At 63.1% G+C, this 54,412-nt stretch carries 60 protein-coding genes; 18 read left to right on the forward strand and 42 right to left on the reverse strand.

The window, feature by feature from the left end:
* Positions 1-169: 169 nt before the first annotated feature.
* Positions 170-343, reverse strand: coding sequence for a lysozyme (locus tag F0184_RS10475; RefSeq protein WP_208998424.1), 174 nt, complete (start codon positions 341-343; stop codon positions 170-172).
* Positions 344-527: 184 nt separating this feature from the next.
* Between F0184_RS10475 and F0184_RS10480 the strand changes: the two genes are divergently transcribed.
* A complete protein-coding gene (locus F0184_RS10480; RefSeq protein ID WP_150496146.1) occupies positions 528-1,055 on the forward strand; it encodes a hypothetical protein in 528 nt (175 codons plus the stop codon).
* 6 nt (positions 1,056-1,061) lie between these two features.
* Here F0184_RS10480 and F0184_RS10485 read toward each other — a convergent pair whose 3' ends face one another.
* Genes F0184_RS10485 through F0184_RS10505 form a run of 5 tightly spaced genes read right to left on the reverse strand, consistent with a single transcriptional unit; the run spans position 1,062 to position 7,641 of the window.
* Positions 1,062-1,784 carry a DUF2793 domain-containing protein gene (locus F0184_RS10485; RefSeq protein WP_150496147.1) on the reverse strand — a complete coding sequence of 241 codons (723 nt, stop codon included), beginning with the start codon at positions 1,782-1,784 and terminating at the stop codon, positions 1,062-1,064.
* Positions 1,777-5,658 (reverse strand): baseplate multidomain protein megatron, encoded by a 3,882-nt coding sequence (locus F0184_RS10490; protein ID WP_150496148.1) that lies wholly within the window; start codon positions 5,656-5,658, stop codon positions 1,777-1,779. The genes F0184_RS10485 and F0184_RS10490 overlap by 8 nt, the downstream gene beginning before the upstream one ends.
* A gap of 2 nt (positions 5,659-5,660) precedes the next feature.
* The gene (locus F0184_RS10495) at positions 5,661-6,110 is read right to left on the reverse strand and encodes an NlpC/P60 family protein (RefSeq protein WP_150496149.1); all 450 of its coding nucleotides are present in this window, start codon (positions 6,108-6,110) and stop codon (positions 5,661-5,663) included.
* Positions 6,088-6,981: a DUF2163 domain-containing protein gene (locus F0184_RS10500; protein WP_150496150.1), complete on the reverse strand. Its 894-nt coding sequence runs from the start codon at positions 6,979-6,981 to the stop codon at positions 6,088-6,090. Before F0184_RS10500 ends, F0184_RS10495 begins: the two co-directional genes overlap by 23 nt.
* Positions 6,982-7,002: 21 nt before the next feature.
* Complete coding sequence (locus F0184_RS10505; RefSeq protein ID WP_150496151.1) at positions 7,003-7,641, reverse strand: DUF2460 domain-containing protein; 639 nt, start codon at positions 7,639-7,641, stop codon at positions 7,003-7,005.
* A 98-nt stretch (positions 7,642-7,739) separates the two neighbouring features.
* Between F0184_RS10505 and F0184_RS10510 the strand changes: the two genes are divergently transcribed.
* Positions 7,740-7,994: an HP1242/YdcH family protein gene (locus tag F0184_RS10510; RefSeq protein WP_150496152.1), complete on the forward strand. Its 255-nt coding sequence runs from the start codon at positions 7,740-7,742 to the stop codon at positions 7,992-7,994.
* A gap of 22 nt (positions 7,995-8,016) precedes the next feature.
* Here F0184_RS10510 and F0184_RS10515 read toward each other — a convergent pair whose 3' ends face one another.
* From F0184_RS10515 to F0184_RS20890, 13 genes are all read right to left on the reverse strand, one after another.
* Positions 8,017-8,601, reverse strand: a complete 585-nt coding sequence (locus F0184_RS10515; protein ID WP_208998425.1) for a phage tail tape measure protein — start codon at positions 8,599-8,601, stop codon at positions 8,017-8,019.
* Positions 8,582-8,776, reverse strand: a complete 195-nt coding sequence (locus F0184_RS10520) for a phage tail assembly chaperone (protein WP_150496153.1) — start codon at positions 8,774-8,776, stop codon at positions 8,582-8,584. The genes F0184_RS10515 and F0184_RS10520 overlap by 20 nt, the downstream gene beginning before the upstream one ends.
* On the reverse strand, positions 8,764-9,204 hold the full coding sequence (locus tag F0184_RS10525; RefSeq protein ID WP_150496154.1) for a gene transfer agent family protein: 441 nt from the start codon (positions 9,202-9,204) through the stop codon (positions 8,764-8,766). The genes F0184_RS10520 and F0184_RS10525 overlap by 13 nt, the downstream gene beginning before the upstream one ends.
* Before the next feature lie 21 nt (positions 9,205-9,225).
* Positions 9,226-9,639 (reverse strand): phage major tail protein, TP901-1 family, encoded by a 414-nt coding sequence (locus F0184_RS10530; protein WP_150496155.1) that lies wholly within the window; start codon positions 9,637-9,639, stop codon positions 9,226-9,228.
* A 31-nt stretch (positions 9,640-9,670) separates the two neighbouring features.
* Positions 9,671-10,087, reverse strand: coding sequence for a DUF3168 domain-containing protein (locus tag F0184_RS10535; protein WP_150496156.1), 417 nt, complete (start codon positions 10,085-10,087; stop codon positions 9,671-9,673).
* Entirely contained in the window at positions 10,084-10,416 is a 333-nt protein-coding gene (locus tag F0184_RS10540; RefSeq protein WP_150496157.1) for a phage head closure protein, read from the reverse strand. The genes F0184_RS10535 and F0184_RS10540 overlap by 4 nt, the downstream gene beginning before the upstream one ends.
* Entirely contained in the window at positions 10,416-10,985 is a 570-nt protein-coding gene (locus F0184_RS10545; RefSeq protein WP_150496158.1) for a head-tail connector protein, read from the reverse strand. The genes F0184_RS10540 and F0184_RS10545 overlap by 1 nt, the downstream gene beginning before the upstream one ends.
* Positions 10,986-11,130: 145 nt before the next feature.
* Positions 11,131-12,483 carry a phage major capsid protein gene (locus F0184_RS10550; RefSeq protein ID WP_150496159.1) on the reverse strand — a complete coding sequence of 451 codons (1,353 nt, stop codon included), beginning with the start codon at positions 12,481-12,483 and terminating at the stop codon, positions 11,131-11,133.
* A gap of 55 nt (positions 12,484-12,538) precedes the next feature.
* Positions 12,539-12,958: an HK97 family phage prohead protease gene (locus F0184_RS10555; RefSeq protein WP_150496160.1), complete on the reverse strand. Its 420-nt coding sequence runs from the start codon at positions 12,956-12,958 to the stop codon at positions 12,539-12,541.
* 260 nt (positions 12,959-13,218) lie between these two features.
* On the reverse strand, positions 13,219-13,431 hold the full coding sequence (locus tag F0184_RS10560; RefSeq protein WP_150496161.1) for a hypothetical protein: 213 nt from the start codon (positions 13,429-13,431) through the stop codon (positions 13,219-13,221).
* Positions 13,421-14,635 (reverse strand): phage portal protein, encoded by a 1,215-nt coding sequence (locus tag F0184_RS10565; protein ID WP_150496162.1) that lies wholly within the window; start codon positions 14,633-14,635, stop codon positions 13,421-13,423. Before F0184_RS10565 ends, F0184_RS10560 begins: the two co-directional genes overlap by 11 nt.
* Positions 14,636-14,785: 150 nt before the next feature.
* A complete protein-coding gene (locus F0184_RS10570) occupies positions 14,786-16,060 on the reverse strand; it encodes a DNA-packaging protein (protein WP_244299119.1) in 1,275 nt (424 codons plus the stop codon).
* Positions 15,984-16,427, reverse strand: a complete 444-nt coding sequence (locus F0184_RS20890; protein WP_150496163.1) for a hypothetical protein — start codon at positions 16,425-16,427, stop codon at positions 15,984-15,986. Before F0184_RS20890 ends, F0184_RS10570 begins: the two co-directional genes overlap by 77 nt.
* 1,099 nt (positions 16,428-17,526) lie before the next feature.
* Here F0184_RS20890 and F0184_RS10580 point away from each other — a divergent pair.
* Positions 17,527-18,072 carry a DUF4760 domain-containing protein gene (locus F0184_RS10580; protein ID WP_150496164.1) on the forward strand — a complete coding sequence of 182 codons (546 nt, stop codon included), beginning with the start codon at positions 17,527-17,529 and terminating at the stop codon, positions 18,070-18,072.
* Between the two features lie 82 nt (positions 18,073-18,154).
* Here F0184_RS10580 and F0184_RS10585 read toward each other — a convergent pair whose 3' ends face one another.
* The gene (locus tag F0184_RS10585) at positions 18,155-18,577 is read right to left on the reverse strand and encodes a secondary thiamine-phosphate synthase enzyme YjbQ (RefSeq protein ID WP_150496165.1); all 423 of its coding nucleotides are present in this window, start codon (positions 18,575-18,577) and stop codon (positions 18,155-18,157) included.
* Between the two features lie 279 nt (positions 18,578-18,856).
* On the opposite strand from F0184_RS10585, the gene F0184_RS10590 reads away from it, so the two are divergent.
* The 3 genes from F0184_RS10590 (at position 18,857) to F0184_RS10600 (ending at position 22,728) form a co-directional block, all read left to right on the forward strand.
* Complete coding sequence (locus tag F0184_RS10590; protein WP_150496166.1) at positions 18,857-20,512, forward strand: FMN-binding glutamate synthase family protein; 1,656 nt, start codon at positions 18,857-18,859, stop codon at positions 20,510-20,512.
* An 82-nt stretch (positions 20,513-20,594) separates the two neighbouring features.
* Positions 20,595-21,134, forward strand: a complete 540-nt coding sequence (locus F0184_RS10595) for a DUF3833 family protein (RefSeq protein WP_150496167.1) — start codon at positions 20,595-20,597, stop codon at positions 21,132-21,134.
* A 94-nt stretch (positions 21,135-21,228) separates the two neighbouring features.
* Positions 21,229-22,728, forward strand: coding sequence for an MltF family protein (locus F0184_RS10600; protein ID WP_150496168.1), 1,500 nt, complete (start codon positions 21,229-21,231; stop codon positions 22,726-22,728).
* Positions 22,729-22,823: 95 nt separating this feature from the next.
* Here the strand turns inward: F0184_RS10600 and F0184_RS10605 are convergent, their stop codons facing one another.
* The gene (locus tag F0184_RS10605; RefSeq protein ID WP_150496169.1) at positions 22,824-23,408 is read right to left on the reverse strand and encodes an NAD(P)H-dependent oxidoreductase; all 585 of its coding nucleotides are present in this window, start codon (positions 23,406-23,408) and stop codon (positions 22,824-22,826) included.
* 138 nt (positions 23,409-23,546) lie between these two features.
* Here F0184_RS10605 and F0184_RS10610 point away from each other — a divergent pair, with 138 nt between their 5' ends.
* Positions 23,547-24,167: a TetR/AcrR family transcriptional regulator gene (locus F0184_RS10610; protein ID WP_150496170.1), complete on the forward strand. Its 621-nt coding sequence runs from the start codon at positions 23,547-23,549 to the stop codon at positions 24,165-24,167.
* A 146-nt stretch (positions 24,168-24,313) separates the two neighbouring features.
* Here the strand turns inward: F0184_RS10610 and F0184_RS10615 are convergent, their stop codons facing one another.
* Together F0184_RS10615 and F0184_RS10620 are read right to left on the reverse strand one after the other, a co-directional pair.
* The gene (locus F0184_RS10615; protein WP_172972069.1) at positions 24,314-25,087 is read right to left on the reverse strand and encodes a hypothetical protein; all 774 of its coding nucleotides are present in this window, start codon (positions 25,085-25,087) and stop codon (positions 24,314-24,316) included.
* A 165-nt stretch (positions 25,088-25,252) separates the two neighbouring features.
* Positions 25,253-25,738 carry a YcgN family cysteine cluster protein gene (locus F0184_RS10620; protein ID WP_280176942.1) on the reverse strand — a complete coding sequence of 162 codons (486 nt, stop codon included), beginning with the start codon at positions 25,736-25,738 and terminating at the stop codon, positions 25,253-25,255.
* A gap of 272 nt (positions 25,739-26,010) precedes the next feature.
* Here F0184_RS10620 and F0184_RS10625 point away from each other — a divergent pair, with 272 nt between their 5' ends.
* The 4 genes from F0184_RS10625 (at position 26,011) to F0184_RS10640 (ending at position 30,335) form a co-directional block, all read left to right on the forward strand.
* A complete protein-coding gene (locus F0184_RS10625) occupies positions 26,011-28,209 on the forward strand; it encodes a transglycosylase domain-containing protein (protein ID WP_150496172.1) in 2,199 nt (732 codons plus the stop codon).
* On the forward strand, positions 28,206-28,880 hold the full coding sequence (locus tag F0184_RS10630) for a DUF1214 domain-containing protein (protein ID WP_150496173.1): 675 nt from the start codon (positions 28,206-28,208) through the stop codon (positions 28,878-28,880). The genes F0184_RS10625 and F0184_RS10630 overlap by 4 nt, the downstream gene beginning before the upstream one ends.
* Positions 28,877-29,458 (forward strand): DUF1254 domain-containing protein, encoded by a 582-nt coding sequence (locus F0184_RS10635; RefSeq protein ID WP_150496174.1) that lies wholly within the window; start codon positions 28,877-28,879, stop codon positions 29,456-29,458. Before F0184_RS10630 ends, F0184_RS10635 begins: the two co-directional genes overlap by 4 nt.
* Before the next feature lie 109 nt (positions 29,459-29,567).
* On the forward strand, positions 29,568-30,335 hold the full coding sequence (locus F0184_RS10640) for a substrate-binding periplasmic protein (RefSeq protein WP_172972070.1): 768 nt from the start codon (positions 29,568-29,570) through the stop codon (positions 30,333-30,335).
* A 10-nt stretch (positions 30,336-30,345) separates the two neighbouring features.
* Here F0184_RS10640 and F0184_RS10645 read toward each other — a convergent pair whose 3' ends face one another.
* Positions 30,346-31,197, reverse strand: a complete 852-nt coding sequence (locus F0184_RS10645) for a hypothetical protein (protein WP_208998427.1) — start codon at positions 31,195-31,197, stop codon at positions 30,346-30,348.
* Positions 31,198-31,654: 457 nt separating this feature from the next.
* On the opposite strand from F0184_RS10645, the gene F0184_RS10655 reads away from it, so the two are divergent.
* On the forward strand, positions 31,655-32,845 hold the full coding sequence (locus F0184_RS10655; RefSeq protein WP_150496177.1) for a DUF2336 domain-containing protein: 1,191 nt from the start codon (positions 31,655-31,657) through the stop codon (positions 32,843-32,845).
* A 46-nt stretch (positions 32,846-32,891) separates the two neighbouring features.
* Here the strand turns inward: F0184_RS10655 and F0184_RS10660 are convergent, their stop codons facing one another.
* The 3 genes from F0184_RS10660 to F0184_RS10670 form a co-directional block, all read right to left on the reverse strand.
* On the reverse strand, positions 32,892-33,248 hold the full coding sequence (locus tag F0184_RS10660; RefSeq protein WP_371871125.1) for a DUF1491 family protein: 357 nt from the start codon (positions 33,246-33,248) through the stop codon (positions 32,892-32,894).
* A gap of 34 nt (positions 33,249-33,282) precedes the next feature.
* Positions 33,283-34,149 carry a peptidoglycan-binding domain-containing protein gene (locus tag F0184_RS10665; protein ID WP_208998428.1) on the reverse strand — a complete coding sequence of 289 codons (867 nt, stop codon included), beginning with the start codon at positions 34,147-34,149 and terminating at the stop codon, positions 33,283-33,285.
* Positions 34,150-34,212: 63 nt separating this feature from the next.
* Positions 34,213-35,976: a PAS domain-containing protein gene (locus F0184_RS10670; RefSeq protein ID WP_150496178.1), complete on the reverse strand. Its 1,764-nt coding sequence runs from the start codon at positions 35,974-35,976 to the stop codon at positions 34,213-34,215.
* Positions 35,977-36,327: 351 nt separating this feature from the next.
* Between F0184_RS10670 and F0184_RS10675 the strand changes: the two genes are divergently transcribed.
* Both F0184_RS10675 and F0184_RS10680 read left to right on the forward strand, forming a co-directional pair.
* Positions 36,328-36,801 carry a DUF5330 domain-containing protein gene (locus F0184_RS10675; protein ID WP_150496179.1) on the forward strand — a complete coding sequence of 158 codons (474 nt, stop codon included), beginning with the start codon at positions 36,328-36,330 and terminating at the stop codon, positions 36,799-36,801.
* A gap of 277 nt (positions 36,802-37,078) precedes the next feature.
* Positions 37,079-37,507, forward strand: coding sequence for a SufE family protein (locus tag F0184_RS10680; protein WP_150496180.1), 429 nt, complete (start codon positions 37,079-37,081; stop codon positions 37,505-37,507).
* Positions 37,508-37,534: 27 nt separating this feature from the next.
* Here the strand turns inward: F0184_RS10680 and F0184_RS10685 are convergent, their stop codons facing one another.
* The 10 genes from F0184_RS10685 to F0184_RS10730 form a co-directional block, all read right to left on the reverse strand.
* Complete coding sequence (locus F0184_RS10685) at positions 37,535-38,332, reverse strand: DUF6456 domain-containing protein (protein ID WP_172972071.1); 798 nt, start codon at positions 38,330-38,332, stop codon at positions 37,535-37,537.
* On the reverse strand, positions 38,329-38,742 hold the full coding sequence (locus tag F0184_RS10690) for a helix-turn-helix domain-containing protein (RefSeq protein ID WP_244299121.1): 414 nt from the start codon (positions 38,740-38,742) through the stop codon (positions 38,329-38,331). Before F0184_RS10690 ends, F0184_RS10685 begins: the two co-directional genes overlap by 4 nt.
* Before the next feature lie 329 nt (positions 38,743-39,071).
* Positions 39,072-39,488, reverse strand: a complete 417-nt coding sequence (locus tag F0184_RS10695; RefSeq protein ID WP_150496182.1) for a Ros/MucR family transcriptional regulator — start codon at positions 39,486-39,488, stop codon at positions 39,072-39,074.
* 711 nt (positions 39,489-40,199) lie between these two features.
* On the reverse strand, positions 40,200-40,553 hold the full coding sequence (gene mnhG, locus F0184_RS10700; RefSeq protein ID WP_150496183.1) for a monovalent cation/H(+) antiporter subunit G: 354 nt from the start codon (positions 40,551-40,553) through the stop codon (positions 40,200-40,202).
* Complete coding sequence (locus F0184_RS10705) at positions 40,553-40,909, reverse strand: cation:proton antiporter (RefSeq protein ID WP_150496184.1); 357 nt, start codon at positions 40,907-40,909, stop codon at positions 40,553-40,555. The genes mnhG and F0184_RS10705 overlap by 1 nt, the downstream gene beginning before the upstream one ends.
* Complete coding sequence (locus tag F0184_RS10710) at positions 40,906-41,382, reverse strand: Na+/H+ antiporter subunit E (protein WP_150496185.1); 477 nt, start codon at positions 41,380-41,382, stop codon at positions 40,906-40,908. The genes F0184_RS10705 and F0184_RS10710 overlap by 4 nt, the downstream gene beginning before the upstream one ends.
* Complete coding sequence (locus F0184_RS10715; RefSeq protein ID WP_150496186.1) at positions 41,379-42,971, reverse strand: Na+/H+ antiporter subunit D; 1,593 nt, start codon at positions 42,969-42,971, stop codon at positions 41,379-41,381. The genes F0184_RS10710 and F0184_RS10715 overlap by 4 nt, the downstream gene beginning before the upstream one ends.
* 6 nt (positions 42,972-42,977) lie before the next feature.
* Entirely contained in the window at positions 42,978-43,355 is a 378-nt protein-coding gene (locus F0184_RS10720; protein ID WP_150496187.1) for a Na+/H+ antiporter subunit C, read from the reverse strand.
* Positions 43,355-43,774 carry a Na+/H+ antiporter subunit B gene (locus tag F0184_RS10725; RefSeq protein WP_150496188.1) on the reverse strand — a complete coding sequence of 140 codons (420 nt, stop codon included), beginning with the start codon at positions 43,772-43,774 and terminating at the stop codon, positions 43,355-43,357. The genes F0184_RS10720 and F0184_RS10725 overlap by 1 nt, the downstream gene beginning before the upstream one ends.
* Positions 43,774-46,155 carry a putative monovalent cation/H+ antiporter subunit A gene (locus F0184_RS10730; RefSeq protein ID WP_150496189.1) on the reverse strand — a complete coding sequence of 794 codons (2,382 nt, stop codon included), beginning with the start codon at positions 46,153-46,155 and terminating at the stop codon, positions 43,774-43,776. The genes F0184_RS10725 and F0184_RS10730 overlap by 1 nt, the downstream gene beginning before the upstream one ends.
* 424 nt (positions 46,156-46,579) lie before the next feature.
* On the opposite strand from F0184_RS10730, the gene F0184_RS10735 reads away from it, so the two are divergent.
* Entirely contained in the window at positions 46,580-47,575 is a 996-nt protein-coding gene (locus tag F0184_RS10735; protein ID WP_172972072.1) for a sensor domain-containing diguanylate cyclase, read from the forward strand.
* 85 nt (positions 47,576-47,660) lie between these two features.
* Positions 47,661-48,083: a peptide-methionine (R)-S-oxide reductase MsrB gene (msrB, locus tag F0184_RS10740; protein WP_150496191.1), complete on the forward strand. Its 423-nt coding sequence runs from the start codon at positions 47,661-47,663 to the stop codon at positions 48,081-48,083.
* Positions 48,084-48,266: 183 nt separating this feature from the next.
* On the opposite strand, the gene F0184_RS10745 is transcribed toward msrB, so the two are convergent.
* Positions 48,267-48,665, reverse strand: a complete 399-nt coding sequence (locus F0184_RS10745; RefSeq protein WP_150496192.1) for a winged helix-turn-helix transcriptional regulator — start codon at positions 48,663-48,665, stop codon at positions 48,267-48,269.
* A gap of 149 nt (positions 48,666-48,814) precedes the next feature.
* Here F0184_RS10745 and F0184_RS10750 point away from each other — a divergent pair, with 149 nt between their 5' ends.
* Both F0184_RS10750 and F0184_RS10755 read left to right on the forward strand, forming a co-directional pair.
* Positions 48,815-49,675: an SDR family oxidoreductase gene (locus tag F0184_RS10750; protein ID WP_150496193.1), complete on the forward strand. Its 861-nt coding sequence runs from the start codon at positions 48,815-48,817 to the stop codon at positions 49,673-49,675.
* A 142-nt stretch (positions 49,676-49,817) separates the two neighbouring features.
* Entirely contained in the window at positions 49,818-51,062 is a 1,245-nt protein-coding gene (locus F0184_RS10755) for an MFS transporter (protein WP_150496194.1), read from the forward strand.
* A 52-nt stretch (positions 51,063-51,114) separates the two neighbouring features.
* On the opposite strand, the gene F0184_RS10760 is transcribed toward F0184_RS10755, so the two are convergent.
* From F0184_RS10760 to F0184_RS10775, 4 genes are all read right to left on the reverse strand, one after another.
* Positions 51,115-52,104 (reverse strand): FecCD family ABC transporter permease, encoded by a 990-nt coding sequence (locus tag F0184_RS10760; protein WP_172972094.1) that lies wholly within the window; start codon positions 52,102-52,104, stop codon positions 51,115-51,117.
* 95 nt (positions 52,105-52,199) lie between these two features.
* Complete coding sequence (locus F0184_RS10765; protein ID WP_150496196.1) at positions 52,200-53,132, reverse strand: ABC transporter substrate-binding protein; 933 nt, start codon at positions 53,130-53,132, stop codon at positions 52,200-52,202.
* A 20-nt stretch (positions 53,133-53,152) separates the two neighbouring features.
* Positions 53,153-53,926, reverse strand: a complete 774-nt coding sequence (locus F0184_RS10770; RefSeq protein ID WP_150496197.1) for an ABC transporter ATP-binding protein — start codon at positions 53,924-53,926, stop codon at positions 53,153-53,155.
* The gene (locus F0184_RS10775; protein ID WP_150496198.1) at positions 53,923-54,327 is read right to left on the reverse strand and encodes a DUF1636 family protein; all 405 of its coding nucleotides are present in this window, start codon (positions 54,325-54,327) and stop codon (positions 53,923-53,925) included. Before F0184_RS10775 ends, F0184_RS10770 begins: the two co-directional genes overlap by 4 nt.
* Positions 54,328-54,412: the final 85 nt, after the last annotated feature.

Here is a 54,412-nt window from a genome sequence, read left to right on the forward strand (position 1 = left end):
GCACATCGCGGCCGGTAAATGGTCAGCGCAAAAATACATCAACATGGCGCCGCTCTACCAAGAGCAGAACCAAGCACACGGAGCCGTCGCCTGAAAACGAAAGTGCGAAAGATATTTGACACTACCAATGAACCAGATCCACACGGACGTTTCAACCAGAAGAGTAGTTTCACGCTGACACGTCGAAAAGACCTGGTTGGCCGCGCCACCACTCGCTGAAAATCCGGCTTCCCATGGTGAACCCGTACCCGATGGTGATCACACCGGCCGGATCCCGATAGGCCCGGCTCACAAATCCCTCATGGGCGGCGATGAAGGCCACCCCCTGGTCGCTCGTTTTCATGGAAGAAACTCCTGTTCCGGACAGGCAGCGCAAGGCGCGAAAGCCGGCTGCTGGCACGATCTCGCCGGACCGCACCGGATCTGGCCCGATTTTTGGGATTAGGCGGGTGTTCTTGATCTGTCGCGGACCTGACAGCAAACTTGTGTATGCACTTGCCTGAGGGTGGGAAGCTGATGGGGGGCCGATGATTTTCTCAAGTAAGAACCCGTTGCGGCGGGCATTGCGCCATCTTGCAGGTCCGCTGCTCCTCATCCTGTTGTGTGTTGGTCTCCTGCTTTCTGGCGGTCCCGCCGTTTCCCAGACGCTGGAGCCAAGGGAAACGCAGGTCCGCTGGCGTGTTCCGGAATCGCGCTGGGAAAAGAGCTGGCTCACCGCGCTTTACAGCCGCGACTTCATGGCCATGACAAATCAGGCCATCGATTGGTCCGCCCCGCCGTTTCAGATGGCGATTCTCGATCTGGACGGCAAACCGGGCAATCCGGCGATCTTCGTCTCCTGGTCCCACCCTCTGTTCTGCGGCACGGCCGCGTGCCAAGTCGATGTCTGGTACTGGGACGCGCCCGACAATCTGGCCGAAGGCACGTATCGGAAAGTGTTCGAAGCCATAGTGCAGGGCGATTTCATCGCCGGTCCGGGGGTGCATATGGGCATGCGCGACATCTGGATCGGGGACACCCTGTTCCGTTGGAACGGGTCTTCCTATGCACGCTGACCCGGCCTAATCGGGAGCAACCGGCAGAAACACATGGGCGGCAACCTTCACCGCTCCTCCGGTGAACGGCCCGCCCTGAGCCGTCAGAACGACGTCGGTGGGGCTATAGAAAGCGGTTGGACCGATCACCCCGAGATTGGTCGATCCGGGGGCGGTTCCAAGCGATCCGCCGAATTTCGACGGCTCGCCCGCAATGCCACAATCATAAGCGCTGGCCCCGGTCACGGCCGCGCTTGTGCGCGTCGACACGCAGAACACGATGGCGCGCGCGGGAATCAGCCCTATCGCCGCAACCGACGCGCCGGACAGATCCATCAGTTCGACTTCATGGATCTGATGCCGGCTTTGCGCGCCAAGCGCTGTTTGCGCCAGCACCGTATCATCGGAAAGCACCGCGCCTGTCTGCCTCCACTGCCCGGCGGCATAGCTCAAACCGACCTGCTCGGACGCGACAAAGGCTGTCATGCCGTCGACGGGCTGCACAAACGTCCAGTCACCGCTCAGCAAAAGGGCAACCTGCCCGTCCTTGCCGCTCCACTCACCGGAAGCGCCTGCGGGCACCAGAAAGGCTTGTCCGTCCATGCCCTGCGGCGGGGCCGTAATGGTGCGGGAGGTGAAGCTGAGATGCATCAGCGCATCGGCCCTCTGCAGGGCTTCATTATGAGTGATGTGCTTTTGCGCCTGGGCGGCCGCCAGGAGCGGCAGTTTCAATCGGGTCGTTTCAGACATGGATCTGCACCTTTCTCGGCAGGCCGCGCCCGGCCGTGGCCGACATTTGAAAAACCGTCACGTTGAGAACGTCCGGGACCTGGCCGAAATCGGTCATCATGCTGGCTGTCGGATACAGAACCTGCGGGACCTGCGCGTGAATCGTTCGCAACACCATGACCGCGTCGGGGGCCAATATATCGACCTCATAAGCTTCCGCCTCTTCGCCCAAGGCCACCTCCACCCCCGCCCAGCTGTCCCCGCCGACCCGGGTTTGCCGGACCCAGCGGATCAGGATTCCGTCCGTCTGTTTCCGGCCGCGCACGTGAACGGGCGCGAAGGGCAGCGCGCCGCGTCCGCTTGCGGCATGTGTGAAGGCCAGGCTTGCCGGATCATCGAGCGCCAGCCCCTGCGGCACCAGCTTGTAGGCATACTCCAGTCCCCTCTGATCCGCCGTCACCGGAATTTGCGGCGGAGGGGTTGGGTCAAGATGAACCGCCTCCGCGCCGGCATCGCTTCCGGCCTCGGCTTCCGGTTCGGTTCCGCGCTGTCCGCGCAACAACCCGGTGAGGCGATACTGTCGCGGTCCGGTGAGTTCCGCGGTCTGGAATTGCAGGATCTCGAACCCGCCTGTCCGGCTGCGCACCGCCAGTGCATTGCGCCCATCGAACACCTGGTGCGACGGCCGGCTTTCCAGATGCCCGGAGAATAGCTCGACCCGGACGGCGTTGCCCCGGTCGAACAGGCCGATGGGTCCGCTTTCCAGAGTGTCCAGCAACCGCCCCATGACAATCGGGCTGTCGATGGCCAAAAGCGGCTCATAGCCGGTCGCCCCGCTAGACCGGAGCAAATCGAACGACCCCGGCCAGGGCGCGGCAAAGACGGCGAGCCGCGCCGATGTCGGGGAATCGCGTTCCGAAAGGACGGGCAGATCGAACACCACCGCGTGGGGCGGACCGATCAGACCGGACGAAAACCGGGTTCCAGGATCCGCACCGGGCGGGTCTTGCGGAAAGGGGCTGTCCTCCGCCACGCGCACCGCTTCAATCCGGCGCCGGCCTGTGTCCTCGATGGCCTCGATCCGCAGTTTCAATGACGGCGAGAACGTTTCAAACGGCGTGCCCGTGACGGCCACCGTGTCGCCGGGTTCCAGTCCGAGATCGCCGGGACCGAGCGAGAATTCCAGCCGCTCGCTTTCCCGCCAGATCCGCCGGAGCCGTTTTTCCGCGTTCTGACGCAGCGTGGCCGGGGCAATCGCCGCCTTCAAATCCATGCTTTCAACTGTGAAGCTGCCGCCTTCCAGCCGGCGGGAGGCCGCGACCTGACGGCGGAAATCGGTTTGCGGGTCTTCCGCGCTCAGGCGCACCTCCCGCGCCAATTCGCTTGTTTGCGCCCGCACCCGCGAAAACAGGCTCCCCTCGCCGGTGGGCTCGGCCAGCCGTTCGGGACCGATTGTTGCCACGGGGAGCGCCCCGCTGTCTTTCAAAACGAACTCTGTTCCCCTGTCGCAGGCCAATCCGCCATAGGCCTGCAACAGCGGCTCGATCACCTGCCGGGCCGATACCGGCCCCGGCACGGCCAGACCGTCCAGGGATCCGGACAAGCCGGTCACCCGCACATCTGCCGGGGATATGCCGAAGTCGGCCAGAAGCGCGGTGATGACGGCATCCAGCTGCCCCTGCCCCAGCCGTCCGGTGAGCCAATGTCCGAGGTCCCAGTTCTGGCCGTCGGCCCACACGTGGGCAAAGGCCGGAAACGCCGGATAAGGCCGGGCGTCCCAGGTCCACAGGTAGATCCCGCTGCCATCGACCATGCGCCCGCCATAGACCGGAGACACCGGATTGTCGCCCATCGGCAGCCAGGGATGCCGGTCGTCCCAATAGCTCAAGGCCGCCTCCAGGGCGCGGCGCTGCATCAGATCGTCGCGATTGCCTCGCGAAAAATACGGCACCGCGCTTTCCGACGACTTGGGATCGACAAACACATTCGGCTGGTTCGCCCCCCGGTCGATGGCCGGGATGCCCAGTTCGGTAAAGCGGACCGGTTTCGATTTCGGCACCCAGCCGGTCGATCCGGAAAGCTCGGCGTTTCCGACCCGCTCGACATGCGGTTCGCTCCACCAGCTCTTCAGGTCCTTGACCCGGTACACCCAGGGCTTGGCGGCCGCCCCGTCCGTGATCGGCGTGCGCACGGCCGCCGCCCGGTCCGCTGCGCTGGCATAAAAGAAATCGAAGTACTCGCCACCGGCAATCTGGGACCTCAGACCCTCAAGGTCGTATGGGTCTTCGTTGCCGTCCGGATCGCCGCCGTCGCGCTGGTCGGCCATCGGCAGATAATTGTCGATGCCGATGAAATCGATCTCGGGGGCGGCCCAGAGCGGATCGAGCGGGAACCGCAACTCGCCGCTTGCAGGGACATGGCTGCCGTACTCGGACCAATCGGCCGCGTAGGAAATTTTCGTGCCGGGCCCCAGCAGCGCCCGCGCTTCCGCGCTGAGCGCGACAAGCTCTTGCACACACGGATAGGCCCCGCCGCCCGTATGCGCGCGCGTCAGTCCGCGCATTTCCGTGCCGATGAGAAAGGCTTCCACCCCGCCGGCAGCCTTTGCAAGGGCGGCATGGTGCAGAATGTGCCTGCGGAAGGACCACTCTTGAGGACCGGTATAAACGATGGTTTCGCCGGTCACCTGAAAGTCTGATGCCGTTGCGGTGCCGAAAAAGGCAAGCGCATCGGCACCCACATCGCCGGCCGGCACGATCCGCCCCCGCCAGGGAAAAGCGGCCTGTTCCGCCCCGCCATGGGGGTCGGGCAGGCCATTGCCCGGCGGCACATCCATCAAGATGAACGGGATCAGCATGGGCGCGATCCCGCGCGCCTTCAGGTCCTTCAGCGCGGCGATGACGCTTCCATCCGAAGGTGTCCCGCCGTAGGCGGGGCGGTCGCCGATCTGCGACACCAGCAATGCCTGATCGCGGGCGAGACCGGCGACGGACCATGTGCCGCCGCGCGTTTCCTTTTCCGCGACCTCCACTTTCGGGCGCAGCGTGCATTGGCCGGCCCGCAGATCATCACCGAACCAGGCCACGACCAGCGCGGCGCGTTCCAGGTTCGGGCAAAGATCCTGCAATTCGTCCATCGCAACGTGCCAATCGGAGCGCGCGCCCGGCACATGGACATTGACGCTTTCGGTGACCCCGGGACGTGGCGCGAGGGAGACCGGGGACGGCGCATAGGCAAATTCCCCCGCACCGGGGATGACCGTGACAGCCCGCACCTGGCGTTCCAGTGCCCCGACCGGCCGGATGACCTCAAAGGACAATTGTGGCAAGCGGTTGCCGAAGGGCTCCAGCGGCAGCCGCTCGAAGACAACATAGGCCGTGCCGCGATAGGCGGGCGCATGGGTCTGAAAAGCAGAAATCAGCGGATCGGGGACCTGATCGGCCGTGCCCTTGTAGATCCGCATCGGCCAGTCGGCGGCCGCCACCGGCTTGCCGTCCGCCCAGATCCGCCCGATCCGCGCGATCGGGCCTTCGCACAGGGCAATGGCGAAGTTCGCGAAATAGGCATAGGAGCGGACTGTGACGCCCCCGCCGCCGCCCTTGCCGCCCCGCCTTTCCTCGTTCACCACCTCCTCGAAGCGGGTGGCCCAAATGACTTGTCCGGCCAGCCGTACCCGCCCATAGACCTTCGGCAGGCTTGCCCCTTCAGAGGAGGATTGAACGTCCAGATCCGACAGGCGCCCAGTCTCGATGGTGCGCGAGGACCCGAACAGGCTCTGGTCGAGGGCGTTGCCCGCCAGCGCCCCCGCCGCTTTGCCCAGCAACCCGCCAAATCCGCCCAGCCCCAGGGCCGACCCGAAGGCCTGCCCCGCCGCACTCAAGATAAGTGTCGCCATGATCAAACTGTCTCCGGAAAGGCGAATACCGCCGCGATCCGGCGCCGCCATGCGGGCACAAGCGGGCTCTCAACCACGCCGACCCTTTCATACGCGTGGATCAGGCGATCCGGCGCACTGAGGACCCCGGCGTGCTTCGCCGGCGCGCTGTCGCGCCAGCGGAACACGAGAATGTCGCCCGGCCGGGCGCTGGCCGGATCGCATGTGGTGAGCCACCTTTGTCCCGCCTCCAGCAAGGTTTCAGGCCCGCCGCTTTCCGCCCAGTCGGCACTGTAGGGCGGCAACTCCTGCGGCTCCGCACCGTAAAGCGCGCGCCAAACGCCCCTGACAAGACCGAGACAGTCCGCACCTGCGCCCTTTGTGCTGGCCTGATGCCGGTAGGGGGTTCCGATCCAGCTGCGCGCTTCGACCAGCACACGCGCGCCAAACTCAGGAGACAAGCGGGCCGCCATCGTTTTCTCCCGTGTTGCGGTTGGGATAGGACAGAACGAAATCGGTGCCCGGCATATGCGGGAAGCCTTGAAAATTGAGGTGGTTGGCGAATTTCGCAGCGCAGGTGGCAAGCCGCTTGTCGCATCCCGCGGTCAGCCGTACGGCCGTTCCCGGCTCGACGGGCCTGTCCAGCGGTTGCCAAAGCGCAACCCGCACACCGCCCTCCGCGCGGACATGCCGTGCGATCTCACTCGCAAATCCGCTCGCCGCCCCCCCGGTCACCTCCAGACGCCCGCCTGTGAACCAGCCGCTCTCGAAGCCGTCTGCTCCGCCAAGCACCAAGGTGGCCGTGTCCGGCGCGGTTTCAACGGTTGCCGTAACCGAAAAGGCGGGACCGGAAAGATCGACCGTGCATCGGACGTCCCCGAGATCCGCATCGCAGGCCTTTTGGAACACCCGGCCCTGGCGGGCTTCCAGAAGATGGGCCAGGCCCCGCAGCTCAGCACGGAAGGCGGCACCATCCCGGCTGACCTCGCCAATGACCGCCCGGCGCAAAAGAATGTGCTGCGCCGGCTGTTGCCAGTTGACCCGGTAGACAGCGACGCGCGCGCCATCCCACAGCCCGGCTTCGAGCTCCCTGGCCTCCAAGGCCGGACCGGTGATCTGACCAGCCACGTCGCCGCCGCCGGTCGCAAATCCCGGCCCATCTGCCATGGCGCTGGCCGACAGGCCGTTATGCGGCTCGCACAGCGTTCCGGCGACCTGCAACGGACGGTCGTGATCGGTAAAGCCGTGCACCGCGCCATCGGTTCGGGTCACCAGCCAGCAGGTGGCGAGCGTGGTGACGTTCCCGGCCAGATGATCCGCCAGGTCCTGTGGTAGGGTTTTCATGCCGTTCCGTTTTGCTGAAGCCTAGTCCAGGCGGATCTCCACAAGGGGGATGGAGGGAATATCGCCCGCCTTGAAATGCGTGAGACTCACCTCCAGCCGGTCCGTGTCGAACCTGACCGGAACATCGAAAAGATAACCGGCGGTCACGGTCACCCCGGCTGGCGGGGCACTTGAGAAAACGAGTTCGCCGGTCGCTGGATCGACCTGAAAATCGGTGTTGAGCGTCCGCTCCACACCGCCGACCGCGGCCCGCACACTGGGGGCCACCGGCAAGCGGATGGCCCTCGAATAGGCCTGCCCGCCCGCGCCGTAGGTTTTTTGCAGCCGGAACCGGGTTGTTCCGCCATCTCCGGTGCCCACGGCCTGGTCGTCCGGCAAGGGCGGGGTGCCGGACACGCTCGCGGTATGGTCCAGTGGATCGCGGTAGCGGAAGCCGGACAGGCGCCCCCGCGCCTTTTCGAACAGGACCATCACAGCCCGCAGATCCTGCAGCGAGCGGATCCCGGTTGCCGCGTCATAGCGCCTGCGGCTGTCGGCCCAACGGGCGTTGCGTGCCTCATAGCCGGTCGCCAGTGGAACGATATCCGTGCGCCGTTCCGGACCGCCCATCGCGCCGAAGGCAACAGCAAGGGGAAACTGCTCGTTCAAGAACGCCGTCATCCCCAACCCTTTCTACGAAGTTTTACGAAATTGATCTGCCTCAAGGTCGGGGTGCGACAGGATGGCCATGTTGGGCGCCAGAAAAGGAGGCAAGAACGATGAGCCATGTTCCCCACGAACTGCACGAGGAATTCCCCGATAAAACGGACGCGATCCACAAGCTGAAAATGTCCGACGGGCATTTCGCGCGGCTGTTCGACGAGTACCACGAGGTCAACCGCGAGATTCACCGCATCGAGGTGGAGATCCAGCCGACGTCGGACGCTGTGCTGGAAGATTTCAAGAAGAAGCGTCTTCACCTGAAAGACCAGATTGCGGCCATGCTGGCGGCAACGGAAAACACCGGCTCCTGAGCCCCTCCTTTTCAGGCCGGTGTCAGAGCCCGCGCCGTCCCCGTCCGACGGCGCGGGCCACCATCGCAGATACCTGCGCTTCGGACCGCCTGAAACTTTCCACATCTTGCGCAATGACCGTGACCTGCACCGGCGGGGCATTTGCCCCTGCCCGTTGTGTCTGGACACCCAGGCGGCCGTCCGCGCCCCGGCTGAGCGGCAGGATCGCTTCAGGCCCCGCTTCCCCCATCAGCCCTAAACCGCCGTCCAGCGGAAAATAGCTCGGCGCCGCCACCACGCCGCCCTTGGCGAAAGGCACCGGAAGGCTTTGAACCAGCGTGGCCGCACCACGCGCGCCCTGCCCGGCAAGCCCAGAGACCAGATCGCCGAACAGCGACCCCGCCGCCTGTTCCAAAGGCGCAAGGGACCTGGTCAGCACCTTTGACGAGATGCTCAGCGCCATCTGGCGGAACACCGCGTCCAGATCCTTGCCGTGGACAACGGCCGCCTTCAGCCCCTGGGTCAGTGTGAGGGAGAAGGTCTGAGCCTGACGGTTGATCTCCGTCATCTGCCGATGAAACGGCTCAAGATCCGGAAAGTTCAGCTGTTCATTGTCTGGCATGGTCATCCCTTCTGTCCTCCCCCTTGGCCGCATCTGGGGCGGCGGCCATCAGGCCGGCGAGGACCGATCGCGAGATCACCTGGCCATCGGCCGCCGGTGAAAGAGCGGCCAGGATCTCGCGCGGTGTGGCCGACCAGACGTCGCCCGGACGCCAACCAAGACCGGCCATCAGCCGGTGCATGAGGCACCGCCAGGGAAAGGCGGCCGGCCCGTTGCCGGAAAAGGGCCGCTTTCGGCTGCCTCCCCGGCAGCGGATCTGGGTTCGTTGGAGCCGCTTCCGCCGTCCGCCTCGTCATCGCCGCGATCCCCAAAGGTAACGCGCAGAAGATCGGCGGTGATCGCCGCGAAACCGGCTGCCCCTGCGGGCGTGCGCATGGACGCCACCTGCTCGTCGCTGACTTCATGGCCCGCGCCGCGCAGGCCGGCCCCCAGGATCCGGATCATGTCGCGGGACGACAGCCGCCCCTTGGAAAACCGTTCCAGAAGGCCAGGCAGATCCGAACAGGCAAAGGCCTGCTCCAGTTCAGCCAGTGCTCCCAGCGTGAGCACCAGGGTCCAGCGGCGGCCATCCAGCACCGCCTCGATTTCGCCACGCAGACGATTGACCATGCGATTTCTCCCCGGTTGTCATCAGGTTGCGGTGAAGGTCAGCGGTCCAGCCGATTCCAAAGCCAGTTCGTAGGTGACCTCGCCATCGTGCCGGCCGGCATATTCCAGCGCGGTGACCTGAAAATCCCCTTGGACAACGCCGAAATCGGGAATGACCGCCTGCCAGGGCCGGATCAGCCCGTCGAAAAACAGGCCGCGCACGGCCGCATCGCTGGCCGCGTCCTTGAACAGGCCGGAGCCGGACAAACTGGCCGACCGGGTTCCGGCCGCTTCCAGGATCTCACGCCAGCGGCCGGGGCTGTCCGATGTGGTGATATCGACCGAGCCGGCATTCAGCGAGATGCGCCGGGCGCGCAGGCCCGCGACAGTGGAAAAAGTGCCCGACCGATCGGAATCCAGTTTCAACAAAAGGTCACGGCCGCGTTGAGCGCCCATAGCGGTTACTCCTGGGTCTGAGGACCGGCTGTCAGCCGGACGGTTCGGTGACGGCGCGCAGATTGAACGCGGCCTGATAGCCGCGGGCATCGCGCAGCCGGCGTGAGGACACCGACGTGATGGTCAGGTTCACCAGCCTGTGCCCGGCAACGGTGACCGGTCCATGCATGAGCGTTTCGGCAGCGCGGTGCGCCACGTGCACGGCCAGGTCGCGGCTGGCGCCGCGGGTGAACACGCTCAGCATCAAATCGTGGATAAACCCGTCCTGAGGGTCCGCCAGCAGCGGCCGGGTCTCCGCCGTTTGGAGCACGAGATGCGGCGCGTCCTGCCCGCGGGGCGGCGTGTCGTAGAGATGGGTTCCGCCCAGCAGCCCGGTCAGGGTGCCGTCCTGCGCCAGACAAGCGAACAGCCCCGCGCGCAGGGCGGACTGGAGGCTTGCCCCGCTCATTCGCCCGCCTCCTCTGCAAGACACTTCAGGATACGCCGCAACCCGTCCGGATCGTGCGCCGCGAGGATCCGATATGTCCTGTTCCCGACCACAACCTGCCAGCCACCAGCGACATCTTCCCGGTACCGGAGCGTGATCCGGTGGGTTGCAAGGCTTTCGAGCCTGTCCAGCACCTCCTGCTCGCGCTGGCCGACAAGCTCCAGCTTTGCGAAATCGCGGCCGGCATCCAGGAAGACCACCGCAACGGAGCCATCCGGACTGTCGGTGCGCACCGGCTGCCGCAGTTCGACCGCGACGTTGAACGCACCCGCGCCTTGGAGACGGGCCATCACAGCAGGGGGACCCGTGCCGAAGCGAGCAGGCGATCGAGGCCGAAGGGCAGGCTGCCCTGCACCGTCTCGGTTCCCGCTTCGCGATGCTCGAACCAATGGGCGGCCAATAGCCGGATCGCCTGACGCAGGTCGGCCGGAACGTCCGACGCGCCATCGCCGTAACCGGCGGTGAAATCGATCTCCACCCCCATCAGGGCGCCCGTGGACGGCCCCGCGCCCGGGCGCACCCTGAGCCGTGCCGGATCGCTGGAGCGGTCGAGCGTGTAGGCGTCGCCCGGCAACACGTGGCCCGTTCCATCCTCGCCGAACACAAGAATTTGGCCGATTGACCGCACCGGGGCGAGCGGCAAGCGCACCACGCGCCCTGGCGGCCAATTGTCGAGGTAAAGCCGCCAGCCCTGGGTGATCAAAGCCCGGCGGGTGGTCCTTTCCACATATTGGCGGGCGCTGGCGATCAACCCGGTGACCAGACCGTCTTCGGCATCGGAGACAAGCCGCAACTGGGCCTTCATCTCGCTCAGGGACACGGGTTCGGCACTGGGCGCTGTAACGAGTGCGGAGGTCATGATGCTCCTCAAAAAAAAGCGCCGGACATCCGACAGGATCTCCGGCGCGAGTTGGGGAGGACTGGCAGGGGGCGAAGGCGTCAGCCCCCTTGTTTCCAGGACCCGGCGCCGCCTGAATTGTGATCCATGCCGGGCCGGGTTGCGGTCAGGCCGAGAAGGTCAACAGCTTGATCGCGTCGAAATCCTGGACGCCGCCACCGACCCGCTTGGTGGTGTAGAACAGCACATATGGCTTGGCGGAATAGGGATCGCGCAGGAGCCGTACCCCCATCCGGTCAACCACCAGATAGCCGCGGCGGAAATCGCCAAAGGCGATCGCGGCGGCGTCGGTCGCGATGTCCGGCATGTCCTCGGCTTCGGTCACCGGGAAGTTCATCAGCGTCGAGGGCGCACCGGCGCTTGCCGGCGGCTGCCAGAGATAGTTGCCGTCGGCGTCCTTCAGCTTGCGGATGGCGCCCTGGGTTTTCCGGTTCATCACAAAGCGGGCGTTTTGCCGGTAGCCGCTTTTCAGGGAATAGATCAGATCGATCAGCGTGTCGGAAGGCGCGCTAGCGGGAAACGCTCCGGCCTCGCCGGTGCTGATCGTGCCGAGCGATCCCCATGCCCAGCTTGCTTCGGCCACACGCGGCACCGAAAGGAAGCCGGCCGGCTTGTTGACCCCGTCGCCGGTGACGAACGCCGTGCCCTCCTGCTCGGCGAAAGCGGTCTCCACCTCCTCGGCGATCCAGGCGTCCATGTCCACCGCCGCATCGTCCAGCAAGGACGCAGTCGCCGCCGGCATGGCGTACAGCTCCATCGCCGGAAAACTCAGCTCCGCCAGTTGCGGACTTGTTGTTTCGGGACGCGCCGCCGTTTCGGCCACCCAACCCGCTTGCGGTCCGGAAACGGCAAAGGGTTTCTTGAAGGTGGACGCGGACATGTGCCGGTTTCCGGCAATTGCCCGGATCGGCGAGACCTCGGCCATGCGGCGCAGGATTTCGGCTTCGGTCTGTTCCGGCACCAGATACCCGCCATCCGGGTCGGATCCGGCCGATAGGGCCTTCAATTCCAGCGGCCGGAGGCTCGTTTCCCGGCCCGAGCGCAAATAGGTCTCGAAGGCCGCCTTGTGTTCCAGGGCCTGGGAGGTGAACCCCCGGCGCGCCTCCGGAGCGAGGGCCGGACGGCGCGCCTTGAGGGTCAGATCATCGAGACGGCGCTTGGTGGCATCGAGCGCCGCGTCCAGGCGGTTCAGCTTGTCCAGGGTCAACACATCCGCGCTTCCGCGCCGCTCGATTTCTTCGAGCCGCGCATCGTTGGTCTGGCGGTAGGCCTCGAAGGCCCTGAAAAAGATATCGAAACTCCGGGCGACCTCCTCGCCCCCCGTTGCTCCCGGCTCGTCATGGCCTGCGAACGGCGGAATGGCCGGTCCCCTGCCTTGATCCATGCCCTGATCCATGCCGGGCATGCTGGCCTTGAACTCGAACGGCTGATCGTCCGGCGTCCTGTCAAACTGTGGCATCGCGGTCTTTCCTCCATTGGGTGCCGTCGGCCCCGGTTGTGTGAATGCGTGCGGCTCACCCGATCCGGCGGATGCGGGCCTTGTCGGCCTGGGGAAACGTCACAAGCGAGATTTCCCAAAGATCGATGTCCTGAAGGATGCGCTCGCCGGTCCCGGCCGCGCGGACAGCCCGCCTCGGCCGGAAGCCGATGGACAGCCCGGTCAACGCGCCCGCCGCGATCAGAACGGCCGCCTCGCGGCCCCTGGCGAGCCCGGTCAGCAAGCGCCCGCGGACATGCAGGCCCCAACGGTCCTCTGCCAGGACGTCCCACCGGCCGATGGGGGCGCCCGGGTCATGCTGCCAAAGCATGGCAATGCCCCTTGCGCCGCGCGCGGCGAGCGATCTGCGAAAGGCCCCGAACACCACCCGGTCGCCCGCTTCATCGCGTTCGCCGAACACGCTGGCGTAGCCCTCGATCGTCGCGGCCCCGTTCATTCGCCGCCCCCCCTGTCTGCCCCACGGCCGGGACCACGGTCCGGGCCACGGTCAGCGATGTGGTCCGGACCGGCGGAGACAGCGCCCCCCGCAAGATCGGCGACCAATGCGCAGAACCGATGGAAAACCGGCAGGTAGGCGGATGGGGGCAGGACGGATTTCCGCCATGCTCCGGCGCGGCCCGCACGCCACAGCGCGCCGTCCAAAGAGTGATCTGACATCTCTTATCCTGACTTGATTTCTTGCTTATTCAGAGACGTTTAGGGCCGGTTGTCGTTGCGGGTCCGCAAGCCGCTCAAGCGCTGATTCAGGGCGCTGAGTTCCTGAACGAAGTCCGAAAACCGGCGGTTAGAAAGGCTGAGTTCGCGCAACAGGAACGCCCCGATCGCCGTTGCCGACAACGCCCACAGAAACAGGGCCAGATGGGCCAGATCCCCCCGCTCGATCACCGCCCGGGTGATTTCATCGCCCATCGGACGGCTCTCCGGCGTAGGGGCCGTAGCCGACCGCGTCCCGCTTTTCGTCGCGCGTCAGAAACGTGGCCGCGTCAACCCTGCGCCACAGCGCTTCGCGCTCGGCGGACAGGGCCTCTATCGCATCGATATCCGGCTGCAGGCGGATGGGGCCTCCGTAAGCCGGTCCGAGCCAGGCCGCCAGATTGGCCGCCATCCGCTTGACCAGCGGCAAGACCGCGCCCCGCCAGAAGGCCCGGTTCGCTTCCTGATAATTGGAGTAGGTCGTATCGCCGGGGATCGCGAGCAGCATCGGCGGGACGCCGAACGCGAGCGCGATTTCCCGCGCGGCCTGGTTTTTCGCCTCGATGAAATCCATGTCCTTGGGCGTCAGGCCCATGGGTTTCCAGTCCAGCCCGCCCTCCAGCAGGAGCGGCCGCCCCGCGTTGCGCGCGCCCTGGTAGCCGGCCTCCAGTTCTTCCTTCAGCCGGTCGAACTGATCGGCACTCAGATTCATCGCATCGCCCGAGCCATAAATCAGCGCACCGGACGGCCGGGCCGCGTTGTCGAGCAGCGACTTGTTCCAGCAGGCCGCCGCATTGTGAATGTCGAGGCTCATTTGCGCGGCTTCCACCGGCGCAAAGCCGTAGTGATCGCTGAGCGGATGGAACAGCTTGATATGCCGGACCAGCGGCACCGCCTCGCCGCCCGCGCCGGTTCCGCCCGGCCCCAAGCGGACCGTCCGCCCGCCCACCGTGTAGTCGAACGCTTCCGGCCATCCATTGTCCCCGGGCACGACTTTCACCCGGTCCGGCCTGAGCGCATGGAGTTCGCGCGGCGCATCGTCGACCGGCACCTGCTCGATAAAGGCGTTGCCCGAAACCAGCAGATGACCGTAGATGGCCTCCAGTAAGTCCGCGCCCGTTTCCTGGGCATTGGGCCGGTTCAGCAGCTCCAGAAGCGGATGCTCGACCAGTTCCAAATCGTCCTCGAACAGGTTCAAGGGAACGCTGGCCGCCGCCTCCGCGACCAGCCGGACCGCCCGGTAGACCACCGGGTTTTTCGCATAGCCCTCGCGGGCCAGCGCCGCGTAATCGCGCGGGCTCCAGACGGGTCTGGACTGGCCCTGAACGGCTAGAAGCGGCCCCGTGCGGGATGCTTTCCGGTCGTGAACCGTTCGGCCGGCCCCTCGCCAGACCCTGTCAAGAAATGCTTTCAAGGCCATGAAATACCGATCCTTTTAAGCTCTATTAACAATGTGATTCAAGACAGGTATGTCCAACGGAACCCAGGCGGGACTCAGATGGAACCCAGGGAAACACGGGCGGGACCGGCGACCCGCACCAGCGACCCGAACCAGCAATGGGGACCGGCGTTAAAGGCCCCGCACCCGCGGCGTGGCGCGGGGGCCGAGCATCAGCTCCGAAACGGCCCAGACAAGGGCATCCAGCCGGTCCGGGGAGCGGCCATTGCTCAAACCGGAGGGCGAAAAGTCGGCCATCTCATCTTCCAGCTCGGGAAAGGCGCCGACATGGGCGACCCTGCCCTGGTCGTAGAGCATGGCGACCGGCTCCGCCCTGGCATGTTTGCTCCGTGTGGCGCGCACCGTCTTGACCGGCACGGAAGGGTCCGCCTTGGCGATCACCTCCGCCACCATGTCGCCCCCCTGGTTGACCTCCGCGATCAGGCAGTCGGCCGACAGCCCGTGCCACAGGCCGATGGCGGCTGATGCCCAGTCCGAAGGCCGGGCGGGGCGTTTGCTGCGGTCGGCAAGAACATAGGCGCGCCCGTCGGCGCCCAGCCCGGCGGCGATGATCCCGCATGCGTCCGATGTGCGTGTCGAACTGGCCGGCGGATCGATGGCGATCACCACGCGCACCAGGTCGGCCGGTGGCTGACCGACCCGGCAGGCCTCCAGCCCTTCGCGGCTCCAAAGCGCATCGGGCCGGTCCTCGATCAGTTGGCCGTCCAGTTCCTGGCGCCCCAGCCGGGTTCCGGCATAGCGCGCGACGACCGTTTCCAGGAAACTGGGCGCCAGATTGAAGGCATTGGCCTTGGTCGGCGCGTGCGAGATGACCGTTGACCCCAGCCCCATCAGTTTTTTCAAAAGCGGGATCGGCCGCGGCGTCGTCGTCACCAGCTGGCGCGGTCTGCTCCCCAGTCTCAGTCCGAATTGCAACATGTCGAAGGTCTCCTCGGCATTGCGCCATTTCGCCAGTTCATCGCACCAGGCAAGATCGAATTGCGGACCGCGCAAGGCCTCCGGGTCCTCGGAGGAAAAAGCCTGCGCCACCGCGCCATTGGGCCATTCCAGCCGCCGCCTGGAAGCAATCCAGGTGGGACGGTCCCGTCTGGGATGCACGCTCAGCAGCCCGGACACGCCCTCGATCATGACTTCGCGCACATCCGCGTAGGTTTCGCCCACAAGGGCGATCCGGCCGCAGCCCGGCGTTCGCCCGGAGGCGGGCGATGCCTCGGCACGCGTCCATTCGGCACCGGCCCGGGTCTTGCCCGCGCCGCGCCCGCCCATCAACAGCCACAGCGACCAGTCGCCGACCGGCGCCAGCTGATGGTCATGGGCCAGAAAGGCCCAATCGTTCAAAAGCCGTTTCATCTCGGCGGGGCTCAGGCTCCGCAGCGCCGTTTCCATCTGCCCGGCCTCCGCACAGGCCTGAAAGACGCTTCGCAAGTTCCGCGCGGAGGGCGTCCGGCTCGGCGTGGGTGTCTGCATCCGGTTCGGCCAAAGCCTCCCTTGCCCGGGAACGTTCCAGTTCGATCAGCAACTCAAGGGTCTTGGCCATCGCAGCCAATGTCTTGACGGTCTTGTCGATTTCCGAAAGATCGCCGTCGCCGGGCAGGAGCGCCCTCAGCCGCTCCTCGATCCGCGCCACCTGCCCCGCGCAGGCCGCATAGAGCCGGGGGATGAGAAGCTCGGGCGGTTCTGATGTGTGAACATCCTTGCTGCCGGGTGCCACGGTTCCGGATAGACTTGGATCGGCCCCATCGTCCCCGGTCATCCCCGCGTCTCCTGTCATCCCCGCGTCTCCGGTCATCCCCGCCTTGTGCGGGGATGACATTTCGGAAGACGAAGCAGATGGCGCGGCAGCGCCACGTACAGTCCCAACCCGATCTCCCCCCTCTGTCATCCCGGCCAAGCAACCCGCAGAGCCGGGATCGGGCAGCCCCAATGATGGCGAGCGCCCGGGCGCCCCGACCCCGGATAAGTCCGGTTCGGACTTTCCGGGAGGACGCTGCGGTGCATCTTCAGAAGCCATTTTGCGCTGCTTTTGCCGCCGCTCTTCCTGCGCGCGTTTCTTGGCGCGCCGCACCGCGGTCCTTTCGGCCTGCAAGACCTCCGCCAGGCTCTTGCCTGAAAGCCGGACCGAAATGTCGCCGGCCGCCCCCTCCGGGCACACTTCGTCAGCACCGTTCCGGCTCGTCAATCCTGGCTCCCCGCAAGCCTCAAGACACAAAAAAAGCCGGCTTTCACCAGCTTGTCCGTCATCCATCGAAAGTCTTGTCCCCGCCATCGCGGCTTAAGCGATACTGGCACCCGCGCCGCTTTACATCGCCTCAACCGCACTTTCCGGATCATGGCAAAACCATAACCGATCACCGTCACGCTGTCAAGAATATTTTCCTATTTTCTCGGCGCAAGGCTAGCGAGGAGCATTCACCGGGGCCGTGACCGGGTCAGGCTGAGGGAACACCCTGGAAAACGGGATCCGGAGCGGGCCATGGTCTCATCGGGGCTGGTCACGGGCCCGGGGCACGAACTCGTCCAAAGGTTGCATCTTGAAACCACGGCGCCGGACACCAAGATATAAACCGAACGTTAACCGGCGCAATTTAGGCTATAGCGAGTGAAATGTTGCAATCACATCTCACCGGAGCCTTGCGTCCAAACCGACGCCGGGATAAACAGAAGTCCGGCGAAGGTGCGTCCCGCACCGTTAGCCCACTTTTTGGAGATCAGGACATGATCAAGCGAGAAGGTTGGGGCGGCCTGGGTGATCGCCCATCTGCGTGATCCCGCGCCAACCTCTAGACACTACTACCTATAGATGTATATTGGCCACCCTGTAACGGGTGGCCAAATGCGTTGAGGGGAGCGAGATGGACGGTGCGGAGCCAGGCTTAGCGGGATTTCTGCCGATCAGCTCACCGATCGAGGCGATCCTGATCAGCGCCACGGTTGCATTCATCGCCGTCATCGTGACGCTTTTGGGGATCGCCGTCAGCCGGGCCGCGTCGACGAAAACCTTTACGATTCAAACCTTCATCACGGCCGAGTCGGACAAGGAACTGCTTGAGGCACAGGCGGCTTTCAATATGTGCGCGAAGGCTGGAAACATTGCCCAGTATGCTGAAAAAGACCAACATGCCACAAACGAGTCGGAACAAATCCGCCGAACGCTGAACCACCTTGAATTGCTGGCCATCGGCGTCCATACCGGCGCCCTGAGCTTTAGCATCTTCAAACGATGGTACAAGAACGGTCTCATCAACCAATGGGAACAGGCAGAATCCTTCGTCGTTCGATTGCGGCAGGTCACCAAACGCAAGGAGTTGTTTCAGGATCTCGAAGATCTCTACAAGATCCTGTCCGGCAAGGAGCAGGGACCAGGATGGTTGCAACGGCATTTGACCAAATGGTTCTGATGACCAGATGATTGTGATCCCCGGCCCGCCCAACGCTGCGGCTGGGCCAGAATCGAGACGCGAGACGGCCCGAAGCGCGTCCTCACTCTCCCAGGAACTGAGCGGCCACATGCCTTACGTGGGGGTGGGTGCGGTGCTCGACCAGAAAGATCCCCTGCCACGTGCCCAGAACTATCCGTCCGCGCGAAACGGGAATGGAGAGGGAAACCGGCAAAAGCGCGGCCTTGATATGGGCCGGCATGTCGTCGGGGCCTTCCAGCGTGTGGGTGAGATAGGCCATGGCCGGGTCATCGGACGGTGGTACCAGCCGGGCCAGATAAGCCTGCAGATCCCGCTGCACGTCCGGATCGGCGTTCTCCTGGATCAAAAGCGAGCACGAGGTGTGGCGCACGAAAAGCGTCAGCAGGCCGTCGCCCGCGCCGCTATCCTCAAGCCATCGGACCACCTCGGGCGTGAACTCGCGCAAACCCGGGCCACGCGTTGAAATCTTGAATTGTGTTAACATGTTCCTCTCCCGCATCGGGTTGACCGGGCGGCCCGGAGCCCGGCCGGTGCTGCTCGGAGGTCCGGACCGGACGGACCGCCTGGACGTGCCGAAAAATGCTTCTCCCTGAGTTTCTTGCCTGTAAAGTTCCGATGGTGGAGCCGTTGGAGTACCGGGCGTTAAGAAAAAATACGGAAGATAGTCTACCATCTTAGAATCGGTCAGCTCCGGGGCGAAAGCCGTTTGCCGCTTGCCGCCGGCTGATCTGGCCCCGACATCGCAGGCCGAAAAGGACCCCTGATGATCCCCGCCCGCTACACTGTTTTCGGCCTGTGCATCGCTCTTGCGCTGGCCGGCCTGATCCTGACCCTAACCATCAGCGGCTGGTTCAGCCTGGCCTTTGTCTTTTTTGCGGCGCTCAGCCTTTTGGGTGTCCTCGATCTGACCCAAGCGCGCCACTCGGTTCTGCGCAACTACCCGGTCATTGGCCATGCGCGGTATTTGTTCGAAGCGATCCGGCCGGAAATGCGGCAGTATTTTTTCGAAAGCAACCTCGACGGCACCCCGTTTTCGCGCGACAAGCGCAGCCTGGTCTATGACCGGGCGAAAAACATCGAGAGCAATGTGCCGTTCGGGACCGAATATGACGTGTATTCGAACGCCTATGCCTGGGTGAACCATTCCCTTGTTCCGCAGCCCCCCTACCCCGGCGATCTGCGGGTGACGATCGGCGGCCCCGCCTGCAGCCAGCCCTACTCGGCCTCGCTGTTCAACATCTCGGCAATGAGTTTCGGATCGCTGTCTGCGAATGCGATTCTCGCGCTGAACAAGGGCGCCAAGGCCGGCAATTTCGCCCATGACACGGGCGAAGGCAGCGTGTCGCGCTACCACCGGGAAGGCGGCGGCGACCTGATCTGGGAAATCGGCAGCGGCTGTTTCGGCTGCCGGACGGCCGACGGACAATTCGATCCGGAGAAATTCGCCGCCCAGGCGCAGGATCCCCAGATCAAGATGATCGAGATCAAGCTGAGCCAGGGCGCCAAGCCCGGTCATGGCGGCGTTCTGCCCGGCCCAAAGGTGACGAAAGAGATCGCCGAAGCCCGCGGCATACCGGTCGGCGTCGAATGCGTCTCGCCCGCCGCCCACCCGGCGTTCTCCACTCCGATCGAGCTATTGGAGTTCGTGGCACAGCTGCGTGACCTGTCGGGCGGCAAGCCGGCCGGATTCAAGCTCTGCGTCGGCCACAAATGGGAATTCATGGCCATTGCCAAAGCCATGCTGGAGACCCGCATCGTGCCGGACTTCATTGTCGTCGATGGCGCCGAAGGCGGCACCGGGGCGGCACCGGTGGAGTTCACCAACCGGCTCGGCACGCCGCTGCGTCAGGGTCTTTCCTTCGTTCACAATGTACTGGTTGGCACCAACCTGCGGGACCAGGTCAAGATCGGGGCGAGCGGCAAGCTCATCACGGCCTTTGACCTTGCCGGAGCGCTTTGTCTTGGCGCGGACTGGGTCAACTCCGCCCGCGGTTTCATGTTCGCCATCGGCTGCATCCAGTCCCAAAGCTGCCACACCAACAAGTGCCCGACCGGGGTCGCGACACAGGATCCCCGGCGGCAACAGGCGCTGGTCGTGCCGGACAAGGCCGAGCGTGTGGCGAATTTTCATCGCAACACTCTGAAGGCCCTGGCCGATTTCACTGCCGCCTCCGGCCTTGCCCATCCCCGCGAATTCCGTCCCGAGCATTTTTTCCTGCATGAGGGCGGACGGGCCATTTTGCCTGCCAGCGCGGCCATGACCTGGTTGAAGCCGGGCGATCTACTGGCCCAAACCCATGACATTCCGGGCTACTCCGCGTACTGGGCGATGGCCGATCCACATGGTTTTGCGCCGCGCATGCCGGTGGCGGAGGCGCAACAGCAGCATGGAAACCCACATGGCACAGCCGTTCACTAGCCTGTGAGCGGACCGTGACATGGCGAACCGCGGGGCGCTTCCGGCCGTATGCGGCACATGATGTGTCACCAAGGATCATCCCATGCTACTGAACCTCATCCGGCCTTCGGCCTTCATCTGCCTCCTCGCGCTCGGTCTATTTGGCCTGGCCGCGGCCCCGATCCAGCCGGCCCAAGCCAACACCCTCGTGCTTGAGGAGTTTTTCCGGGGCAAGACCGTGGGCAAGGGCGTGTTCGAAAGCCGGTTCGCCGGCGTCTACCGGCCCTTCACCGTCTACCTGACCGGCACGTGGAACCCGCGCACCTTCACCCTGCGCCTGCGCGAGGACTTCGTCTATGAAGACGGGGAGCGCGACACGAAGGTCTGGTTCTTCGAGAAGGTGGGCGAAGGCCGCTATATCGGATCCCGGTCGGACGTGAAGGGACCGGCGATCGTCACAACCGGCAAGGACGGGGCGATCCGCTTTTCCTATGTCGCGGAGGTCCCGCTGGAAAATGGCTCCATCCTGCTGCGGTTCAACGACACGCTGACCCAGATCGACGCCCGAACGGTGAAAAACACGGCGGACGTGGTCAAGGGCGGTTTTCCGGTCGGCACCGTCGAACTGACGTTCAAAAGGTAACGATCAGGGCGGCCTGTCCGGGTTGCCAACTTGATAGCGTCACACAAGGCTGGTTTCTTAGCAAACAGTGATCGCTTTCAAGGAAATCCGGACCATGAGCCGCCCAAACCCGCTCCTGAACATCCGCCCGCCCATCGCTCTGACCCGGTCCGCCGTCGTTCTGGGTCTGATGGTCGCCCTGCTGGCGAGCCTGATCATACCGCCGGCTCCGGCCCGCGCGATGGAACCCGGCATGGCCGACACGCTCGAAGAGATCTTGCGCGAACCGTTTACCGGCGACTTTGACGCCATCGCGGAACGGGGTTACCTGCGCGTTCTGGTGCCGTTTTCCAAAACCTTTTTCTTTATCGACAATGGGGTCCAGCGCGGCACCGCTGTCGACACGATGAGCGAATTCGGCAAGTTCCTCGACAAGCGTCACGGCAAGAAGACACGGGAAGACCAGCTCGTCCTGATCCCCACGCCGCGGGAGCGCATTTTCCAGGATCTCAGCGAAGGCCGCGGCGACATGGCGATTGGAAACCTCACCGTCACCAAGGCGCGCGCGGAACTTGTCGCCTTTTCAACACCGACCTTTGACCATGTGAAGGAGGTGCTCCTGACGGCCGACAGCGTGCCCGATATTGCGGCCCCGGAAGACCTGTCCGGCATGGAAATCCATGTCCGCGCCTCCTCCAGCTATCATGACAGCCTGCTTGCACTGAACAAAAAGCTGGAGGCGGGCGGAAAGGCGCCGGTCAAGATCGTGAAGGCCAGCGAGAACCTGGAGGACGAGGATCTGATGGACCTGGTTCAAGCGGGCGGGATCCCGGCGATTATCGTCGACGACCACAAGGCGGATCTCTGGCTGCAAATCCTGACCGGGCTGAAGACCCATCCGGATGCGGCGGTACGCACCGGTGGCCAGATCGCTTTCGCCGTGCGCAAGGACGCGCCGGAACTCCTCAAGGAAGTGAATGCCTTCGCACAAACCGTGAAAAAGGGCACCCTGCTCGGCAACATCATCTTGAAGCGCTATCTTTCGGACGCCCGGTATCTGGAAAACCTGAGCGAGGATGGCCGTTCCGCCAAATTCGAAGACCTGTCGTCGCTCTTTCAAAAATATGGCGCGCAATACTCCATCGACTGGCTGCTCATCGCCGCGCAATCCTATCAGGAAAGCCAGTTCCAGCAGGACGTGAAAAGCGGAGCCGGCGCGGTCGGCCTCATGCAGATCAAGCCGTCCACCGCCGAAGGCAGCCCGATCGAGATCAAGGGCGTGGCCCAGGATCCGGAGGCGAATGTCCATGCCGGGGTCAAATATCTGCGATATATCGCGAACACGTACTTCGACGACCTCAAGGACAACCCGGCCAACCAGACCTTCTTCGCCCTTGCCGCCTATAATGCGGGGCCAAGCCGGTTCGCCCGCCTGCGCGCGGAAGCGGCCAGCAAAGGCTATGACCCGGACAAGTGGTTCGGAAATGTGGAGTGGATCGTTGGCCACAAGATCAGCCGCGAACCCGTGCGCTACGTGGGCAATATCTACAAGTACTATGTGGTGTTCAACGCCGAGGCGCAGCACCGGGCCGGCAAAAGCGGGCCAGCCCAATGACCGGCTGCACCAATAACAGGTTGGCCCGGTAAACGGTTCGCGGGCGCGGGCATTGTCCGCCCGCGCCGAACCTACCCACGCAGATCAACGGCGTTTCAGATTGCCCGCGCGCCGAGACGGGCCGCCCGCTCCAGCATCTTTTCCCGTTGGCCCGGGGTCGATCCGTGCAGGGACGCGAACCAGGAATAGGCCTTCATCTTCAGCCCGCAGAAATTCAGGATCTGGCTGCGGATTTCCTTCTTGATTGGTGCCCCGTAAACCAGCCGGAAGAACCAGCCCGGCGTGTCAGCGGTCACGAGAACTTCAGAGGTTCGCCCCCTCAAGAGGCCTTCCGGAAACGCTTTGCCCTTCACATACCGAAAAGCCTTGCCCGGGAGCAGAACCCGGTCGAACAGGCCCTTGAGCTTGGCGGGCATCCCGCCCCACCACAGAGGATGGGCGAGCACGAAATGCTCCGACCAGTCTAGGTCCGCCCAAAAGGCCTCCAGATCCGGCTCCAGCGGTTTGACATTGCGATAAGAGCCGTATTCGAAATCCGGATCGAAACTCATATCCGACAGTTTCGCGATCCGCACCTCATGGCCGTTCTTGCGCGCCGCCTCGGCATAGCGCGCAGCCAGCGCGCCGCAAAAGCTCTCCGTGGCCGGATGGCCGTCCAGCACCAATATCTTCTTTGTCATGCGTGTCTCCATCGCGGCCGGATCATGCGCCGCAGGTTTTTTGACCACGGTCATTATTGACCTTGGTCAGTTTTTGACCTAAACCAAAATCAGTGTCAATAAATATTTTGACCTTGGTCATTTTTTGAAGGGAACCCCATGAGCGCCCCCGCCCCGCGCAAGCCCCAGGCCCGCACGGCCCTCACTCGCGCCCGCCTGCTGGACGCGGCAAAGAGCATCGCCCGCGAAGACGGGCTCGAGGCATTGACGGCAGAAGGGATCGCAAGGCTTGCCGGGGTCGCCAAGGGCACTCTGTTTGCCCATTTCGGCGACATGGACGGGCTGCTGTCCTACCTGCTGCTGGACCGCCTGCAGGGTTTGATCGAGGCCGACGGCGAAGCCTCGGACGATACGCTTCACGATCCGGTCTCGGCGGTCGTCGAACGCATGATGGCGCTCATTGGCGTCATGACGGAAAGCCAGATCATGACGCGCATGTTCATGGAAAACATCGGGGTGACCAAAGGCCATTGCGCGCCCGAATTCGCCGAACAGCTCGCCCGCTGGGACGCGAAGCTTCTCGATGTCTTGAAAGCCTGGCAGGCAAGTGAGACGGCGGCGCCGGCACTCAGGCGGGATCTGGCCGCGGACGTCTTGCTGGACGGGATGATCGCCTTCACCCTGCATGGGGCGATTTTGAAACAATCCTGCCAGGTGACGGACCCGGACGTGCTCCGGGAAAGGCTCCGGACCCATGTCGGGGCCTATCTCCTGGCGTGACGCTGGTGGCAAAAAGCCTGTCCGGACCGGGACAATGCAAACGCGGTTTCAGGGCGCCCGGAAGATCTTTTCAGACCTCACGGATTTTAAGTCCCCTGCCGAAAAGACGCCCGGGGCTTTCGCGCACCCATCGCTGACGCGCTCGTTCAGGGCACGGGCATTGCAAGCGGGATGATCCGCCGTCCCTCGATGTTCAGACCATCCGGACGGAAAATATCGGGAAAAACATCGCGCAAGGTTTGTTGCAAAATACCCTGTGCGTCCGCCGATTTTAAAACATCAGTCAGTAGCTTATGGAGATCAGGACGGTCTTTTGAGACATAAAGACGGAAGTCGTTCTCGTAGACAAGCTGGAGATGCGGCTCCACCGCAAGTTCCGGATGCTGGGGAGCTTCCACAGCCATTTCGATGATGCCGCGCGAAAAATAATCTACGCCCGGCCGTCCAGCGGCCAGCTTGTTGTAAATCGCCGGGTTCCAATGCTCCCGGGTGAGATCGACCGGAAGTCCATTGACCTCCCAGATCTGCACATCGTTCCAGTCATAGCCCATGGCTCCGATCGTGCCCAGGGCCCGGAATTCATCGAGCGATTGGACATGGGCATACAGGTCCTTGTCATCCGGACGAACGAACAGCACCCGAACACCCTTCAGGCCATCGGTCAGATCAAATTCAACCTCCAGAAATCTCTTTTTCAGGTCGGCATCCTCGCCGCGCCAGAACAGGTCCAGCCCCTCCTGGCGTTCAACCAGCAGCATCATCCGCCCGTGGCTGAGGGGATCGTTTGCCGGCGTCACAATGGCCTTTCCGCCCGCGGCTTCGAAAGCGCGCTGCAACAGCTCCTGAACGTAGTGCGTCAAACTATGCTGGGGGATCCGCAGTTCCAGCGGCTCGGCGGAGGCCGGGACGGACCATGCCAACCCAAAAACCAAACCAAGACATGCGAGGACCTTGCGCATAGACGTTCACTCTCCCGCTGTTCGCCCAGCACGCCAAACCATTGCCGCTGTTGCGAATACCGAATTCAGCGAAATATTCATACATTCATTTCAATAAACGAATGTCTAAGAAAGGCATGAAGGGCGTTACGTTCCCGCGCCCGGCTCCTCACCGGGCCAGCTGACCACGTGATGCTCGAAGTCCTCCAGGGCCATCCCGTCCTCGCTCACCGTGCGTCCGCGAACCGATATTCCGGCCTGATGCACGGTGTTGGGGTCTCCGGACACAAGCGGATGCCACCAATAGAGATCACGGTTCTCCCGGACCAGACGGTAGGCGCAGGTCGGCGGCAACCATGTGAGTCCGCGCACCGTGTCCGGGGTCAACTGGATGCAATCGGGAACTGTCGCGGCTCTGTTTTCATAGTCCTTGCACCGGCATGTCTGCCCGTCGAGCAGCGTGCAGGCGACATTCGTCCAGACGATCTGCCCGGTGTCCCAGTCTTCCAGCTTGTTCAGGCAACAGCGCGCGCAGCCGTCGCACAAGGACTCCCACTCGCTCTGGCTCATTTGCTCCAGCGTCTTCTGGCGCCAGAAGGGACCGTCATCGGCCGGGCTTGTCGGTTGCTTCACGGTGCAGGTTTCCGATTAAACGCTCTGCGGCTGCGCGTATCACGTTGGAGCCGGGCGGACAACAACGGGGTCCGGTCAAGCCGCGCAGCAGTGCGGCCCCGGTGCCCACGTGTCAGAGCCGTTTTGTCCGCTCGCCGGACGGCAGGCGGCGTTCACGCTGCATGCATGTTTTCACCGGACAGGCGCATGTTTTTGCAAACTCTCGCAAGTGGACCTGTTCTCATTGGCCCCTGAAGCGGATATCCTGCCGACGAACAGACCCGATACGATGAATGGACGTTTCCGTGGGCGAGACAGAGCCGGCGCCGACAGACAAGCCAGGTGCCTCACGCAACAGACCGCGGCGCGGCATCCGGCACGTGTTTCTGGCTGTGGATGCCTGGGTGGACACGGCGCTCTGGCGGACCGGTTCCGGCCTGCGCCGGTTCTTCGAAAACTACGACGCTTTCCTTCGCCGTTTTCGCGCGCGCGGCATTTGGAGAGCCCTAACGGAAGTCACGTCGGAAGGGCTGACCTACGGGGCGCTCGGACTTGTTGTCGTGCTGGCCTTTGCCCAGCCCTCATTCGAGGCCACACGCCAGACGGACTGGAAGACGACGGAGGACTTTGCCGTCACCTTTCTGGACCGGTTCGGAAACGAGATCGGCCGCAGGGGGATCGTGCTGAACGACAGCGTGCCCCTGGAGGAACTCCCCGATTCCCTGATCAAGGCAACGCTCGCCACGGAGGACCGGCGCTTCTTCAGCCACTTCGGCATCGACATGGTTGGCACTGCCCGCGCCATGGTCGAAAACGCCCGGGCCGGTGGCGTCGTGCAAGGGGGATCCTCCATCACGCAACAGCTTGCGAAAAACCTGTTCCTGTCAAACGAACGGACCTTGAGCCGCAAGATCAAGGAGGCCTATCTGGCGCTTTGGCTGGAAGCGAACCTGACCAAGCAGGAAATCCTCAAGCTCTATCTCGACCGGGCCTATATGGGCGGCGGCGTGTTCGGTGTCACTGCCGCGGCCGAGTTCTATTTCAACAAGAACGTCCGCGAGTTGAGCCTGGCCGAAAGCGCCATGCTGGCCGGGCTGTACAAGGCACCGACCCGCTATGCGCCGCACATCAACCTGCCCGCCGCCCGCGCGCGGGCGAACGAAGTCTTGACCAACATGGTCCAGGGCGGCTTCCTCACAGAAGGTCAGGTCATCGGCGCCCGCCGGAACCCGGCCGTGGCGGTCAACCGGAGCGACACCCAGCTTCCCGAATACTTCCTGGATTGGGGCTTGAGCGAGGTCAAGGCCATGGCCCGCCGCAAACCGGCGCTCTCGCGGGACCGGATCGTCACGGTTCGAACCACGTTCGATCCGGCTCTGCAGCGGCAGGCCGAGCTCGCCGTCGAAACAACCTTGCGCAACAATGGACCGGCCCGGGACGTGTCCGAGGCCGCCTTCGTCGCGATGCAGACGGACGGGGCGGTCGTGGCCATGGTCGGCGGCAATTCATATGGGCAAAGCCAATTCAATCGCGCCGCGAACGCGCTGCGCCAGCCGGGCTCTTCCTTCAAGCCGTTCGTTTACATGGCGGCCTTCCTCAACGGGTATTCGAAGGACAGCATCGTTCCGGACCGGCCGATCTGGATCGGCAACTGGAGCCCGCGCAACTACAACCGCAGCTACAGCGGGCCGGTTTCGCTGAAACTCGCGCTGACCAAGTCGATCAACACCATTCCGGTCCGTCTTGCCCAGGCGATTGGCCGCGAAAAAGTGATCGAGACCGCGTACGCCATGGGCATTTCAAATGAGCTGCAAAATTCGGTGTCGCTGCCGATCGGCTCGTCGGAAGTCACCGTGCTCGACATGGCCGCCGCTTACTCGTCCTTTGCCAATGGCGGCTTCAAGGCCACGCCCTACACAATCCTGGAGATTCAAAACAGCGAAGGCGAGGTTCTTTATTCGCGCGACCGGGAGGAAGCACCGCCACCGCGCATTCTTCCCGCCGACAAGGTCGCGGATATGAACGACATCCTCGTGAATGTGGTCGAGGCCGGCACCGGCCGCCGAGCGCGGATCGACGGGGTCGTTGCCGCAGGAAAGACCGGCACCACCGATGGCTACCGCGATGCATGGTTCGTTGGGTACACCGGCAACTATACGGGCGCGGCCTGGTTCGGCAATGACGACTTCACCTCGACCCGCAGGGTCACGGGCGGCAGCCTGCCGGCGATGGCCTGGCAGATGTTCATGGAATACGCGCATAACGGCATCGACCTGGTGCCGATGCCCGGAATTGATATGGACAGCCTCAACCAACGGCCGGTGGCCCTGGCGCAGAACGCCGATGAGACGTCGCTCCAACCCCGCATTCTCAACCGCGACACCCAGGCCTTGCTTGACGAACTCGCGGAGCAATTCGCCGCGATCCGGCAAATGGCGCAGATACAGCCCGGCCCCGACGGCCGGTTGACGGACCTTGCGGCAGCCGAATGAAAACAGCGACACGGTCCCATTCCGAGGCGGACTTCTATCGCCAGGACATCCCGAAAATGCTGCGGCCAAGCCGCCCGGCCCCGTTGGCGACACTTCTGTGGGCCCTGGGCATCCTCACATGCGGCACCCTGCTTGGTATTGCCTCGGCCTATCTGGTCATCGAGCGCGACCGCCCGCTCCAGACGGTCAGGATCGGCGCATGGGAAATGGACCCGACCGCCGGCACGGAAGAAGCGGACCCCTATTCGATTGCGATCCACAGCCGTGGCGCCTCCGTCCCGCTCGCCTCCGGAGAAGGGCAGGCCCTGATTGCCCGGACCGACAGCAGCGGCCGGTTGCTCGATCCGTCCTGCACCTACATTCTGTCCGGAGAAACCCCGGCCGCTCGCCTGTGGACCTTGACCTCGACCGACCGGCGGGGCCGGCTGGCCGAAACCATCGCGGGCCGCACCCATCTGTCCAGCCGCGCGCTTTTGCGCCGGCAAGACGGCTCATTCGAGATAACGGCATCTCCCCGGCCGGCCTCTGGAAACTGGCTGCCGCTGGCCAGCCGTCCGCAGGACATGGACGGCCTGATGTTCAAGCTCCGGCTTTATGATGCGCCGGTCACCACCGGCGCGGCCCTGAGCAACGCCGCCATGCCGGTGATCTCGCGGAGATCATGCCCATGACGCTGTCGACCCGCATGAGCCTTGCCCTGGGATTGCTCGCGGTTTTGATGCTCGCCGCCATCGTGCATATCCTGGTGATCTTCAGTATCCCCGGAAGCGTCACCCACACGGCGTTTTCGGACGCCGCCGCCTTCGGTCCCGACAGCCGGTTCAATGTCCTGCCGGACATTCTGCCCGGGCGGGAGCCCCTGCCCGATCTCGACCCGGCCATGAGCCATGCGGTTTGCCGTTTCCATCTCGACGAGGGTCCCGTCCGGTTCACGGCGACGATCCCCGCGCCATTCTGGTCCATGGGGTTGTTCGATGCGTCTGGCCAGACAATCTACAGCCTCAACAACCGGACCGCAGGCTCGGACACGTTGTCGCTGCTGCTGCTCTCGCCGAGCCAGCTGTCGATCCTCAGACAGAACCCGCCGGAAGACCTCGATGATCTGATTGTCATCGAAACCGAGCAAACAGAGGGACTGGCGCTGCTGCGCGCTTACCTCTCACACCCCGTGCAAAAGTCCGAGCTCCGGTCCGCTCTCAATTCCGCCCAATGCGCCCAGATGGATCCGCGAAATCAGACTGGCAATTGATCTGCAGCATTGCCAAATCGTCCGCTTTCCGATTTAACCGCAGCATATTTCAGATGCTTGAACATAGATCCGTATGTTCAAAAGGCGTGTTGGAAGGCTTTTCAAGCAAATGATGGAAAAAGTCCGAAGTTGGCTCGCCTGTGTGTTTGTCGCCATCGGGTTATGGGCCGCGCCGATGTCAGCCACGGCCTTCCAGAACGAACTGGTCACCGGTCCCAATTATCCACCCTTTACCGGGCCAGAACTCCGAAATGGCGGTCTGGTGACCGATATCGTGCAACGAACCTTCGAGGAAATGGCAAAGGGAAAGCCGATCAGCATCGCTTTTGCGCCTTGGACCCGTGGGTACCAGTTGGCCATGGAAGGACGTTATCTCGGAACATTTCCTTATATCCGGACCCCGGACCGCGAAGAGGCTTTTCACTACTCGGATCCGATTGTCACCGGGCATGAGCGCTTTTTTGTCCTCGCCGGTTCTTCGATCGTGTTTGAGAGTGGCATGGATCTTCAGGGATTTCGAATCTGTTCTCCAATGGGATACGACCAGACGCGGTTTCTCTCCCTGATCGATGCCAACCTTGTGGCCATCGACGAACCGTCCGATCTGATCGACTGCTTCCGTCTTCTGGCCGCCGGCAGAACCGATCTCGTTCCGATCATCGAACAGGTGGGGCTTTACACCATCGCACAAGACCCGGATCTGAACATCGCCGATTTCCGGATCCTGGAGCGGTCCCTCAGGGTTTCAACGCTCCACCTGATCATTTCCCGGAAGATCCCGGAGGCGCAGACCGCACTGACGCTTTTCAACGAAAAGCTCCGGGACCTGAGGGATGCCGGGATCATCGACCAGATCATCCATCAGCACCTCAACTGACCCCGATCGGTCACTTTTGAACCGGCGGGCGCTCCCGGCTCCAGTTTTCGAAGATGCGTGAGCGCCGGATCTCAGGCTCCGGGGTCACTTCGAGCGCGGTTTCGCAGCCGGCTTCGGCAATCCGCACCTGTGCATCCAGCTTGCGGATGGCCGTGGTCGTCTGCCACATCCGGTCCTGGGTCGGTGTTTCGACTTCCAGCTTGTCGAGGGCGGCCGAATACGCCTTGACGCGGTATCGGAGCGCTTGCGAGACCCATTTGATCATCACGCGGTTTTCCCACACCCGCGCCTTCGCGCCCTCGTAGATCTCCTCGGTGGTCAGTTGCTTGTTTTCCAGAACACGCAGGCGCTCGTCGTCGGCGGCGCGCACGCGGGTTGCGACCTGGCAAAACGGCATGACCAGCTCCGCATCGCCATTGGCGTCGCTCGTGATGCGGTCGTAGCGTGCGTCGCTCGACTGAAACTTGTCGGAACTCAAGAAGACGTAATAGAGATCCACCGGAACCCGCCCCTCCACCTCGGGCAGAATGCGGGTTCGGGACAATTCAACGACCGTTCCGCCGATCCAATCCTGCGCCCAGGGCGGACGGATCAGGGTCCAGCCCCGGTCGCGAAGCAACTTCTCGTCATTCGTGTAGTTGAACTTGGAAACCGGGTCGCCACGATAGCGCGCCGATTGTTCGCCTGCTTGCGGCATGACCGTGTCATGGAGCACCGACGGCCGGGCCCGGTCAAAATCGCCGGTGGGCCGGACACAGCCCGCAAGCGCCGTCAGACAGAGTGCCCCGGCCACCCAGGCGGCCCGGCGGAGCCAGACCCGGCCAGCGCCGAAATCCTGTCGTCTGTCTTTTCGCTCGCCCATGGCCCGTTCCCGCTCACCAAGGCGGATCACGGGCGAAGGCGGACGTGGTTAATCCCGATCCGCGTGCGCCGTTTCTGCCTCTGTTCCGATGGTCCCGATTCGCGGGGCCAGATCAAGGTCATTGCGCTCGTAGCGCACACCCGGGAACAAAACCAGCTCTCCGCGGGACGGGGTCTCACAATGATATGGGCGGGAAGCTGACCGCCTCATCCGTGCGACCGGCCGCGGGGCGGATGCAAAGTCCAACAAAGTGCCCATCGTCTCCTCCTTTCGGTCCGATGTCCGGGGGTATACGCAAGACCCTCCGGATCCGGTCACTGGGCGACGCAGTACTTAAAACTTTACGCAAACCAGTAAGACTTCATCAGGGTTAACAGGATGCTAACGGTTTTCGCCGATAACATGCGGAAGCAGTCCAGCTTGTCCCGACCTTTACTGGTGTTCACCGACGTATCCCATGAGCCAACCACCCGCTTTCCACACATCCCCAGACCGCCCGTCCACCACGCATCCGGCATTGGCGCGGCACCGGGAGACAGCGGACATCCTTGTCTCGGAGACCGAGTTGTTCGCCGCTCGGGGCCGTCACACGGAGGAGGAGCGGCGGATTTTCGGCGAACTGGCCGGAAATTTTCTGCCCAGGGCCAGCGTCCGGGATCGGCGCCGGATCGCGGCGACCCTTGCGGCCCATCCGCAGACACCGGTCAGTATCCTGACGCTTCTGGCCCAGGACGACGACCTGCCGACAGCCTACCCGGTGCTCAGCCAAGCCCCCCGCCTCGCGCCGGAACTCTTGGAAGAAATGGTCCGCAAAGGACCCGAAAGCCTGCGCCAGGCCATTGCCAAGCGGTCGGATCTGACCGAAGAGGTGCATCTGGCCCTGGCATCGGCAGCGCAAAGCACCGATACGGTCCGCACGCTCCTGCAGAATGTGGCCTTCTCGCTGACCCCGGCGGTCGCCAGCCGGCTGATGCAGCGCAGCGAAATGGCCGCGGCCCTTGAAGACGATCTGGCCGCGTTGGGCGCCCTGTCCCCCAAGGCCCTTATGGAGCAATATTTTCACCTTCCAAAGCCGCAACGGGCTCAGGCCCTTGCTGCGGCGGAGCAGGCCAGCCTGATCGAACGGGCGATCGCAGGGCGCACGGCCGCACCGGCCGACCCGGTGTTCGTCGCCTTCCTGCTTCGGACAGCGAAATCCCATGCGCCCTACAAGGTCCATGAGGAAATCGGGCAGGCCTTGGCGCTACCCGCCGAAACGGTCCGCCATCTGGCAGCGGACAACACGGGCGAAACTCTGGCGATTGCGCTGCGATCGCTCGGTTTTGAGGAAACCTCCGCGACAACCGTTTTCATCCGGCTTCTGGGCCGCCGGATGGGCATCCAGGGAATCCGGAAAGTGCTGAACCTGTTCAATGGGATCAGCCGGGGCGGCGCGGACCAATTGGTCCGGTCCTGGTCATCCGGTTCGGCGGTGGCCGGCTCAAGGGTGGAAAGCCCACGGCACGCCCCGTTGACCGCTGAGCCGCGGGCACAGCGTGGGGGGTCCCAAACCATCGCAAAGGCTCCAGCGGATCAGGCGAAGCCCGGTTTGAAAGCCGTCGCGGGCTTCTCGCCCACGGCCAAGCGCCCCTTCGGCCGCCGGACGTGAACCTCCGCTGGCTGGGTCATTCGCGCCCCTGACGGTCAAGCCGATATCAGGCATCCGGCGTATCTGGGCTGATCACCGAAAGCCCGGCATCGCCAGAAGCCGCTTCGATCTCCACGATCCAGAGGTCGGGGTCCATGCGCTGTTCCCGCTCGAGCCGGCCGAACACATCGCTGCGCTCTTGCGTCTCCATCAAGATCTCAAACAAGCGATCGCCCGAGGGGCCGTCGAAAAACGCCTGTGGCGCGGGACCGTATAGATCGTAGGTCCCGTTCAGCCGGTCGACCACCACAAAGACGGCCCCGGCTTCCGCCGCGCCCTTGCGCGGGACCGCCGCGAAACCGCCTTTGGAAAACACGCGGCGCACCAGCGCCGAGACGAAAAAATCGGTCGTCACCCGCATCATGGGATCTCCACGCAGCACCGCCGGCTCAATGGCGCTATCGGTTGATCTTTTTGCCGCTGATCATTTCAAGCCGCTCGATCACCGGCGCACTGGGCAAGCCGGTCAAGGGCAGACCGCGATCAAGCTCGAACCGGCGGATCGCCGCCGAGGTGTTCTCGCCCATGATCCCATCGACCATGAGCGGTCCATAGCCGAGATCAGATAGGAGCTGCTGGATCTGGACGAGCCGGATATCCTGCGGCGGAACCGGCGTTGCCGCGGGTTTGGGGTCGCTCGGCTGATCGATCTGACCCGGCCGAGGCTGGCCAGCCGGACCCGCGAGCGCGGACGGGGGAACCGGGGCGGTGGCAAGGGCGGTCGAGGCCGCCCCTCCCGGCTTGGCCCTGGGCACCGGCACCAGGCCCTGGGTACCATCGGGGCCAGCGACCGGCGCCACTTTCTGCAAGGTCATGATCGCCAGAAGGGCTTCGCTGGGATCTCCGGTTTCCACCTGTCCGATGATCCGCTGATAGTTGCGGATCGCCCGCTCCGTTGCCGGTCCCTTCATTCCGTCCAGGGGGCCTTCATAAAGCCCCTGGCTGCGCAAGGCAGTCTGGATATCGAGCACCAGCGTCGAGATTTCATGAACAGGCGCAGTGGAGAAGCCCGCCTCCGCCTGATCCGCCGCTGCTAGGGCCGCTGCATCGGGCGCCGCGGCGTTTTCCCGGGTTTGGAACAGGGGGGCGGGGTGCCTGCCCGGTTGAAATCCCACTGCATTCGCGACAATCAGGCTTCCGGTCAAGGCCATCACAAGCGTGCCGCCGGCCGCCACGGGATTGTCGCGCGCCAGGCCGCGCGCCGTGGACGGCCCCGCCGGCATGTCGTCAAATTCGCTCCTGTCGCGGCCGCGTTTGCGTGCCATCAGCCCTACCCTGTTCGTCTTCTGCTCCGGGCGATCATCCTACCCCGGTCTTTACAAGCCTTATCACGCGCTTTTGCGCAGTGGTATCCCGTGTTCCAGATCAACCGGCTCGCTGGCGATGCCCACCTGGTTTGGCGCCAACCGTGCCTGCGGACAGGGCAGTGCGAGGCGAATACGCGCACCTCTCGCGTGATCGGGATCGATCTCGCAGGTCGCATTCAGCGCGGCGGCAAGACGTCTCATCAGGTCCCGGCGGAAGATGCTGACCGCATGACCTGGTACCGATGCCGGGCGCGGAGCATCCGGCCCCTCCCCCAGGCCGGCTTCAACCGCGACAGCGGAGACGTTCCGGGACACATCCACAACAACCACTTGCCCCGGTTCCCCCGCCCCGGCAACCGTGACAAGCATGTGCAGAAGCATTTGATCGAGCAGGTCCTTGTCCGCAGGGATGGACGGCAGGTCCGCGCCCTTGCGCAATCGGATTTCCATCCCGGAAACACTGGCGAGGGATGCCGCCTCCCGCACCGCGCGGTCCAATGCGGCATCAAGGCTCAGTGCCTCGACCTGAAGCGGACGGGCGCCTGCCTCCAGATCAAGGCTGGCCTGCATCCCCTTCACGGCGAGTTGCAACCGTGTGCCGGCGCAATGAAGCTGCGCTGACATCGTGCGCACATGCGGGCTCTCCCGCCCAGGAGCCATCGGCACGCCGGCCAACAGGTCCGAAAGGGTCAAAATGTCCCGGACGGGACCGGCCAGTTCAGGTCCCGCCGCCCTCAGAAAATCCAACCGTGCGGCCAGATCGGCTTTCTCGGCCTCCATCGCGCCTTGCCGGCACAGGTCTTCCCGTTTTTGCACGGTGATATCGGTCAGTTTGATCAGGACCGAAGCACCGCTTCCGGCGCCGTGCGCAGGCGTTCCGGCATCGGCTGCGGCGTGCATGGAGACCGAGACCCAGATCTGGTCCGGCGCGGTCTGCCCATCGGCGCGCCGGTTGCCGCTTTCCAGCCGCAGGTCGAGAGTTTGCGGGGTCCCGGCCGCATGGCAAGCCGCCAGCGCCGTCAGATAGGCCGAACGATCCTGGAGATGGATGTGGGGAAAGAGCCAATCGCCGGCCCGGCTGAACCGGTCCCTTCCCAGCAGGCGCGTGACTTCGCCCCCCACAAGGGTCAATCCGCCGCCCCGGACAGACTTGAGCAGGACATCCCCCGCGGCCGTTTCCAGTTCGCGCTCGTGGAGGGTTTGAGAGCTGATGCGTCCCTTAAGCCGCAACCGGTCCCAAAGCAGGACACCGGACAGGAGACCCGCACAGGCTACCGCGATCCCCACCGCCAAAACCTTCGTCCCATTGCCCATCTGAGCCGTGTCAGCCGCTCCAAACCCGGCGACCAGCGCCAGCGCGAGCCCGGCTGCGGCCGCCCCCACGGCCAGACCCAGCCGGGAGTTGGACAAGGCCGCCAGCGGGGGAACAGTGACCAGCCCAACCAGCGCCGGGGATCCGGCACCGCCGGTTTGAACGGCCACGCCTGTCAAGGCTGCCGCCAGCAACATGGCGGAAACGAGATACCCGTGATCCAGACGGCCGGATTGGGACACGTAAAGACCGAGCGGCCACTGCAGCAGCATCCAGCCCAGAAGCGGCAGAAGAGGCAGCCCGATCGGACCTGCCAGCGCAAGGTGCAGCGGGATCAAGGCAAGAGCGGCCGCCCCGCACAGGAACACGCCGATCAGAAACGCCCGGTGGCGCGGGGCTTCCATGGCGTCTTGCGCCCAGTCCCGATGGACATGGGCGGTCGCCAGTCTTTGAACATCAAGCAAAATCGTCACGAAACACTAACCCACGATCCGCTGCCGGGGCGGTCCGGAACGTCCGGATCCCGCTTTTCGGTCTTTCTTTTGTCCAATGTGCACACGGATCACTTAAGGAACGATAAAGCATGACCGGGCAGCGGGCCGCCGACCGGCGGAAAAAATTCGATAATTCAGAGACTTGTAGGGAGTTCGATAAAATTTGAGACAAATTCGATTCAAACTTGCTTCGAATGCGCGGAAAATTTGATGAAAACTTGAGCGGCCACCGCAACCCGATCTTTGAAGCTGCCTGTTACGGTGTATGGGTTCCATAGGCAAAGCCCGCGAAGAACTGGGCATGCAAGAACAAACTGACAGGGTAGCGCAATGTTCTTTCTGGTTCGCACAGCCTTCTGGCTGACACTCGTTCTCATGCTGATCCCGCTGTTCGGCAGCGGCCCGGACGGGGAGTCCCGGGACCCGATCGATCCCGTGGCCGCGTATTTCGCGGCGCAAGCAGCAGTGTCCGACGTGACCGGTTTTTGCGATCGCAATCCAGCGGCCTGCGAGACCGGCGGCGAAGCACTGGCCGCACTTGGAGCCCAGGCCCGCGATGGCGCACGCATCGTCTATCAGTTCCTCGACCAGAAGGTTGGCGAAACCGATGGGCAAGCCCTTCCCAAACCGGAGCTTCCCCTAGCGGAAACCGACCCGTTTCTCGTCACCGGCTCCACACAAGCCGCGCCGGGCACATTGGCTCTCGACCCCCTGCCGATGCCCGGGCAAGCGTACGACCAGATCGTCTCCCAACCGGAGACCCCCGTTGGACCGGTTCCCCGGTCCAAGCCGCGATCAGGCTAAGCGACCTGACCGCGGTCGCCGTTTTGCGTTGCCTGGCAAAGTCCAGGGTTCGAAAAACGGCTGTTTGCGCCCGCTTGACCGGACCGGCAGACATCTGCCTCCCGATCCGGATGACGGCTTGACTTGAGCGGTTTCATGCCGCTGCGCTGGAGGTGGATAGCTGCCCATTCCGCCTTCAGCGCTTTTTTTTGCCCAAATGAAGCTAGACCTGCCGGTTTGCATCCCGGCCCAAGAAAGCTATATCAAGTGGCATCACCGGCACGCAGAACGGATCGTCATGGCCAATTCGCTTCAGGACATCATCGACACATTCGAGTTTCTCGATGATTGGGAAGACCGCTACAAGTTCCTGATCGATCTGGGAAAGGATCTGGAACCGCTTGCGGCGGACGAAAAGACCGACACCTACAAGGTTCGCGGCTGCGTCTCCCAAGTCTGGCTGGTCACGACACCGGACAACAGCGGCTCCGAGCCCGTCCTGACATTCCGGGGCGACAGCGATGCACTTATCGTCCAGGGATTGGTGGCCATCGTGATCGCCCTGTTCTCCGGTAAGACCGCGCAGGAAATCCTGCAGACCGATGTGGAAGGCCTGTTCAACACGCTTGGCCTGCAAGAGCACTTGACACCGCAACGTTCGAACGGCCTCAAGTCGATGATCGGCCGGATCCGGACCGACGCCGAAGCCGCCCTGACGGCAGCCTGACCGGCGCTTGCCAGGATGCCCGGTGCCCTACCCATCCCCCCGGCTGGACCGCATGGATGTCCGCTCCGGAGCCCGGATCACCTCTCCATATTCCTGGGCCAGGGCCGTCAGGGCGATCTGCAGAACCACCTTCGCTGACCGGGCTGGCCATCCCCGCTCGCGTTCGACATCCTCCAGTCCCTTGAGATGGCAGCAGATGTCGACCGCAACACGGGACAGGGCCGAGGGCAACGAACCCAGAACGCGGTAGACCCGTTTGCGCGCCGCCAGAACATCCGTGCTCATGCTGTCTGGAGAGTGTCCAGGGGACCGGGACAGGGGCTCGGTCCGCCATCCCGGCGCCATCGTCGGCGTCAAGTTGGCGAATGTGTAATCGCAGCGCAGCCTCTCTCCCGCACGAACCTGCGCGGGGCTGAGCAACGCGCGCCCCTTGCCGTCGCGCCGGCTCGCAAGCCAGGCCAGCGGGCTCTCCTTCAGATTCACCGTTACCTTGTCCCGCGTCGCCGTTCGGCCCGCTCCGATGACGGCGGAGGCCACAACCCTGTGCTGGGCCGGGAAAGCCTCCGCGCCTCCGGCCAGCATGCGCCTGCAGGCCGCGCGCCCGGCGTCCGACAACACATAGGCACCCGTTGCATCCGGCGTCAGAAAATCCTGCTTGAAAGCGGACTGTACCTGGCAGGCCGGGATTGGAAGCGGTGGCCCGCCGGCATCGAGCAGCCATGCGCCGCCGGTCAAAGCCGGATCCGATCGCCTCAAAACAACACCCGATCGGCTTAGTTTTCGCAGAAAGTCCGTCATCTGCCCGGGCCGGGCCGGCGCGTTCACTGGCGCTCTCCCGCAGCGGGCCGGAACAGCGGATCGTTGCGCAGGGAAATCAGCGCTTCGATATCGCGCACGATGTCGTCGAAACCGGGATCGTCCCGCCTGTCCTCCGTTGCCCGGCACGCATGGGATGCCGTGGTCCGGTCCCGGTCGTACCGGAGCCCGACCTCTCTCAAAGGCAGGCCGAATTCCACATGGGCGAGATACATGACGAGCTGGCGGGCCTCCGCAACGTGACGGCGGCCGCGTGTCTTGGAGTAGAATTCCGAAGGCTTGATGCAAAAGGCCCGCGAAACATATCCCTCCGCCAGATGCAAATGGGCCGCGATCCGGTTGTCCACCATCTGCCCCATTGCGCTGCACCGGCGCCGGAACGCTGTGCGCCGGCGTTCCCCCTCACGACGTTTCACCATTCGACAACTCCATGCTGACACTGGATTCACCAATCGTTAATAGGTTTATTTTCCTATATTTTATCAGCACAATTTGAGGTGGGGGATAAATTGATATGTTTATTTAAGGTTTCATCATCCAGCGGCGAACATTCCGGTCAAGATTTCGAGGAAAACTCGCCCCTGAGCCAGAGGTCTCAAACCAACGCCAAAGAGAACAACCCGGCGATTTTCATGACGGACTTCCCGATTTCTGCACGGGAACCGAGGGCACAATGCAGTCTCGAACGCAAAAACCGCCCGGAGGTCCGGGCGGCTGATGTTCTTTCAAAGGTCTTCCAGCGGTCGCTTTACTTCGTGCGCTTGCGCTGTTGTCCAAGCCCCATTTTCTTCGCCAGTTCCGAGCGCGCGGCCGCGTAGTTCGGCGCGACCATCGGATAGTCCGGGCCAAGGTCCCACTTCTCGCGGTACTCGTCCGGCGTCATGTCGTAATGAGTGCGCAAATGCCTTTTGAGCGACTTGAACTTTTTGCCGTCTTCCAGACAGATGATGTAATCCGGCATGACGGATTTCTTCACCGGCACAGCCGGCTTCAGCGGCTCCGGCTCGGGTTCCATTGCCGCCGTGGATGTACGCTGAAGGGCACCGTAAACCTCGTTGATGAGGTGGGGCAAATCTGTGGACGCGACCGTGTTATTGCTCACATACGCGGACACGATGTCAGCTGTAAGATCAATCAAATTCGCGTCGACCGGAGTTTCAGACATTTCTCACCTGTTCTATTTTATTAGCAGGACCATACACTTGACGGATCCAAAATGGGCCGCGAGCGCTTCGGACATCAAATAACGGATACTTGGAACAGCCCGCGTCCAAAATGATTCTACTTTTGATACAACCAATAGCAGCCTTATAAATTAGCATATAGGTTTGGACAACCCCTCAAATACAATAAATACTGTCACGTCTCAAACAAAGCGTCCTTTGCGAAAATATTGCACCGCCAAGAATGCGACAAAAACATGGTGAGAATCAGTATTTGGCGGCAGATTGGCGCGGTATCGGCACCGCCGCCCGCCAGTCCGGCCCCAGCCCCTTGTCAGTTCGGCACATGCCCCGAACTTGCTCCGGCCGGGAGACTGGCTGTCCGGCGCAAGACCGGTGGTCGAGTTGAAAAGACGGCCGGCTCCATGGCGTTGGGCAGGCCCCATGGGCGCGCCTAACCGCGACAATTCCCGGCACATCCAGTATCTCACCCCTCGATCGGGTGCCCAGAGATGTAGGAAACCTGCGCTTGTCCAGCCCGCAACCGTTTCTGTTCCTGAACAACGGATCTGAACGCATCTGCTGACGCGGTCGTACCGGTTCGCGATCAATCGGATCAGGAAGGATGTGCAACCACTTTAACCGTGCGCGCAGTTCCCGCAAAGCCAGGTCTATCCGAAACGGCGTCTCATCAGGACCCGGTGCAGCTGTGCTCAATCAGGATCGTTTGGACGTATGATCGGCTTCAAGGCATCGCGTTTCGTGGCCGCACAGGGCCGGTAGCCAGCGCGGTAGGACGCGGTTGCCAGCAAGTGCGCGGCCAGCGGCGCGGTCAGCAGAAAGAAGACGATCCCTGCAATCGCCCGGGTCACGACGCCGGCATCCGCCGCCAGGATCGCAAGCGCCAAAAGCATCAAGCCGGACCCCAGGGTGCCCGCCTTCGACCCGGCATGCATGCGCATGTAAACGTCCTGCAGACGCAGCAAGCCAATAGAGGCGACAAGGGCGAACAAGGCCCCGCCAACCAGCAGGATGCCAACGAAAATCTGGATATAGGCGTCCACCATCACTGCCCTGCCTTTCTGCGCGCGATGCTTTCTTCAACCTCTTTGCAGATCGTTTCATCGCCAACCGCGCCGCGATTGTTGATGAACCGGGCAAAGGCAACGGTCGCCAGGAAGCCGACAAGACCGAGTGTTATGGCCACGTCCACATAAAGGTAGTAGCTCGTCAGGATTCCGAAGGTTGCCAGAAACCCGATCCCAACCGCCACAAGCATGTCGAGGGCCACGACCCGATCGGGCAGTGTCGGCCCCTTCACAATGCGGATCACGATCAGGATGAACGATATGGTAAGGATGGCGAGCGAGATATGGATGCAGACATCCAGAAAGTGAGCGGCAAAGGCCTCAAGCGGGCTCATCTGAAGGCCTCCAGGATCTTGCGTTCAAAACCGTTCTTGATGTCGTCGATGGTTTCCTGCGGATCGGGCACATCAATGCAGTGAATGAAGAGGGTCTTGCGGTCGTCGGACACCTCAACGGACAATGTTCCTGGTGTAAGGGTGATCAGATTGGCCAACATCGTGATCTCGAAATCCCGGTCAACCGTCAACGGATAAGCGATGATGCCCGGCTCGAGCACGATCTTCGGCCGCAACACGATCTTCGCCACCCGCCAGGCCGACAGGAACAGCTCGTAGACAAACAGGGCCGCCAGACTGATCACCTGTCCCACACGATTGAAATAACGGGACGTGCCGACCTGCTCGCGGATCAGAAAAAGAGCAATGGACCCAAGCAGGAAGCCGAAGACAAGGTTCAGCGCCGCGAAACTGCCGCTGACCGCTCCCCAGGCCAGCGCCAGGAGCAGATTGATCAGGAACAAACCGGTCATGGGGCGTCTCCAAACACGGACCGCACATAGCCAAGGGGTTCAATAACGCCGAGGGCGCCGCGGGCGGAGAGGTCGAACATCACCTCCGGCTGGAGCCCGAAATAGACAATCATCGCCGTCAGGATACCGATGGGAAGCCAGAGGGCACTGGATCCGATGCTGATCGTGCCCCCGGAGGCTGCGACAGCGGTTCCGTCCGGCGTGCCTTCGGGACCGCCGCGCCAGAACGCGTAGATCCACACACGGCCGACAGCCAGGGTCGTCAGAAAACCGCTCAGCAGGATCGCGAAGGCGAGCCAGCCTCTGCCATCGCTCATGGCGGCATCGACCAGCATCACCTTGGGCCAAAACCCGGAAAATGGCGGAAGGCCCGAGACGGCGAAGGCAAGGATCAGGAACACCCCGGCAAAAGCGGGGTTTGCGCCGTAAAGGCCGCCCAGTTCCCGCATGTCATAGGATCCGCCCATCCGGTGCATGACGCCGGCTGCCATGTAAAGCGCCGTCATCACCAGGATCGAGTGGACCGCATAAAAGATTGCGCCGGAAATTGCCAGATTGGATCCCACCGCGAGCCCGGCCAGCATGGAGCCGATCCCGGCGATGACAAGATATCCGAACACCCGGCGCACCTCCGTCTGGGCAAGCGCCCCCAGCACACCGGTGATCATGGTCGCGATCGCGACGACCGCGATCAGATCCGCCATGTAATCGCGCGACTCTGGCATGATCAGGACAAAAATCCGGATCAGCGCATAAACGCCGACCTTGGTGAGAAGCCCCGCGAATACGGCCGACACAACGATGTTGGGCGTGTGATAGGACGCGGGCAGCCAGAAATTCACCGGGAACGCGGCAGCTTTCATGGCGAAGGCCAGGAAGTAGAGAACCCCGATCGTCAGCAACGTGCCGGAGGCCGCGTTGTCGAGTTCCGAGATCTTCGCGGCGATGTCGGCCATGTTCAGCGTTCCGAACACGCCATAAATCATGCCCGTGCCGATCAGGAACAGATTGGTGCCAATCAGGTTCAACACCCCGTATTTCACGGCCCCGTCCAGCTGCGGCCGGTCGTTTCCGAGGATGATCAAGCCGAAGGACGCGATCAGCAACACTTCGAACCAGACATAGAGATTGAAGATGTCCCCGGTCAGGAACGCGCCGCACACCCCTGCCATGAGAAGCACCAGGAAGGGATAATAACCATAGCGGCGCCCGGTCCCGTCAACGGTGACCGCGCCGTACAGGCCCGCGCAGAAAGCGACAATGGAGGCCACAAGCGACAGCGTGGCGCCCAGGGCGTCGGCCGTGAATGCAATTCCGAACGGCGGCAGCCAGCCGCCCATGACCATGGTGATGACCCCCTTGTCCAGCACCCGGACCAGCAGCCCGAGATTGGCCGCGACCAGAAGAGCGAGGAAGATCATCGCCAGTTTCGGCTGTGCCTGGGTGTTCTTGCGGGTCATCAGGCAGACCGCGCCCCCGACCAGCGAAATCAGCACGGGGGCGACAACCAGCCAGTCCCCGGCCGCGACGGGCGCGAGGTTCATGGCAGCCGAATAGTCAACTTTGGCAGAAGAGATAGGACCGGCCATTTCAGATCAGTATCCTTGAGGCGGAAGCGGGTCGTTCTCGGGTTCGGCGACGCGCATTTCGTTGACGTCGTCGGTGCCCACTTCCTGGTATGCCCGGAAGGCCAGAACCAGGAGGAACGCGAAGAAAGAAAAGGAGATCACGATGGCCGTCAGAACCAGGGCCTGCGGCAACGGATTCGCGGTGACCTCTGTCGGCACCAGGAGCCCCTGCGGGATCACGGGCGGCACCTCACGCGTGAGACGGCCATTCAGGAAGATCGACATATTGACCGAGTTGCCGAGGATGGCGATCCCCAGCAGCATGCGGACAAGCTGCTTGGACAGCATCAGATAGACCGAAACGGCGAAGAACAGGCCAATGACGATGGCAAGACCGGTTTCCATCAGTCGCTCTCCCTTTCTTCGAGCGCCAGCGCGATGGACGCAATGGCGCCAACGACCACGAAGTAGACGCCGATATCAAAGATCAGCGGGGTCGACAGTTTGATCTCCACATCGAAGATGGTGACCGGCCACCACTGGCTCGTCATGAAGGGCTGCTTCGTGAACAACGAGTAGACGCCGGCCAGCGTGCCGATGAACAGACCGAACCCGGCCAAGCTCATCGGATGGACCTTGAGAGCCCGGCGCACGGCGGCGACGCCACAGGCGATCCCGAAGATCGCCAGCGCCGAAGCGGCGATCAGCCCACCAATGAAGCCGCCGCCCGGTTCATTGTGACCGCGCAGAAGCACGAAGATCGAGTAAAGCACCATGAGGGCCGACAGATAGGGCGCGATGGTGCGGAAAATGAGTGTGCGCATCACGCGGCCTCCCTTTTGGCGGAACCGGACGGTGCCGGCGCCTGATCCTCTTCCGGCAGGGTCTTGGTCGTGTGCACCCGGATCAGCGCGAGCACGCAGAGGCCAGCCAGTGCCACAACCGCGATCTCGCCCAGCGTGTCGATGCCGCGGAAGTCGACGAGAATGACGTTCACGATGTTCCGGCCGTAGGCGATCGAGTTGCTGTATTCGGTGAAGAAGTCCGAGAGACTACGGTCGAAGGGCTGCTGCGAAATGGCAATCAGCGTCAGCGCGATACCAACCCCGACAGAGGCCGCAATCGCCCCGGTGACCAGCGCCGCGCCGCCCTTGCGATGATCGCGCGGCGACAGGTTCAGCCGGGTCATGACGAGGGCGAGGATGACAACCGAGAGCGTTTCGACCATCAACTGGGTGAACACCAGATCCGGGGCGCCGAACAGCATGAAGATCATCGCGACGGCAAACCCTTGAATCCCGAGGGAGACGATGGCCGTGAGCCGGGTCTTGGCAATCAGCACCGCGATCAGCCCCAATACGGCCACCAGCAGGATGCCCCATTCATAGAACGTGTAGACAGGCATCTTCGGCATGGTCGGCCAGCCTCCGCCGAGATAACCGGGCACGAGGACCGCGGCGCCCGTCGCCAGAAAGGTGAGCGCCATGTAGGTCTGCATCTTGCCGCCCTGCAGGCGGCGGGTAACGGCGGCGGACAGGGACACGATGCCCGCGACCGCCTGATCGAACCCCTTGTCCGGCCCCCAGCCGATCGCGGTCAGAACCCCGGCAATGGCGGACCGCAGCCGGTCAAGCTGCAGGAACAGCAAGACGCCGAGACCGATCGTGATCAGGGACAGGATCAACGGTGCGTTGACGTAGGGCGGAATCAGGACAAGCTTCACTTCCGTCCACGTTCCCATGAGCGAGGAGAGCATCGGCCCGACAAACATCGTGCCCGTCGCGGTGAAGAACAACGCAAGGACGAGACCGGTAACCGACAGCACCACCGGCCCGGCAAAAAGCAGGACCGGCCCCTCGTGGGCGTGTTTCGGAGTGTCGACCTTGGGCCCGAAGAACGGCTTGATGGCAACGGCCGCAGCGATCACCAGCATGAGGGCATTGCCGACAACCGCCGTCACGGTCAGGGCCATCGCGGCCGACGGGGCGCCCCAGGTGCCGTAGTACAGCACTTCCTTGGCGATGAAACCGATGAAAGGCGGCAGGCCGGACATGGACAGGGCGGCCAGCGCCGCGGCAGCGAAGGTGATCGGCATGGCGCCGCGCAGCCCGCCCAGTTTCGTGACGTCACGGGTCCCGGCCTCGTGATCGATATTTCCGGCGACCATGAACAGCGCGCCCTTGAACAGCGAGTGCGCGATCAGATAGAGCACAGCGCCTTCCAGCGCGCGCTCATAGCTGGTACCGACCAGCATCACCAGAAGCCCGAGCGAGGCCACCGTGGTATAGGCCAGCATCAGTTTCAGGTCGGTCTGGCGCACGGCGAGAATGGTGCCCACCAGCAAGGTGATGCCGCCGAAAACCGGCAGAACCGTCATCCAAAGCTCGGTGCCGCCCAGCATCGGATGCATGCGCATCAAAAGGTAGACGCCCGCCTTGACCATGGTTGCCGAGTGCAGGAACGCGGACACCGGTGTCGGCGCTTCCATCGCGTTGGGAAGCCAGAAATGAAACGGGAACTGGGCCGACTTGGTGAAGGCCCCGCCCAAGACCAGCAGGAAAATCGGCAGATAATAGCCGCTATCCTTGATCACGTCAGGCGAAGCAAGCAGCGCGGACATTTCTGTCTGGCCGGTAACCGAGATGATCATGATGACGCCGGCCAGAAGGATCAGGCCGCCGCCCCCCGTGACAACCAGCGCCTGAATGGCGGCGCGGCGCGAAGCGGCGCGCAAGTGGCCGAAGCCGATCAGCAGGAAGGACGTGATAGACGTCAGCTCCCAGAACACAAACAAGGTCAGCAGGTTGTTGCCCAGAACGAGGCCAAGCATGGCCCCCATGAACAGAAACAGGAACGAGAAGAACCTGCCCTGCTGGGGATGGCCTTTGAGATAGCCGCCCGCGTAGAGGATGATGAACGTCCCGATCCCCGAGATCAGCAGGCCGAACACCATCGACAGCCCGTCGATATAGACCGAATAGTCGAGACCGTAGCTGGGCGCCCAGGCCCTGGACGCGACGAAGCTCTCCCCTTCGGACACGGGACCGATGAACCCGGCAAAATGCAGGAAGATCGCTGCCGGCACGATCGCCAAAGGCCATGCCGCGTTGTGCTTCAGGTGCTTGGTAAGGAAAGGCGCGATGAGAGCTGCCGCAAACGGCGCCAACACGGCCAACAGGGTAAGGTCGATCGCAGCTTGCGTCATGCTGTTCCGAATTCAGGTTCGGTGAGGTTCAAGGCCGGGGCCGACCGATATTCTGTCAGTCGGTCCGGGTTGCCCGGTTTGGAAGGTTGAGACGAACGGGATTTTACTTACGATTCCGTTCGCTCCGTTGCAAGTCTCAGACGGTCGATTTCAGAAAAACCGAACCGAATTCGGCCCAACCACCTGAAAAACGATGTCCGGCCACGCTCTTAGGGGTACTTGCCCGCTCATGCGCGCCGCAAATGAAGACGTGGCTTTACCACTGATCTTCAGCCGGACAATCAAAACAATGATTCATTAACAAATCTCAAAAAAAGAGCTTTATGACCCAAGACAAGGCTATATTTGCCAAGGTTATGTCATCCTGGTTACTCTTTATTTTGGTTTGATACCTACGCTCCGTGCTCTCTAACGGATGAGCACCATGGGCAGCACATATCTCCGGCAACAAACACGCCTCTCCTCAACCGAACCCTCGATCGACTTTCGCGCGCTCACTGAGGCTTGCCCGGATGCTGTCATCCAGTTGTGCCCGCAGCGGCGCCCGATCTATGCGTCCCCGGCAATCACCACCATGACAGGCTGGGATCCGGACGAATTGACCGTGGGCAAGACCGGCTTTTTTCATGCAGAAGACATCACTGCGGTCCATGCTTCGTTCGATCTGGCCGAGGGCCAGCCCGCAGGCTCCGAGCGCGCGGTTTTTCGAATCATTACACGCACTGGGACGGCCATTTGGGTTGAAGCGATGATCGCCCGCATTGCGGCCGCCACCGGACTCTTCCACGGGTTCGTGATGACGTTACGGGATATTTCGGACCGGCTGCACTACGAGGCTCAACTGGAAATCCTCGCCAGGCAGGACTCCCTGACCGGGCTCGCCAACCGGCGGGAATTCGACCTTGCGTTCGAACGCGAATGGGCCGTTGCCCGCCGGGAACGTCAGCCTCTCAGTCTGGTTCTGGCGGATCTCGACCGGTTCAAGTTGCTGAACGACCGCTATGGACATTCCGCGGGCGATACCTGTTTGAAGGCCGTGGCCGGCATCTTGAAGGAAGCCGCGCGCCGACCGGCCGACATTGCCGCGCGTTTGGGCGGCGAGGAGTTTGTTCTCCTGCTTCCCAGAACCCATGAAGCGGGCGCCCGAACGGTTGGCGAACAAATCCGGAAAGCCATTGAAGACCTGCGTATCGAGAATGCGGATGCGAAGGACCATGGCGGTATCCTGACCGTCTCGGTCGGTGTGGTCACCGCCATCAGCGTCGATGGGCCGTCCTCAATCACTCCGGCCCGGATCATCGAAGCCGCAGACCGGGCGCTCTACACCGGCAAACAATCCGGACGGAACCGGGTTTGCTTCTCCCGGCTGACCGAAAAGGACTGTCCCGGTCTCGCCAATGCAAGCCTTGCGGCAAACTGAGACCGGAAACCGGCTCCGGCCTTGCCGCGCCCTGGCGGGAAGTCTATTTCCCTGTCGTCATTTCCCAATGCCAAGGAGCAGCGCCATGCACACCCGGCCGAAAGTTCAAAAATCCGTCGAGGAGTGGCGGGAGCAACTGACGGACGAGCAGTTCTACGTCACCCGGCAGTCAGGGACAGAGCGGCCTTTCACCGGTCCCTTCCACGACAGTTTCGAGGTTGGCCGCTACGACTGCGTGTGCTGTGACGCACCGCTGTTCTTGTCCGACACGAAGTTTGACGCGGGCTGCGGCTGGCCGAGCTTCTTCAAGGCGGCAACGCCCGACGGGATCACCGAGATCGAAGACCGGTCGCACGGCATGATCCGGACCGAGATCCGCTGTTCGAATTGCGATGCACATCTGGGCCATGTTTTCCCGGACGGCCCGCCGCCGACCGGCCTGCGCTACTGCATGAACGGCCATGCAATGAATTTCGTGCCGGGCGGCACGCTAGATCAGCGGGCGTAAAATCGGAATCGATTTCACGCCCAAAACTGATCGCTTTTTTGAAGAAGCGGGCATCTTTGGGCGTTTCCGACAAAACGCCCGATGCCCCGGAAAGCCGGACGGACATGGCCAGCTGAGCCGCGACAAGACCGCGACAACACAATGCCCTCAACGCCCGATGTCCTGCGGCACCCGGCTTTTTGTTTACCGGGGCCGCTGGGCCTTGAGTATCCGCTCGGTGTTAACCTCGATCCAATCCGCAAGGTCCCGCACTTTGAGTGCCACCTCACGGCCGACCGGCGTGAGACTGTAGTCCACATGCGGCGGCACCACGGGATGTGACACCCGTTTCACGAAACCGTCGGATTCCAGGGTTTGCAGAGTTTGGGCCAGCATCTTTTCACTCACGCCGCCCACCGTGCGGCGAAGATCTGAGAACCGATGCTCCCGCTCCAACAGCGCAATCAAAACCAGTACCCCCCATCGGCTTGTCAGGTGCTTGAGGATATCGCGCGATGGGCAGTTCTGATTGAACAGTTCGCCCCGCCGCATCCTGTCCGACAGCGGCACGCCCGAGTGCTCCGGCTGCAAGTTTTTTTCCATTGTGCAATCAGCGCCTTATATCGCGAAAGCGGACCGGCTGGCGGCCCGGATCAAAACTAACCTTTTTGTATGTACTAACAAAAAGAAAGTTTTGAGTCCACATTCCCGGCATTGGCCGGCGATCCCCGGCCGTTTTCAAGGAGACACTTATGATTGCCGTGACCGCCGCCAATGGCCAACTTGGCCGTTTGATCCTGAAACAGCTAGCTCACTTGACCGGCACACCGGTCCGGGCGCTCGTCCGGACGCCGGAGAAGGCCCGGGACCTTGCGACCGCGCAGGTGAGTGTCGTCAAAGGCGACTATAACGATCCCGAAAGCCTCCGCTCCGCCTTGGAAGGCGTCGAGCGGTTGGTGCTGATTTCCGGCAACGACATCGGCAATCGTGTGCCCCAGCACAAGGCGGTGATCGAAGCGGCAAAGGCGGCCGGTGTGTCCTTTGTTGTTTATACGAGCGTTCTGAAGGCGAACAGCTCGGACATGATCCTGGGCGCCGAACACTTGCCAACAGAACAAGCGCTGGCGGAAAGCGGCCTTGCCCACGCCATCCTGCGCAACGGCTGGTATCTGGAGAACTACGACGGAACCGTTCAGGCCGCCCTTGCGCATGGCGCGGTTTTTGGCGCTGCCGGCGACGGACTGATCGCCGCCGCGGGCCGGGAGGATTATGCCGAAGCCGCCGCCAAGGTGGTGGCCGGTGACGATGTGAGCAGCCGGACCTATGAACTGGCGGGTGAGCCGGCCTTCACCCTTGCCGACCTCGCAGCGCAGCTCTCGGAAAAAACAGGCCGCGCCATTGCCTACCAGAACCTGAGCGAAGCCGAGTACGAGAAGGCCCTTGTTGGCGCCGGGCTGCCGGAAGGCTTCGCCAAGGCCGTCGCCGATGCCGACCGGGCAGCCTCGCAAGGCGCGCTCGACAGCACGAGCGCGGACCTCCGCAAGCTTCTTGGACGGCCAACCCTGTCTCTCTCGGACTACATTGGCGGCATTCTGGCGAAGACCGGCGGATAAGCCAGCGAGCCGCGTGCCGGACCGCGGACCATCCCGCCCGCGGCCCGGCAATCTGTAAGTCCCCCTTATCAATTGCATCATTTTAATTTGTTGGATCGGAACCGTCCCGTTTGGTACTCACGAAGGGTCAAGGAGACTTGCAATGAGTGTAAGCGCCGAACCGGCCGACCCCTATGCTCCCGATGGCACCTACGCGTGGTTCCGGCTGGCGATCTGCATCCTGTTATCCACGCTGGGCGGCGCGGGCATGTGGGCCGTGGTGGTGGTGCTGCCGGCGGTGCAGGCCGAGTTCGGCGTCGACCGGGGAGATGCCTCGCTTCCCTACACCATGACCATGATCGGCTTTGCCGCCGGAAACTATCTGATCGGGCGCTGGGTCGACCGGTTCGGGATCGTGCTTCCCGTCCTCCTGTCCGCGCTGGCGCTGGGAGCAGGCTTTGCCCTGGCGGGCCTGTCCACCGGCATTGTCACGTTCTCGCTCGCCCAGGGGTTTTTGATCGGCCTCGGCACCGCGGCGACCTTCGGGCCCTTGATCGCCGATCTTTCGCACTGGTTCGAAAAGCGCCGCGGCATCGCGGTCGCCTCAGCGGCCTGCGGCAACTACCTGGCGGGCGTGCTTTGGCCCTCCTTCATCCAGTGGGGCCTCGGCTTCACCGACTGGCGCACGACCTATCTGATGATCGCCCTCATTTGCGTGGCGGTGATGGTGCCCCTCACCTTCTTCCTGCGCCGGACGCCGGATCCGGCCTATGCCACGCGCCACCCGCAGATTGTGGGCCGGTTTGGCCAGCTGTCCGCCGGGCTTTCGCCGCGCGCGCTTCAGATCCTTCTGGTGATTGCCGGCCTTGGCTGCTGCGTCGCCATGTCCATGCCCCAGGTGCACATCGTCGCCTATTGCGTGGATCTGGGCTATGGCGTCGCAGCGGGCGCGGACATGCTGGCCATCATGGTCGGCGCCGGGATCATCAGCCGCCTGGCTTCCGGATTTCTCGCCGACAAGATCGGCGGCGTGCGCACGCTCCTCATTGGTTCGGTGCTGCAATGCGCCGCCCTGTTTCTCTACCTGCCCTCGGATGGACTGGTCACACTCTATCTCGTTTCGCTCGTTTTCGGCCTCAGCCAGGGTGGCATTGTCCCGTCCTACGCCGTGATCGTGCGCGAATACCTGCCGGCCAAGGAAGCCGGCCAGCGGATCGGGCTTGTGATCATGTCCACGATCATCGGCATGGCGCTCGGTGGCTGGATGTCGGGCTGGATCTATGACCTGACCGGCTCCTATCAGGCCGCGTTCCTCAATGGCATCGCCTGGAACTTTTTGAACATCGGCGTGATGGTCTTCATTCTTATGAACAGCCGCGGCGGACGGGAAAAGCTGGCGGCGGCTTGAGTGGTTCGGGCGCGGCGCCGCCGCATGTCGCCCAGGAGACCTCAGTTCCGGATCACACGCGCTTGCGCAACAGCCAGACGAAGAAGAGCCCGCCGATCAGGCCCGTGACGATGCCGATGGGCATGTCTTCCGGGGACATGATGGTGCGCGCCAGAACATCGGCCCAGATCAGGAAGATCGCCCCCACCAGCATGGAGGCCGGGAGCACGCGGACATAATTGCCGCCTGCCATGAACCGGACGGTGTGCGGGATCATTAGCCCGACAAAGCCGATGATGCCGGAAAAGGCGACCATGACACCGGTGATCAGCGCGCCCACCACGAACACGGTCAGGCGAAAGCGGGCAACGGGTATGCCAAGCGTGGAAGCGGTTTCGTCGCCAATCGTCATGGCGTTGAGGTCCCCGGCGCGGGCCCAAAGATAAGCCCCGCAGACGGACAGGATCACCAGCGGGAAAGCAAGATGCGGCCACTGGGCAAGACCCAGCCCGCCCAGCATCCAGAACACAACCGTGTGGGTGGCACGCGGATCGCCCATGAAGATGAGAATGTTGGCGAGCGCCAGGATGATGAAGGACACGGCGACGCCGGCCAGCACCAGCCGGTCGGCACTGGTCGCAGCGGTGAAGCGGGTGACGCCAAGCACCAGAAGCGTCGCGGCCAGCGCGCCCGTGAATGCCATCAGCGGGACCGTGAAAAGGCCTAGGAACAGCCCCGTGTGCAACAGCGCCAAGATTGCCCCGAACGCCCCACCGGATGAAATGCCGAGCAGATGCGGATCGGCGAGCGGGTTGCGGGTGACGGCCTGAAGCGCTGCGCCGACCGCCGCCAGCCCCGCCCCGACAAGGGCGGCCAGGAGAACGCGGGGAAACCGGATGTCCCAGACAATCGCTTCCCGGCCATCCGACCAGGTGACCTCAACCAGATCCGGCACAAGCTTGTTGGCGACGATACCAAAAACCGTTTCTGCCGGAACCGCGACTGCGCCGATGGACACGGCAAAGACGATGGACACGACAAGAACAACAAGACCGCCGCTCATGGCGAGCGCAAAGCCGGGTGTCCGGCGCGCGATCCGCCTTGTGTCCGCAAGGCTGAGGTCCGCAGAGAGGTCCGCTTCCGCCCTGTCCGTCATGGTCACTCGCTCCAGAACGTGTTGGCAAGCTTCTTCACGGCCTCGATGTTGCGCGGGCCGGGTGTTGCCTCGACATATTCAAGCACGACAAACCGGTCGTTTTTCACCGCATCGATATTGGCCAGCGCCGGGCTTTTGCGCATGAAGTCCATCTTTTCTTCCGCGGTCACATTTCCGTAGTTCACGATGATGACCACATCCGGGTTGCGGTCGACAACCGTCTCCCAGTCGATCTTTGCCCAGCTCTTTTCAAAGTCGTCCAGAATATTGCGGCCGCCAGCTGCTTCGATCAGCGCGGTCGGCATGGCGTAGCGCCCGGCGGTGAAAGGGGTTTCCTCGCCGCTGTCATAGACGAACACATCGAGCGGTTCGCCGGGCTCGAGTGATCCGGTGATTTTGGCGAGCTCCGCCTTATAGCCTTCAACAAGCGCCTCGGCCCGGGCTTCAACCTGAAAGATCCGCCCGAGGTTCAAAAGGTCATTGTACATGTCGTCCATCGACACTTTCGGCTTGTCGCCGATATGAATGCAGGATTCGCTGAGCTCGTAGACCTTGATGCCAAAAGGCTCGAGCGTTTCCGGGGTCACCTCGCCGCCCACGCGCATGCCATAGTTCCAGCCGGCGAAATAGAAATCCGCATCGGCCCCGATCAGCACTTCCTTGGTCGGGTATTTTGCCGAAAGCTCCGGCAACTCGGCAACGCCCTCCCGCATCTTCTCGTCCAGCGTTTTCCAGCCGGATATGCCGGTATAGCCGACCATGTGGTCGCGCAAGCCGAGCACAAGCATCATCTCGGTCAGATTCACGTCGTTGGAGATGGCCGCTTTCGGCGGCGCGTCGAAGGTAACCTCGCGGTCGCAGCTTTGCACGGTCACGTCAGCCAGAGCCGTGGTGGCGATCAGGGACAAGGCAAGGGATAAACCTAGGTGTTTCATGGGGTGTCTCGCGAAAGAGGTCAAAGATGGAAGGTGAAATGCGAATCACCGCTGGGATGCAGCGTTTGAACCTGGGTGCGCACGGAAAAGGCGGTTTCGACCCGCTCGGTCGTCAGCACATGGGAGGGCGGTCCAAACGCAAGCGACTGGCCGCCACTGAGGACAAGGATATCGTCGCACAGGCCGGCAGCCATGTTGAGATCGTGCAGGCTGGTAACAATGGTCACCGACAGGCCGCGGATCAGGCTGAGGATTTCAAGCTGATGGCGGATATCGAGATGGTTGGTCGGCTCGTCCAGAATGAGGAGTTTCGGCTCCTGCGCCAGGGCCCGGGCGACCATTACACGCTGGCGCTCACCGCCGGACAGCGTGCCAAGACGCCGGTGGGCCAGGCCCTGCAACTCCATGCGGATCAAGGCCCCTTCGATGATCTCGCCATCCTGCGCCCCGCCGCGCGAAAAACCCGATCCGTGCGGGGTACGGCCCAGCCCGACAATCTCGCGGACGGTCAAGGCGAAATCAGTCGGCTGCTCCTGCAGGACGGCGGCCACTTTTCGGGCCGTTTCCCGGGCGCTGATCGCCCAGATATCCTGGCCGTCCAGCTTGACGGTTCCCGAGCGTGGCCGGTGAAACCGGTAGAGCAGCCGCAAAAGCGTCGACTTGCCCGCGCCATTGGCCCCCACAACGCCCAAAATGCGGCCCGGCACCAGATCAAAGGAAACCGGATGGAGAAGAATATGCTGGCGGTCGGGACCCCAACTGGCCTTCTCGACTGTGAGGCGCGCCGGGCTCATGCCGGTTCCTCCTCACAGACGTCAACAGACTGGATGACCTGCGCAATCTGGGCCGGGATCCGGGCAAGCGTGGTCCGGCGGAGTTTCCCGGGCCGGTCGACGGACGAGCACCAGCCGTCCTCCAACGCGCGGTACTGCGCGGCGAAAGTCTTGAGGTCTGCCAAGTCCTCTTCCAGAACGATGTCGCCAAACAGGTAAGTCGCCTTGCCCGGCGCCTGATAGGCGACCGTACAGGGCCGCGAACAGCCGGCCATGCATTTGACAGCGCAGACGTCAAAACCTTCCGGCAGATCCGCTTGCAAGGCCGCCAACAGATGTGCCCCAGGGCGGTCTTCCCGGCCCTTTTCACGGCAGGTGATGCACACCGTGATGCGGTGCCGTGAATTGTCGCTAAATGCCATGGCCTCCGGCCTTTGCTGTTGTTCTGCCACCTGGAGCGCCCGCCTCTGATGCCACGGCCCAATCCGTTGCCGGTTGTGAGCGGTC

This window comes from Roseibium aquae, assembly GCF_008711285.1.
Taxonomy (GTDB): Bacteria; Pseudomonadota; Alphaproteobacteria; order Rhizobiales; family Stappiaceae; genus Roseibium; species Roseibium aquae.

Excerpts from the sequence above, each read along its gene's own strand:
- F0184_RS10520 (WP_150496153.1), bottom strand. The coding sequence starts at position 8,776 with ATGCACCGGCTGATGGCCGGTCTTGGTTGGCGTCCGGGCGACGTCTGG.
- F0184_RS10525 (WP_150496154.1), bottom strand. The coding sequence starts at position 9,204 with ATGGTCAATCGTCTGCGTGGCGAAATCGAGGCGGTGCTGGATGGCCGC.
- F0184_RS10645 (WP_208998427.1), bottom strand. The coding sequence starts at position 31,197 with ATGGGCGAGCGAAAAGACAGACGACAGGATTTCGGCGCTGGCCGGGTC.
- F0184_RS10545 (WP_150496158.1), bottom strand. The coding sequence starts at position 10,985 with ATGACCTCCGCACTCGTTACAGCGCCCAGTGCCGAACCCGTGTCCCTG.
- F0184_RS10630 (WP_150496173.1), top strand. The coding sequence starts at position 28,206 with ATGAAAACAGCGACACGGTCCCATTCCGAGGCGGACTTCTATCGCCAG.
- F0184_RS10535 (WP_150496156.1), bottom strand. The coding sequence starts at position 10,087 with ATGAGCGGGGCAAGCCTCCAGTCCGCCCTGCGCGCGGGGCTGTTCGCT.
- F0184_RS10750 (WP_150496193.1), top strand. The coding sequence starts at position 48,815 with ATGATTGCCGTGACCGCCGCCAATGGCCAACTTGGCCGTTTGATCCTG.
- F0184_RS10570 (WP_244299119.1), bottom strand. The coding sequence starts at position 16,060 with ATGGAAACGGCGCTGCGGAGCCTGAGCCCCGCCGAGATGAAACGGCTT.
- F0184_RS10515 (WP_208998425.1), bottom strand. The coding sequence starts at position 8,601 with ATGACCATGCCAGACAATGAACAGCTGAACTTTCCGGATCTTGAGCCG.
- F0184_RS10510 (WP_150496152.1), top strand. The coding sequence starts at position 7,740 with ATGAGCCATGTTCCCCACGAACTGCACGAGGAATTCCCCGATAAAACG.
- F0184_RS10605 (WP_150496169.1), bottom strand. The coding sequence starts at position 23,408 with ATGACAAAGAAGATATTGGTGCTGGACGGCCATCCGGCCACGGAGAGC.
- F0184_RS10505 (WP_150496151.1), bottom strand. The coding sequence starts at position 7,641 with ATGACGGCGTTCTTGAACGAGCAGTTTCCCCTTGCTGTTGCCTTCGGC.
- F0184_RS10760 (WP_172972094.1), bottom strand. The coding sequence starts at position 52,104 with ATGAGCGGCGGTCTTGTTGTTCTTGTCGTGTCCATCGTCTTTGCCGTG.
- F0184_RS10635 (WP_150496174.1), top strand. The coding sequence starts at position 28,877 with ATGACGCTGTCGACCCGCATGAGCCTTGCCCTGGGATTGCTCGCGGTT.
- F0184_RS10585 (WP_150496165.1), bottom strand. The coding sequence starts at position 18,577 with ATGTTAACACAATTCAAGATTTCAACGCGTGGCCCGGGTTTGCGCGAG.
- F0184_RS10710 (WP_150496185.1), bottom strand. The coding sequence starts at position 41,382 with ATGACCGGTTTGTTCCTGATCAATCTGCTCCTGGCGCTGGCCTGGGGA.
- F0184_RS10775 (WP_150496198.1), bottom strand. The coding sequence starts at position 54,327 with ATGGCATTTAGCGACAATTCACGGCACCGCATCACGGTGTGCATCACC.
- F0184_RS10500 (WP_150496150.1), bottom strand. The coding sequence starts at position 6,981 with ATGAAAACCCTACCACAGGACCTGGCGGATCATCTGGCCGGGAACGTC.
- F0184_RS10475 (WP_208998424.1), bottom strand. The coding sequence starts at position 343 with ATGAAAACGAGCGACCAGGGGGTGGCCTTCATCGCCGCCCATGAGGGA.
- F0184_RS10660 (WP_371871125.1), bottom strand. The coding sequence starts at position 33,248 with ATGATGCGGGTGACGACCGATTTTTTCGTCTCGGCGCTGGTGCGCCGC.
- F0184_RS10595 (WP_150496167.1), top strand. The coding sequence starts at position 20,595 with ATGCTACTGAACCTCATCCGGCCTTCGGCCTTCATCTGCCTCCTCGCG.
- F0184_RS10625 (WP_150496172.1), top strand. The coding sequence starts at position 26,011 with ATGGACGTTTCCGTGGGCGAGACAGAGCCGGCGCCGACAGACAAGCCA.
- F0184_RS10555 (WP_150496160.1), bottom strand. The coding sequence starts at position 12,958 with ATGAACGGGGCCGCGACGATCGAGGGCTACGCCAGCGTGTTCGGCGAA.
- F0184_RS10590 (WP_150496166.1), top strand. The coding sequence starts at position 18,857 with ATGATCCCCGCCCGCTACACTGTTTTCGGCCTGTGCATCGCTCTTGCG.
- F0184_RS10735 (WP_172972072.1), top strand. The coding sequence starts at position 46,580 with ATGGGCAGCACATATCTCCGGCAACAAACACGCCTCTCCTCAACCGAA.
- F0184_RS10675 (WP_150496179.1), top strand. The coding sequence starts at position 36,328 with ATGTTCTTTCTGGTTCGCACAGCCTTCTGGCTGACACTCGTTCTCATG.
- msrB (WP_150496191.1), top strand. The coding sequence starts at position 47,661 with ATGCACACCCGGCCGAAAGTTCAAAAATCCGTCGAGGAGTGGCGGGAG.
- F0184_RS10655 (WP_150496177.1), top strand. The coding sequence starts at position 31,655 with ATGAGCCAACCACCCGCTTTCCACACATCCCCAGACCGCCCGTCCACC.
- F0184_RS10540 (WP_150496157.1), bottom strand. The coding sequence starts at position 10,416 with ATGGCCCGTCTCCAAGGCGCGGGTGCGTTCAACGTCGCGGTCGAACTG.
- F0184_RS10665 (WP_208998428.1), bottom strand. The coding sequence starts at position 34,149 with ATGGCACGCAAACGCGGCCGCGACAGGAGCGAATTTGACGACATGCCG.
- F0184_RS10600 (WP_150496168.1), top strand. The coding sequence starts at position 21,229 with ATGAGCCGCCCAAACCCGCTCCTGAACATCCGCCCGCCCATCGCTCTG.
- F0184_RS10720 (WP_150496187.1), bottom strand. The coding sequence starts at position 43,355 with ATGGAAACCGGTCTTGCCATCGTCATTGGCCTGTTCTTCGCCGTTTCG.
- F0184_RS10580 (WP_150496164.1), top strand. The coding sequence starts at position 17,527 with ATGGACGGTGCGGAGCCAGGCTTAGCGGGATTTCTGCCGATCAGCTCA.
- F0184_RS10495 (WP_150496149.1), bottom strand. The coding sequence starts at position 6,110 with ATGGCGGCCCGCTTGTCTCCTGAGTTTGGCGCGCGTGTGCTGGTCGAA.
- F0184_RS10690 (WP_244299121.1), bottom strand. The coding sequence starts at position 38,742 with ATGGTGAAACGTCGTGAGGGGGAACGCCGGCGCACAGCGTTCCGGCGC.
- F0184_RS20890 (WP_150496163.1), bottom strand. The coding sequence starts at position 16,427 with ATGACCGGGGACGATGGGGCCGATCCAAGTCTATCCGGAACCGTGGCA.
- F0184_RS10765 (WP_150496196.1), bottom strand. The coding sequence starts at position 53,132 with ATGAAACACCTAGGTTTATCCCTTGCCTTGTCCCTGATCGCCACCACG.
- mnhG (WP_150496183.1), bottom strand. The coding sequence starts at position 40,553 with ATGGTGGACGCCTATATCCAGATTTTCGTTGGCATCCTGCTGGTTGGC.
- F0184_RS10695 (WP_150496182.1), bottom strand. The coding sequence starts at position 39,488 with ATGTCTGAAACTCCGGTCGACGCGAATTTGATTGATCTTACAGCTGAC.
- F0184_RS10730 (WP_150496189.1), bottom strand. The coding sequence starts at position 46,155 with ATGACGCAAGCTGCGATCGACCTTACCCTGTTGGCCGTGTTGGCGCCG.
- F0184_RS10550 (WP_150496159.1), bottom strand. The coding sequence starts at position 12,483 with ATGCCACAGTTTGACAGGACGCCGGACGATCAGCCGTTCGAGTTCAAG.
- F0184_RS10705 (WP_150496184.1), bottom strand. The coding sequence starts at position 40,909 with ATGAGCCCGCTTGAGGCCTTTGCCGCTCACTTTCTGGATGTCTGCATC.
- F0184_RS10530 (WP_150496155.1), bottom strand. The coding sequence starts at position 9,639 with ATGGGCGCTCAACGCGGCCGTGACCTTTTGTTGAAACTGGATTCCGAT.
- F0184_RS10485 (WP_150496147.1), bottom strand. The coding sequence starts at position 1,784 with ATGTCTGAAACGACCCGATTGAAACTGCCGCTCCTGGCGGCCGCCCAG.
- F0184_RS10480 (WP_150496146.1), top strand. The coding sequence starts at position 528 with ATGATTTTCTCAAGTAAGAACCCGTTGCGGCGGGCATTGCGCCATCTT.
- F0184_RS10725 (WP_150496188.1), bottom strand. The coding sequence starts at position 43,774 with ATGCGCACACTCATTTTCCGCACCATCGCGCCCTATCTGTCGGCCCTC.
- F0184_RS10560 (WP_150496161.1), bottom strand. The coding sequence starts at position 13,431 with ATGGGCGATGAAATCACCCGGGCGGTGATCGAGCGGGGGGATCTGGCC.
- F0184_RS10715 (WP_150496186.1), bottom strand. The coding sequence starts at position 42,971 with ATGGCCGGTCCTATCTCTTCTGCCAAAGTTGACTATTCGGCTGCCATG.
- F0184_RS10490 (WP_150496148.1), bottom strand. The coding sequence starts at position 5,658 with ATGGCGACACTTATCTTGAGTGCGGCGGGGCAGGCCTTCGGGTCGGCC.
- F0184_RS10640 (WP_172972070.1), top strand. The coding sequence starts at position 29,568 with ATGATGGAAAAAGTCCGAAGTTGGCTCGCCTGTGTGTTTGTCGCCATC.
- F0184_RS10745 (WP_150496192.1), bottom strand. The coding sequence starts at position 48,665 with ATGGAAAAAAACTTGCAGCCGGAGCACTCGGGCGTGCCGCTGTCGGAC.
- F0184_RS10565 (WP_150496162.1), bottom strand. The coding sequence starts at position 14,635 with ATGGCCTTGAAAGCATTTCTTGACAGGGTCTGGCGAGGGGCCGGCCGA.
- F0184_RS10770 (WP_150496197.1), bottom strand. The coding sequence starts at position 53,926 with ATGAGCCCGGCGCGCCTCACAGTCGAGAAGGCCAGTTGGGGTCCCGAC.
- F0184_RS10755 (WP_150496194.1), top strand. The coding sequence starts at position 49,818 with ATGAGTGTAAGCGCCGAACCGGCCGACCCCTATGCTCCCGATGGCACC.
- F0184_RS10680 (WP_150496180.1), top strand. The coding sequence starts at position 37,079 with ATGGCCAATTCGCTTCAGGACATCATCGACACATTCGAGTTTCTCGAT.
- F0184_RS10610 (WP_150496170.1), top strand. The coding sequence starts at position 23,547 with ATGAGCGCCCCCGCCCCGCGCAAGCCCCAGGCCCGCACGGCCCTCACT.